This is a genomic window from Rhizobium sp. M10 (genome assembly GCF_002531955.1).
Taxonomy (GTDB): Bacteria; Pseudomonadota; Alphaproteobacteria; order Rhizobiales; family Rhizobiaceae; genus Rhizobium; species Rhizobium etli_C.
The window spans coordinates 57,672-114,454 of record NZ_NWTA01000013.1 but is presented as its reverse complement, the minus strand read 5'-3'; the positions used below and the strand labels follow the sequence as shown (position 1 = coordinate 114,454).

The following is a 56,783-nucleotide window of genomic DNA, read 5'->3' as shown; positions in this document are numbered from 1 at the left end:
GGGGTGGCCGGCATCAATGTTCCCTTCGTTGAAACCGGCATTGCGCTTTCGGTCGTCATCCTCGGCGCCATCGTGGCGCTCAACGTCAAGGCACCGCTGGCCGTAGCGGCTGGTCTCATTGGTCTCTTCGCCATCTTCCACGGTCATGCGCACGGCGCCGAAATGCCGGAAAATGCTGCCGGCGCCGCCTATGCCGCCGGTTTCATGGTCGCGACGGCACTGCTTCACGCCGCCGGCCTCGCCCTCGGCTACGCCGTCGGGCGTGCCGGCGAACGTCAAGGCATCCTGGTGACGCGCACGGCCGGCAGCATTGCCGCCCTTGCCGGCGTCGGCATCCTGTCCGGCCTGATCTGAGCCTGGCACCATTCGAGCCGCCTCCGCAGCGGGGCGGCCGCATCCGATATCGCAGTCACCAAACGCCCGGTAGCGCCTTGCCGGGCGTTTTTGCGTCATCTCCGCAAATTGCTGCGGATTTGACTTAAGTCAAATCCGGCTGTGGCGCCCCAGGCTATATCTGACGCACGATCAACGGACGGACATCCAAATTGACGCAGGGCCGCCTTGCAGATTGTCGGCTGGGTCCGAAAGTCTGTATAGTGATTTCAGAAATTTCTGAAATCACAGACGCAACGGAAACGACGATGAACCTTCCGCCTCTTGTCCAGTCCTTCGTTCTCCATTTCGGCGAAATGGGTTCCCGCTGGGGAATCAACCGCACGGTCGGCCAGATCTATGCCCTGCTCTTCGTCTCCCCTGCGCCGCTCTGTGCGGAAGAGATCGCCGATTCCCTTAGCATCTCGCGTTCCAACGTCTCGATGAGCCTGCGCGAGTTGCAGGCCTGGAACCTTGTTCTTCTCAAGCACAAGCCGGATGATCGCCGCGATTTCTTCATCACGCCGGATGATGTCTGGCAGATATTGCGGACGCTCGCCGAGGAACGAAAGAAGCGCGAGGTCGACCCGACGCTGTCTGTTCTGCGCGAGATCCTGATGCAGCGCCCCGCCAGCGAGGCCGAACGGCACGCGCAACAGCGCATGGGCGAGATGCACACGCTGATCGAACAGCTGACCCATTGGTACGAAGACGTAAAACAACTTGAGACTGAGAGGCTTGCAACGCTACTCTCGCTCGGCGCGAAAGTGACAAAGCTTCTGGAGGCCAAGGACCGGGTCGTCTCGCTCGGCCGCGGTCGCCGGCCGAATCCTGCGAACAAGAGTTAGCGTCATGGGCACGGCTTTCTTCGACGCGAGAGACAGACCAGAGGCTCGGCCACTGCCGGAGGGCGAAGCCGTGCCGGCCGGCCGCGATGCGACCAAGAGCGGATTGCGCCGGGCGGCGATGCTGCAGGCGCTGGCCGCCGCTTTCTGGGTTCCTCAGGCCGGGTTGCTGGCCGTGGCGGTGGGGCGCATCGCCGATGGTGGCGGGTTGCGTGAGGTGTTCTGGCCAGCCCTCGGCACTTTTGTCCTCGGACTTGCAAGAAGCTGTCTCGACGCGGCCGGCGGCCGCCTGGCCTTTCATGTCGCGCGCGCCGAGCTCAGCCGCAGGCGGCGGATTGTGGCCGCGGCCCTCTCCTGCTCATCGCCCATCGATCGCGACCGGCCAGTCTCCGGCAAAGCGGCAAGCGCGCTTGGCGAGCAAGCCGAACTCATCATGCCCTACCTCTCCCGTTTTCAGCCGGCGCGCATCAAGGCGAGCCTCGTGCCGCTTGTCATTCTTGCCTGCGTCCTGCCGGTCTCCTGGATCGCGGCGCTGGTTCTGCTGTTCGCCGCGCCGCTGATCCCGATCTTCATGGCGCTGATCGGCTGGCGCGCCCAGGCGGCCAGCGAAAGACAACTCGTTGCCACCGGCGGTCTCAACGGCTTCCTGCTCGACCGCCTCCGCGGCCTGGCGACGATCCGCGCGCTCGGCGCGGTCGATGCAACCGCATTGCGGCTGCGCCAGGAGGCGGAATCGCTGCGTAAGCGCACCATGGCGGTGCTTAAGATCGCCTTTCTCTCTTCGGCCGTGCTCGAGCTTTTTGCCGCCCTCGGTGTGGCGATGATCGCCGTCTATGTCGGCTTCAGCCTGCTCGGCGAGATCCGTTTCGGCACTTGGGCAGGCCGGCTCGACCTGACGGAGGGATTGTTCATCCTGCTGCTGGCGCCGGCCTTTTTCGAGCCGCTGCGCGAGCTCTCGGCCGTCTGGCACGACCGGGCGGCGGGTGATGCGGCGCTGAAGGCCCTGGACGCTCTTGCTGCTGGCGGCATGCCGATTCAGGGATCGGCCGAAGTTGCGCCGTTGATATCCGCCGGTGCGCCGGCCATCGAGTTTGACAATCTCGTCTTTCGCTACGGTGCCGATGAAGCCGTGATCCTCAGCGACTTCAATCTCAATATCGCCGCCGGCGAACATCTGGCGCTTCTCGGCGCCAGCGGTTCCGGCAAGTCGACGCTTCTTTCGCTGATGGCGGGGCTGGCGCCCTGCACCGGCGGTCGCATCGTCATCGGCGGCGTCGAGCTTATGGACGACACGGCCGGCGGCTTGCGCGGCGGCATGGCCTGGATCGGCCAGAGGCCGCATATCTTTGCCGGCACCATTGCGGGAAATGCCGCGCTCGGCAGAACCGACATTTCGCGCGCCGGCGTGGCGAAGGCGCTGGACGCCGCGAGGCTCGGACAGGCGATCGCCGCTTATGGCAGCCGGCCGCTCGGAGAAGGCGGGACCGGGCTTTCCGGCGGCGAGGCGCTGCGGCTTGCGATCGCGCGGGCGGCCTGCAATCCGCATCTGCGGCTGATCCTGGCCGACGAGCCGACCGCGCATCTCGACGCTGCCACCGCGGCGGAGGTTACCGAGAGCCTGCTTTCGCTCGCCAGGGGACGCACTTTGATCGTTGCGACCCACGATCCGCTGCTTGCCGCACGCATGCATCGCAGCGTGCGCATCGATTCCGACAGCATGATCCGGGAGGCGGCCGAATGAGCGGTGTTGCTGCAGATCTCAAGCCGATCCTGCGCCTGTTTCTCGCCGAGCGCCGGCGAGCACTGCTGCTCGGCGCGGTGCTTTCGGCAGCGACGGTGACTGCGGGCATTGCCCTTCTCGGCCTGTCCGGCTGGTTCATCACCGCCACCTCGCTTGCCGGCCTTTCGGCTGCGGCCGCCGTCACTTTCGACGTCTTTGCGCCCTCGGCCGGCATTCGCCTGCTGGCCATCGTCCGAACCGCGGCGCGTTATGGCGAAAGGCTTGCGACCCATGACGCCACGCTCGGCGTGCTTGCTGCCCTGCGCGAGAGATTGTTTCGCGGTTTTGCCGAACCGGGTGCGGCGCGCGCCCTGCTCTATCGTCCCGCACGGCTGCTGTTCCGGCTGACCGCCGACGTCGATGCGCTCGACTCGCTTTATCTCCGTATTCTCGTGCCGGCCGCGGTGGCCGTCGGCGCAGCCCTGGTCGCGAGCCTCGCGCTGGGGCTGATGCATCCCTTGTTCGGTCTGTGTTTTGGTTTGCTTCTCGCCGGCGTCGGCCTCGGCCTGCCGCTGATTGCCGGCCGCGCTGCCCGCAAACATGCCCGCCGGCGCGCCCATGGCATCGAGGCGCTGCGGTCGCGGACGATCGATCTCGTCGCCGGTCAGACCGACCTGTTGATGGCCGGCCGGCTTTTCGCGCAGAAAGAGGCGATCGCCGCTGCCGATCGGCACGCCGCCAGCGCCGACGACCGCCTGAACCGCGTGGAGACCGGCCTGACCTTCGGTTTCGGCCTTGTCTCGGCGCTGCTGCTGACGGCATCGCTGCTTGCCGTTGCGGCTCTTGCGGAAGCCGGGCTGATCACAGCTCCCGTTGCGGCCCTCGGGGTGCTTGTCGCCTTTGCGGCCGTCGAACCCTTTGCGGCGCTGCGTCGCAGCGCCCTTGACCTCGGCAGGACGCTGCTTGCGGCAAGGCGCATCGCGCCGCGGCTTACCGTCGCCGTCGCATCCGAACCAGTGGCCCCTCCCCTCCCGGGATACGCCGTCTCGCTGGCTGACGTGTCCGCCTTCCATGAAGGCTCCAACGCGGCGGCGCTCGAGGATATCGATCTTGCGCTCCGCCAGGGCGAACGCCTCGCCGTCATCGGCAGCAGCGGCGCCGGCAAGTCGAGCCTGCTTGCTTTGCTTTCCGGCGAGTTGCCGGCAAGGACGGGAAGCATTGCCGCGACGACGGCGACGCTGCTGACACAACGGACGGAACTCTTTCAGGATAGCCTGCGGCGTAACCTTACCCTTGCCGACCCGAACGCGAGCGAGGCCCGTCTCCATGAAGTGCTTGCCGCCGCCGGTCTGCTTGCAGACGCCGAGGCGATGCCGCGGGGGATCGACACACGGCTCGGCGAAGGCGGGCTCGGCCTGTCCGGCGGCCAGTCGCGCCGGCTGGCGCTTGCCCGGCTCTTCCTGCGCGACACGCCGCTCTGGCTGCTCGACGAACCGACCGAGGGCCTCGACGGCGCCACCGCCCGCGACGTGCTTCAGCGCCTGTCGGCGATGGCGGCAGGCCGCTCGCTGGTGATCGCGACCCATATCCGCCGCGAGGCAGTTATCGCCGACCACATCGCCGTCATCGAAGGTGGACGCATCTTAGAAATTTCGCGCCGAGGAGAAGCGGCGTTCGAAAAGGCGCTCGACCGGCTTCGGCCGGATTGAGCGAGATCGCATGCCCTCAAGCGCCGGCCGGCGTTGAGGAACGCTCCGTACCCCGTGGGACCGTGGGAGAAAGACAATGGAACTAGACATCGTCGCGTTATCGCGCTTCCAATTCGCGCTGACGGCGCTTTACCACTTCCTGTTCGTACCGCTGACGCTCGGCCTGTCCGTGCTCTTGGCGATCATGGAAACCGTCTATGTCATGACCGGCCGCCAGATCTGGCGGCAGATGACGAAATTCTGGGGCACGCTGTTCGGCATCAATTTCGTGCTCGGCGTTGCCACCGGCATCGTCATGGAATTCCAGTTCGGCATGAACTGGAGCTATTACAGCTATTATGTCGGCGACATCTTCGGCGCGCCGCTGGCGATCGAAGGCCTGATGGCCTTCTTCCTCGAGGCGACCTTCGTCGGTCTGTTCTTCTTCGGCTGGGACAAGCTCTCGAAGGTCGGCCATCTCGTCGCCACCTGGGCGGTGGCGCTCGGTTCGAACTTCTCCGCACTCTGGATCCTCATCGCCAATGGCTGGATGCAGAACCCCGTGGGATCGGCCCTCAATCCGCAGACGATGCGCATGGAGATCACCAGCTTCTTCGACGTGGTGTTCAACCCGGTCGCCCAGGCGAAATTCGTCCATACGGTGTCGGCCGGTTATGTCTGCGCCTCGATCTTCGTGCTCGGCGTCTCGGCCTGGTATGTGCTGAAGGGCCGGCATATCGAGCTTGCCAAACGTTCGATGACGGTCGCCGCCTCCTTCGGTCTCGCTTCGGCGCTCTCGGTGGTCGTGCTCGGTGACGAGAGCGGTTATCTCGCGACCGAGAACCAGAAGATGAAGCTCGCCGCGATCGAAGGCATGTGGAAGACCGAGCCGGCGCCGGCCGCCTTCACCGCCTTCGGCTTCCCCGATCAGCAGGCGCGCGAGACGCATTTTGCCGTGCATATTCCCTGGGTCATGGGCCTGATCGGCACACGGTCGCTGACGACCGAAATACCCGGCATCGACAAGCTCGAACAGCAGGCCGAGGTCCGCATCCGCGACGGCATCAAGGCCTATGACGCGCTGACGCAGATCCGTGCGGCGCCGGCGCAGGATCAGGTGGCCCAGGAGGTTCGCACGTCCTTCGAGGATCTCGGCCATGATCTCGGCTACGCCCTTCTTCTGAAGCGCTACGTCGACGATCCGCGCCAGGCGACCGACGCGCAGATCGCTCAGGCCGCGCGCGACACCATCCCGCATGTGCCGACGCTGTTCTGGTCCTTCCGCATCATGGTCGGCCTCGGCATCTTCTTCATCCTGCTGACCGCCACCTTCTTCTGGCTGTCGGCGCGCCGCCATCTCGACAAGTACCCGCTGCTTCTCAGGATTGCCGTGCTGGCGATCCCCCTGCCCTGGGTCGCCATCGAGCTCGGCTGGGTCGTCGCCGAATTCGGCCGCCAGCCCTGGGTGATCGAAGGCGTGCTGCCGACGGCGGCGGCCGTCTCCAGCCTCGGCGCCGGCACCGTGCTTTTGACCATCATCGGTTTTGCCGCCCTCTACACAGTGCTGATCGTCATCGAGATGAGCCTGATGATCAAAGCGATCAGGCAGGGGCCGGAACCGGATGACGAGCCGGAAGCGGTGCTGATTTCCGAAACCCTCATCCCGGCTGCGGAGTGACTGCCATGATCCTTCACGAACTCCTCGATTATGAAACCCTGCGCCTCATCTGGTGGCTGTTGCTCGGCGTGGTGCTGATCGCCTTTGCGACGACGGGCGGATTCGATCTCGGCGTCGGCACGCTTCTGCCTTTCGTCGCCAGGACCGATACGGAACGGCGCGTGGTGATCAACACGATCGGCGCCACCTGGGAAGGCAACCAGGTCTGGCTGATCCTCGGCGGCGGCGCCATCTTCGCCGCCTGGCCGCCGCTTTACGCGGTCTCCTTCTCGGGCTTCTATCTCGCGATGTTCGCGATCCTTTTCGCGCTCATCCTGCGCCCGGTCGGCTTCAAATACCGGTCGAAGCGCGACAGCGCCCGTTGGCGCACCGGCTGGGACTGGGCGCTTTTCGTCGGCGGCTTCGTGCCGTCGCTGATCTTCGGTGTTGCCGTCGGCAACGTGCTGCAGGGCGTGCCCTTCCGCTTTGCCGACGACATGCGGATTTTCTACGAAGGCTCGTTCTTCGCCTTGCTCAACCCCTTTGCGCTGCTGTGCGGCCTGCTTTCCCTGGCCATGCTGACGATGCACGGTGCGGCCTGGCTGGTGCTGAAGGCGAGCGGTCCGGTTGCAGAGCGGGCCAGAAGCTACGGCAGCATGGCCGCTCTCGCCGCCATCGTGCTGTTTGCCCTCGGCGGCGTCTTCTTGTGGATCGGCGTCGGCGGCTATCGCATCACCAGCGATATCAGCCCGATCGGGCCTTCCAATCCGCTGCTGAAGACGGTGGCGCTGGAGAAAGGCGCGTGGCTTGCCAATTACACCGCCCATGCGTGGATGATCGCCGCACCCGTCCTCGGCTTTGCCGGTGCTGCACTGGCTTTCATCGCCATGCGGGCAAGGCGCGAGGTGATGACGCTGCTCTTCAGCACGGTCGCGATCCTGGGGATCATCTCGACGGTCGGTCTCTCGATGTTCCCGTTCATCCTGCCCTCCTCGCTCGATCCACGCTCGGGCCTGACGGTCTGGGATGCATCCTCCAGCCATATGACGTTGTTCATCATGCTGGTGGTGTCGGCGATATTCCTGCCGATCATCTGTGCCTACACGGCCTGGGTCTACAAGGTTTTGTGGGGCAAGGTCGAAGAGAAATCCGTCACCGACAAAAACAGCCACGCCTACTGAGGGAGACGAAACGATGTGGTATTTCGCATGGATCCTCGGCCTGCCGCTGGCCGCCGCTTTCGCCGTCCTCAACGCCATGTGGTACGAACTGATGGACGATGCCGCCAGAAAGAAGGCGTCCGAAACGCGCAAGTAGTTATGGAAAGGGCGCGGCTTCGAACCGCGCCCTTTCTTCTATTATCAGCCTTCCAGCCATTTCACCTGTTCGGGTGTCAGCTTGATGTCGAGTGCCGAAAGACTGTCTTCCAGTTCGGCGACGGTGCGCGGCCCGATCAGCGGGATGACCGGGAAGGGCTGGGCGATGACATAGGCGAGCGCGATATGGATCGGGTTGCGGCCGAGCTTGTTGGCGAGCTCGATGGCGCGGTCGCGGCGTCCGAAATTGCGCTCGGAATACCAGACGCGCACGATTTCCTCGTCGTCGCGCTTGTCGCGGCCGGCGCGGTCGGTGAAGAAGCCGCGGCCCTGGCTCGACCAGGCAAAGTTCGGGATCTGCTTCTCGTTCAGCCATTTCTTCCAATCGTCATCAGAAGCGGCGACGCAGCCGGCCCAGATCGGGTCGAGCATCTCGGCAAGCGAGAAGTTGTTGGAGAGGGCCGCAGGCGCCGCCTTGCCGGTCTTTTCGGCATAGGCGATTGCCTCGTCGAAGCGCGCTCGTGTCCAGTTCGAGCCGCCGAAGATGCCGCGGATGCGGCCGCGTTTGACTTCTGCATCCATGGCATCGACGAACTCGCCGACAGGCACGTCGGTATTGTCGCGATGCATGAAATAGATGTCGACATAGTCGGTCTTCAGCCGGGCGAGAGACTGGTCGAGCTGCTTGGCGATCATATCGGGATAGCAGAGCGGCGAATGGGCGCCCTTGCCGATCAGCACGATCTCCTCGCGCGGCACCTGGCGGCTCGTATGCCAGTCGCCGAAGATCGCCTCCGTCTTGCCGGCGCCATAGACATAGGCGGTATCGAAGGCGTTGCCGCCGGCTTCATAGAAGGCGTCGAGCGTCAGCGAGGCGGCGGCGAAGTTCGGGAAGAATTCGAAGCCGAGCGTCACGACCGAGGCCGGCTTGGAGATGCCGGGGATTTCGCGCCGCGGGATGCTGTTGCCGCGCGTGACCACGCCGCCGGCAATGTTTTTCGTGCGCTTTGCCGCTTTCTCGACGCCGTATTCGAGGCCGACCGAGGCGCGCCACTGGTCGAGCACGCGCAGGTTTGCGATCGAATCCGCCCAGCTCATGCCGGGGGCGCTGAATTCGGTTCTGCCGGCACGGATAGCATCGCCCGCCGCGTCCGCCTCGAAGGAATAGAGCCAGCGATCCTCCCTGACCTCGATCGTCTCCTGTTTGCCGCCCTTGAAGATCTCGATCTTGCCGACGCCGCCCTTGTGACCGGAGGCGAACCAGAAGTCGGCGACCTCGATCCGGCCCTCGGAGCCGATGATGCGCAGCACATTGTCCTGTTGCGCCATGATCGAGCAGGAGACTTCGGCGATGATCTCGTTCGGGAATTTGAGCACGGCCGATGCCCACTCATCGACGCCGCTCTCTCCGAGATGGGCGACGCCCGCAACCTTCTCCGGTTCGAGGAAGGCTTTGCCTTCCGCAGCACCTGCAATCAGCCTCGCCATCGAGACCGGATAACCGCCGACATCGAGAATGCCGCCGCCGGCGGTGTCATTGGCGAACAGCCGGTGTTCCGGCCTGTAGCTGCCCATATTGAAGCCGAAGCTCGAGCGGATGATGCGCAGCGTGCCGATGACGCCGCTGTTGATGAGCTCGACGAGCTTCTCCGTCTGCGGATGCACGCGGTACATGAAGGCCTCGCCGGCAAAGACGCCGGCCTTCTTGGCTTCGTAGTAGACGGCTTCGGCATCATAGGCCGAAAGTGCGATCGGCTTTTCCACCAGGATGTGCTTGCCGGCGCGGGCGGCCTTGATCGCCCATTCGGCATGGCCGGTATGGGGCACGGAAATATAGACCGCATCAACCTCGGGGTCGGAAAGCAGCGCCTCGTAACCGTTGACGATGCGGGCGCCGGGGAAGTTTTCGGCAAGTCCAGGCTTGGACGGGTTGCGGGTGGCGATTGCCACCAGTTTGCCGGTACGCGAATGGGCGACGCCATCGGCAAAGGTGCGGGCGATGGTGCCGGGGCCGATAATGCCCCAGCGGATCGGTTGATCGGAAGTCATGGAAACCTCTTTCGTCTTTCTGCCTTGGGATTGCGACAGAGCATGATGCCGAAAAGTGTGAGCGGTTTTCGGACGACATCATGCTCTAACTCTTTAATTTAGAACAGGATTCAGATTTTAGGCCGGCCCGGCCTGAAATCATCCTGTTCTAGCGGAGCCGTTTGCCGGCGCCGTCAAAAAGGAATGTGCGGCTTGCGGGAAGGCCGACGGTCAGCGTCTCGCGATTGCCGGCGACGCGTGATTCCGGCCGCTCGATGATCAGCTGCTCGCTGCCGATGGCGGCATAGATGTAACTGGTGTTGCCGAGATGTTCGGCGACGTCGACCGCGACGGTGAGATCGGCATCGCCCGCGCCGGCATCGACGAAATGTTCGGGCCGGATGCCGAGCGTCACCTTCGTGCCGGCTTCGATGGGTTCGGTGACGGGCAGCGGCAAGCGCATATTATCATCGCTTTCCAGCGCGATGACCGCCCTGCCCGGTTGCGTTTCGACCACCATCGCGTTCAGGAAATTCATCTTCGGCGAGCCGACGAAGCCGGCGACGAACTGGTTGGCGGGATCGTCGTAGAGATCGAGCGGTGCGCCGATCTGCTCGATATTGCCGGCGCGCAGCACGACGATCCGGTCGGCGAGCGTCATCGCTTCCGTCTGGTCGTGGGTGACGTAGATCATCGTCGTGCCGAGCTGTTTGTGCAGCCTCGAGATTTCGACGCGCATCTGCACGCGCAGTTCCGCGTCGAGGTTCGACAGCGGCTCGTCGAACAGGAAGACCTCCGGTTCGCGGACGATGGCGCGGCCGATTGCGACGCGCTGGCGCTGGCCGCCGGAAAGCTGCTTCGGCCGCCGCTTCATCAGCTCGGTGATCTGCAGGATTTCGGCGACATGGCGCACGCGCCGCTCGGTATCGGCCTTCGGATTGCCGTTCATCCGCAGGCCGAAGCTCAGATTTTCCTCGACCGTCAGGTGCGGATAGAGCGCATAGGACTGGAAGACCATGGCGATGCCGCGATCGGCCGGCTCGACGTCGTTGACGACCCTGCCGCCGATCTGAAGTTCGCCCGAGGTGATATCCTCAAGACCGGCGATCATCCTGAGCAGCGTGGACTTGCCGCAGCCGGACGGGCCGACGAAGACGACGAACTCGCCATCCTTCACCTCCAGATTGGCGCCGTGGATGATCTCGAAGCCGCCGAAGCGCTTGACGATATTGCTGAGTGAAAGCTCTGCCATGCAGCCTCCCGATTACTTGATTGCGCCGGCCGCGATGCCGGCGATGAAATGGCGCTGAAGAGCCACGAAGATGACGAGGATCGGCGCCGTCAGCAGCACCGCGCCGGCCATGATGCCGCCCCAGGAGACCTTGGTGAGGCCGATCAGCGTTCCCAATGCCACCGGCGCCGTCATCATGCCTGGCCTGGAATTGATCAGCAGCGGCCAGAGGTAATTGTTCCACGAGTGCAGGAAGAGAATGATCGCCAATGCCGCCATGGTCGGGCGCGCCAGCGGCAAGGCGATGCGCAGGAAGATCTGCCATTCCTTGACACCTTCGACCCGGGCCGCATCGAAAAGCTCGCCCGGCATCATCGAGAAGGATTGCCGCATGAACAAGACGCCGAGGGAATTGAACAGCGGCGGCACGATCAGTGCCACCCAGGTGTTCGCCAGCTTGAACTCGCGCGCCACCATGATGAATTGCGGGATGACGACCACGGAGAAGGGAAGCGTGATCGTGCCGAGGATGATGGCGATGACGACGGTGCGGCCGACGAAACGGTAACGTGCCAGCGCCCAGCCGGCCATCGAAGTCAACAGCACCGAGAGCATCGTATAGATGATCGCGACGCCGACGGAGATCACCATCGCGCCGATGAAATCGGTATCGGCCTGCAGGTTCTGGAAATTTGCGACGAAGTTGGTCGAAGGCCAGAGCACGATCTCGGGGCTGAAGATGCCGTTGTCGGGCATGGTCGAGAAGACGAACATCATCCAGAGCGGAAACAGCCAGATCAGCGCCAGCGGCGCCAGCACCGCGTGCAGCGCAATCTGACGGAGGAGAAGGGATTGCGATTTGGATTTCATTTCGGATCCCTCCCGACCCAGAGATTGAGAAGCGAGATCGCCACCGCAAGGGCAGCCATCGTATAGGCGATCGCCGAGGCATAACCGAAGTTCAGCGCGGTGAAGCCCTGGCGATAAAGGAAGAGGCCGAGTGTTTCCGTGCCGCCGCCGGGGCCGCCGCGATTGGTGATGAGGAAGGGCTCGGTGAAGAGCTGCATGGTGCCGATCACCGAGAGCACCACACAGAAGAGGATGATCGGCTTCAGCAGCGGCAGCGTGATGTGGAAGAATTGCTGTACCTTGCTCACCCGGTCGAGCGTTGCTGCCTCGTAGACATCGTCGGGAATGGCCTGCAAGCCGGCAAGGATGATGATGGCGTTATAACCGGCCCAGCGCCATGTGACGGCGAGGATGATCACCGCCATCGCCGCATTGGCATTGTCGAACCAGGATATCGGGCTGAAACCGATGGCTGAAATCATCTTGTTGATGACGCCGAAATCCAGGCTGAACATCAGCCGGAACACGGCCGCGTAAGCGACCTCACCGACGACGACGGGGGCAAAGAAGGCGAAACGGAAAAGCGGGCGCGCTTTCAGGAGCGGCGAATTGAGCAGCACGGCCATGACGGTCGCAAGCGCGATCATGACGGGCACCTGGATCACCAGGATGATCAGCGTGTTGTAAAGGGCATTATAGAAGGCGGGGTCATAAAAGAGCCGGCCCCAATTGGCCTGGAAACTGTATTTCCACGGGTTGATGCGGGTGTTCTGAAAGGAAATCAGGAACGAGTCGATGATCGGCCAGACCCAGAAGGTGGCGAAAACAAGCAGATAGGGGGCGAGGAACGCATAGGCGCTCCGGGTTCTGAACGGCATCGAGCCTCCTCCTCACGAACGAATGACCGGCCGCGTTGCAGGCCGGGGGAAAGCCGGGCGCTTCAAGCGCCCGGCATCGTCATTCATTGCGCGATCGGAAGTCCGGTTGCGGAAGCGATCTGCTTGGCGGCATCGTCGAGAGCCGCCTTCGCATCCGGGTAGCCGCCGGCGAAGAATTTCGTCTGCGTCGCCCTGAAGATACCTTCGGCATCGCTCTGGAAGGCGGTGCCGCGGCTCGGCACGATCTTCGGCAGCGTCGCCAGGATATCGGCCCAGACCTTCTGCCCGCCCCAATAGGGCTGCGCCTCGTTGACGAAGGGATCCTTCTCGGCCGAAAGCAGCGACGGCACCAGGCCGAATTCCTTCAGCATGGTCACCTGCCCCTCGTTCGTCCCGAGGGCGTAGTTGACGAATTTCCAGGCCGCTTCCTTGTTTGCCGACGTTGCCGAAATGGCAAGCGACGAACCGCCGAGATTGGCCGCGTGCGGGCCATCGGCCGTCAGGCTCGGCATCCTGTAGACACCCCACTTGCCCTTGAGATCGGGAGAGGTCGAGCGCACGGTGCCCTCATACCAGCCGCCATAGAGCTGGCTTGCCGCCTTGCCGGCGGTGTTGGCCTGGATCTTTTCGTCCCAGTTGGCTGATGTCAGCGTGCCGGCATCCTTCATCTCCTTCACCTTTTGCAGCGAAGCGACGCAGGCCGGCTGGTTGATGGTGATGTTCTGGCCGTCGGTCGAGAAATAGCCGCAGCCCTGCTCGTTGGCGATCATGCGGAACCATTCGCTGTCGCCGTTGAAATCGGCCTGCGCCATGACGACACCGGGATTGGCGGCCGAGATCTTCTTGCCGGCGGCGATGAAATCGTCCCAGGTGCTGATGGTGCTCGGATCGACGCCGGCCTTTTCATAGAGATCGCGGCGGTAGAAGACGGCGACGGGACCGGAATCCCAGGGCATAGCATAGGCAACATCGCCGACTTCGAGCTCGGTGCGCTTGAAGTCGGGGAACTTCGCCTGAATATCGGCGGTGTAGCCGAGCTCTTTCAGATTGGCGAAGCAATCCGGGAAGCGGCTCCAGAAGATTTCAGCTTCGAAATTCTCGATGCTGACGATGTCGGGCAGACCTTCGCCGCCGGCAGCGCAGGCTGCGAGCGTCTTGTCGAAGACCTGGCTGTTTCCGAGATCCTCGACGGTGATCTTGATGTCGGGAAACTGCTTGTTGAAGCCGGGCAGCGTGGATTTCAATGCCGACGCGGCGACATTCCAGCTCCAGATGGTGAGATTGGCCGGTTCCGCAAAGGCAGAGCCGGAAGCGAGCAGTGCGACAGCTGCGGTCGCGGCGAGAAGTTTGAAGCGCATTGAAAATCCTCCCTTTTCAATTGCCGATCTTTCACGAACGCGGTTAGACTATCCGCAAGGGAGCGGCTGTCTCCTAAAAAGGGAATATGGATTTGGCGGAAAGTAAGATCGGCACCAGTGCAATCTACCGGCCCGGCGCCAGCAGCATCGAGGGTTCGCCGACGGCGCTGCAGATGTTTCATGCCCATCCGCTCGTCATGGCCATGCCGCACTGGCATGCGCAGGTCGAGGTCAACTATGTCATGCGCGGCACTGTTCACTATCGGATGAGCGATCACGAATTCCGGCTGAACGCCGGTGAAATGTGCCTCTTCTGGGGTGGCCAGCCGCATCAGATGGACGAATCCTCGGATGATTCGCTCTATGCCGGCGCCCATCTGCCGCTCATCTATTTCTTCCGGCTGCGTCTGCCGATCAGCATTTCCAGCCGACTGATGAAGGGCGAGACGCTGCTGACCTCGGCGACCGATGCCGCCGACAACGAAAATTTCGCTCGCTGGTTCCGCTATGCCAAGTCCGGCGATTCCGCCAAGGCCCAGCACGCCGTTGATGAATTGCTGCTGCGTATCGAGCGCATTGCGCTCGAACCCTATTCGATGACGACGTCGAAGACGGCCGTCAGCCTGGAAGGGGATCAGCCGCATCCGAATTCCTCGCGCAGCGTCGCGCGCATGTGCGATTTCATCGCCGCCAATTTCCTGCAGGACATCGATTCGGTCGACATCGCCCGCGCCGCCGATCTGCACCCGAAATATGCGATGAACCTGTTCAAGCGATCGACCGGCATGACGATCAGCAAATATGTGACGCTGCTCAGGCTGTCGCGCGCCCAGGCGATGCTGATGAGCGAAGGCGCCAATGTGTTGCAGGTGGCGATGGACAGCGGCTTCGGCTCGATCAGCGCCTTCAACAAATCCTTCCGCCATATCGCCGGCATGTCGCCATCGGACTTCCGCCGGGATATCCGGCTGGTGACGACGGTGCCCGCCGGCGCCTTCCAGAACTGACGCGTCGCGATCTTTCAGATTCGCTGCGCGCTTTCTACCGAGCAAAAAACCAGCCTATGGTGACGGCAGGCTGCGCACATTTTTTGCGCAAGTGCATGCACTCTGCGATGTCGCCACGCGCGGCGCCATGATGCCTCCAGTGAAATCAACGATTTGGAACCTGGCACGCGGCTTGCTTCGATATTTGCAGAGTTGGTGGCTAGGGTTCCGGCGTCGCAAGGCGTGACTGGTCCGAGAGCTGCCACCGGCAGGGGAGACATCCTGCCGGGTGCACGGCGGGATAAAAACCCGGGAGACCTCGTAAGCCAAGGGATTGGCGGCACGATGGTCATTGCCGATCCCTTTTGACGAAAAGCAAAGGGGAATTTCAATGCAGACTTTTTCGAAGCTTCTTTCCATCACCGCACTGACGGCATCCTTGGCTCTGGGCCTCGGTTCGACCGCGAAAGCCGAACAGAAGACCGATTTCAAGGTTGCCTGGTCGATTTATGTCGGCTGGATGCCCTGGGGCTATGCCGCCGATCACGGCATCGTCAAGAAATGGGCCGACAAATACGGCATCAAGATCGAAGTGACCCAGTTCAACGACTATGTCGAATCGATGAACCAGTATACGGCCGGCGCCTTCGATGCCGTGACGCTCACCAATATGGACGGCCTCTCAATCCCGGCAGCCGGCGGCGTCGATACGACGGCCGTGATCATTGGCGACTTTTCGAACGGCAATGATGCGGTCATCCTGAAAGACAAGACGAGCCTTGCCGATATCAAGGGTCAGAACGTCAATCTCGTCGAATTTTCCGTCTCCCACTATCTGCTCGCCCGGGCACTCGAAAGCATCAAGATGACCGAGCGCGACGTCAAGGTGGTCAATACCTCCGATGCCGACATGGTCGCTGCCTACAAGACGGCTGACGTGACGGCTGTCGTCACCTGGAATCCGCTGGTCTCGACCATTCTGGAGGATCCCACGGCCAAGAAAGTGTTCGACAGTTCGCAGGTGCCGGGCGAAATCATCGACCTGATGGTCGCCAACACAGGCGTGCTGAAGGACAATCCGAATTTCGGCAAGGCGCTCGCCGGCATCTGGTATGAGACGGCAGCGCTGCTGACATCAGACAGCGCCGACGGCAAGGCCGCACGCGAGGCGATGGGCTCGGCGTCGGGCACCGATCTCAAGGGTTTCGAATCCCAGCTTGCCGCCACCAAGCTGTTTGCCAAGCCAGCTGATGCCGTCGCCTTTACCGCGTCGGGCAGCCTGCCGAAGACGATGGATCTCGTCCGCAACTTCCTGTTCGAAAAGGGTCTGCTCGGCAGCGGTGCGCCGTCGGCGGACGTGATCGGCATCGAAATGCCGGATGGCAAGATTCTCGGCGACAGCGGCAACGTCAAGCTGCGCTTTACCGAGACCTACATGAAAGCAGCCGCCGACGGTTCGCTCTGAGAGTGGCTCGAGCGGCGGCGTGCTTGCCCACGCCGCCATCCTTCATCTGCGGAGCTTCTCTCATGCGTTGGATCAACACGAGACCGAGCCGGGGCTCACAGCTTGCGTTGACGCTGCTGCCCTTCGTGCTGCTAATCGTCGCCTATGCTTTCGGCTCAGCGGCGCGACTGGCGGAAAACGCCAATGACAAATTGTTGCCGGGCTTCGCAGATTTCGCCGATGCGATCAATCGCCTGGTCTTCGTCGCCGATCCGCGCACCGGCGAATACCTGCTCTGGTCTGATACGGCGGCGAGCCTAGTGCGGCTGTTTGCCGGTCTCGGCATTTCCACTGTCACCGCACTCGTCATTGGCATGCTGATCGGCATGCTGCCGTACCTGCGGGCGCTGCTCTCCCCCTTCGTCGCCGTTGTCTCGATGGTGCCGCCGCTGGCGCTACTACCGATTCTCTTCATCGCCATGGGGCTTGGGGAAGCCTCTAAGATCGCGCTCATCGCCATCGGCGTTGCCCCGACGATGATCCGCGACCTTGCCCTGAAGGCGCTGGAACTGCCGCGCGAACAGATCGTCAAGGCTGAAACGCTCGGCGGCTCTTCCTGGCAGATCGGCCTTCGCGTCGTGCTGCCGCAGATCCTGCCGCGGCTCATCACCTGCCTCAGGCTTCAGCTCGGCCCTGCCTGGCTGTTCCTGATTGCGGCCGAAGCGATCTCGTCGGATTCCGGCCTTGGTTACCGCATCTTCCTCGTGCGCCGCTACCTCTCCATGGACGTGATCTTTCCCTATGTCGTCTGGATCACGCTGCTCGCCGTGGTCATGAATTACATCCTCGATCGCATTCGCATCGCTCTCTTCCCGTGGTCGGAGCTGGAGAAGCAGGCATGAGCGAGCTGGTGATCGAAAGGGTCTGGAAGGAATATGGCGACCAGATCGTGCTTGAGAATGTGTCGCTCACCGTCGCCTCGCGCGCCTTCGTCGCTCTTGTCGGCCCGTCCGGCTGCGGCAAGACGACATTCCTGCGCATGCTGCTTGGCCAGGAACGACCGACGCGGGGCGCCATCCGGCTCGACGGTGAACCGTTGCCGCTCGAGCCGGGGCCGGATCGCGGCGTGGTTTTCCAACGCTACTCCGTCTTCCCGCATCTGACCGTCCTCGGCAATGTGCTGCTCGGCCGCGAATTTTCTGCGGCGCGCTGCAAGGCAAAGCTTTTCGGCGCTGCCCGCCGCAGCGCGGTCGACGAGGCGCGGCGGCTGATCGGCGAAGTCGGCCTTGCCGGCGCCGAGGACAAATATCCGGCACAGCTTTCCGGTGGCATGCAGCAGCGCCTGGCGCTGGCGCAGGCGCTCATCATGAAGCCGAAAGTGCTGCTGCTCGACGAGCCATTCGGGGCGCTCGACCCCGGCATTCGCGCCGAAATCCATACCTTGATGAAACGGCTCTGGCACGAAACGCAGATGACCGTCGTCATGGTGACGCACGACATGCGCGAGGCCTTCACGCTGGCGACGCGGGTCGTCGCCTTCGAGCGGCGGCGTGACCGCCCGGAGGAGAAGGAGCGCTACGGCGCGACCATCACCAAGGACATTTCCATCTGGCCGCCCAGGCTTGCCGGCGCGCCGTCCATCTTCAGCCCCGACCGGGACGGCCCGGTCATTTCTCTGGGCCATCGCCGGGACGACCCGGCTTCCAGTCCGTCAGGAGAAAAACCATGATGCATGTCAGACGCTCGCCCGAGGAAATCGCCGCCAACCGGCAGCGTTACGAGGAACATCAGAAGAAGGGGCTGGAATTCGCGCCGAAGGCTCTGCCGGCGCCGAGCCCCCTGCCCGCCCCCGCCATCGATGCGGCTGCGATCATCCACCAGGAAACCATCCCCGGCGGCTGGTACTGGTCGACAGCGCTGAAGCGCGGCGAAGCGCTCCGCATCGACCAAGGCGACGGCGGATCGACCGTGGCGCTCGTCGCCTGGAACGCCGCTGATACCAGCGAGCGGCTCAATCTCGTCGATACGGTCAAGGTGCAGTGGACGACTGCCCTTGGCAAGGGCCGCGTCATCTTTTCGGATATGGGCCGGGTGATGTTTTCGCTGACCGAAGACAGTTCCGGTGCCCATGATTGCCTGATGGGCGGCTCGACGGCGGCCTCGAACGCCGCAAAATATCCCGGCGTCAAGACCCGCAACACCCGCGACAATCTCGTGCTCGTCGCCGGCAAGCTCGGTCTCACCAGGCGCGACATCCCTGGGATTCTCAATCTTTTCGCTTCCGTCCGCGTCGACGACGAGGGTGGCTTCCACTGGCGCGGCAAACTTTCCAATAGCGGCGATTATGCCGAACTGCGCGCCGAAATGGACATGATCGTGGGCTTTTCCAATTGCCCGCATCCGCTCGATCCAGATCCGGTCTATGCGCCGAAGCCGGTCATCGTGACGCGCTTTCGTGCAGGTGCGCCCGCCGTCGACGACCTCGCGCGCACGGCGACCGCCGAGGCCGTTCGCGGCTTCGAGAACAACGCCGCGATGCTGGCCTGAGGAGGAATGACGATGACCGATTTCATCAAGACGTCAGCTTCACGCAGCCTCGAAAACGCCGTGCAGGATCATTTCATCCCGGCGGAAGCGCCGTGGTCCGGCATCGTGCGCAAGGGTCAGACGATCCGCATCGAAGACAGCTACGGCCAGCAGGCGATCGACACGCTGTTTTATCGCGCCGATGATTTTGGCGAGCGCTATTCCAACCAGGACACGATGCGGGCGCAGGGTGGCGCCTATATCGGCGCCGGCACGAAGATCGTCTCGAACGAGGGCAATGTCATGCTTGTCATGACGGCCGACAGCTGCGGCCGCCATGATACCTCCGCCGGCGCCTGCTCCTGCGAGAGCAACACCGTGCGCTTCGGCCATGGCACGAAATACCTGCATGCCTGCCGCGACAATTTCGTGCTCGAGGTGACCCGGCACGGCATGAGCAAGCGCGACATCGTGCCGAACATCAATTTTTTCATGAATGTCCCGATCAAGCCGAACGGCGAGATGACCATCGTCGACGGCATTTCCGCGCCCGGCGACTATGTCGAACTGGTGGCTGAAATGGACGTGCTCTGCGTCATCTCCAACTGCCCGCAGATCAACAATCCCTGCAACGGCTTCGATCCGACACCGATCCGGGTGCTGATCTGGGACGGCGAGGACTGATCGATGTTCGCCAAGGTTCTCATCGCCAATCGCGGCGAAATCGCCGTCCGGGTTATCCGGACATTGAAGAGGATGGGCATCGCCTCGGTTGCCGTCTATTCCGATGCCGATCGCTTCTCGAAGCCGGCGCTGCTCACCGACGAAGCCGTGCGCCTCGGCCCGGCGCCTGCTGGAGAAAGCTATCTCAACGTCGATGCCGTCATCGCCGCCTGCAAGGCGACCGGTGCCGAGGCCGTGCATCCGGGCTACGGCTTCCTCTCGGAAAATATCGGCTTTGCCCAGCGGCTCGCCGCGGAAGGCATCGCCTTCATCGGTCCGCGGCCGGAGCATCTGTCGGCTTTCGGCCTGAAGCATACTGCGCGTGAATTGGCAAAAGCGAGCGGCGTGCCGCTGCTGCCCGGCACCGATCTGCTGCGAAGTGTCGAAGAGGCGCTCCTGGCCGCCGAGACCGTCGGTTATCCCGTCATGCTGAAAAGCACGGCGGGCGGCGGCGGTATCGGCATGCAGCTCTGTGCCGATACGGCCGGTCTCAAGGCCTCTTTCGAAAGCGTACAGCGGACGGCGCGCGCCAGCTTCGGCGATGCGCGTGTCTACATCGAGCGTTTCGTTGCCGAAGCCCGCCATGTCGAGGTGCAGATCTTCGGCGACGGCAAGGGCACAGTGATCGCGCTCGGAGAGCGCGACTGCTCGCTGCAAAGGCGAAACCAGAAGGTCGTCGAGGAAACGCCTGCCCCTGGTCTGTCGGCGGAAACACGGGCGCGCCTGCACAAGGCGGCGGTCGATTTGGGAGCTTCGGTCTCCTATGAATCGGCCGGCACCGTCGAATTCATCTATGATCCCCAGCGCGGGGAATTCTATTTCCTCGAGGTCAATACCCGCCTCCAGGTCGAGCATCCCGTCACCGAAGCCGTCTTCGGCATCGATCTCGTCGAGTGGATGATCCGGCAGGCGGCGGGCGAGGACGTGCTGTCGGGCGCGAGCGACCTGACGCCGAAGGGTGCGGCGATCGAAATGCGCATCTATGCCGAGATGCCGCATGCCGATTTCCGCCCGAGCGCCGGCCTGCTGACCGAGGTCGTCTTTCCCAACGATGCCCGTGTCGACGGCTGGATCGAGACGGGAACCGAGGTGACACCCTTCTACGACCCGATGCTTGCCAAGCTGATCGTGGCGGCGGAGGATCGGCCGGCGGCGATCGAGAAGCTGAAGGCAGCGCTTGCCGCGACAGCGATTTCAGGCATCGAAACCAATCTCGATTATCTCCGGGCGATCGCCGCTTCCGAACTGCTTGCCGGCGGTAAGGTGGCGACGACGGCGCTGCGTGACTTCGCCTTCGTTCCGGATATCGTCGAGGTTATCGCACCCGGTGCGCAATCGAGCATTCAGGAGCTGCCGGGCCGGCTCGGCCTGTGGCATGTCGGCGTGCCGCCGAGCGGGCCGATGGACGAGCGCTCCTTCCGCCATGCCAACCGGCTGGTCAGCAATGCCGATGAGACGGCCGCGCTGGAACTGACGGTTTCCGGTCCGACGCTGCGATTTTATGCCGACCAGACGATCGCCCTTGCCGGGGCGCGGATGGCGATGACGTGCGATGGGATCAGGCTTCCCCACGACGAGCCGGTCCTGATCCGGGCCGGTCAGGTGCTGTCGGTCGGTGCGATCGAAGGACCGGGGCAGCGCGCCTATCTTGCCGCTGCCGGCGGTTTTGCCGCGCCCGTCGTGCTCGGCTCGCGGGCGACTTTCGGCCTTGGCCAATTCGGCGGCAACGCCACCGGCACGCTGAAGACGGGGCATGTGCTGCATTTCGCCCGGCAGGCGCCGGTGCAACCGGCCAAACCTGCATCCGAGCCGGCCGCCTTGTCCCGAGAATGGGATGTCGGCGTCGTCTACGGTCCGCATGGCGCACCGGATTTCTTTCAGAATAGCGATATCGAGACGCTGTTCTCCGCAGCTTACGAGGTGCATTTCAACAGCGCCCGCACCGGTGTGCGCCTCATCGGCCCCGCCCTGCTTTGGGCACGCCGCGACGGTGGCGAGGCGGGGCTTCACCCCTCCAACCTGCATGACAATGCCTATGCGATCGGCGCGATCGATTTCACCGGCGATATGCCGATCATTCTCGGGCCCGACGGTCCGAGCCTTGGCGGTTTCGTCTGCCCGGCCGTGATCGCGCGTGACGAGCAATGGAAGATGGGGCAGTTCAAGCCCGGCGACCGTATCCGTTTTCATGCCGTGGCCCGGCCGGAAGACCCGATCGCCGGCCCGGCGGTGCGGCGGGCCGCGGAAGAGACGGGTTCGCCGATCGTCGGCGTCAGCGAGGACGGCCCGGTTTCGGTCGTTTATCGCCGCCAGGGCGACGACAACCTGCTCGTCGAATATGGGCCGATGACGCTCGACATCGCGCTCCGCCTGCGGGTTCATCTGCTGATGCAGGCTGTCGCCGAGGCCCGCTTGCCCGGGATCGTCGACCTCACGCCGGGCATCCGCTCGCTGCAGATCCATTATGACGGCACGCAGCTGACGCGCCGGCGCCTGCTCGGGCTACTCTCTGAGATCGAGACCACGCTGCCGGCGGCACAGGATGTCAAGGTGCCGAGCCGTATCGTGCATCTGCCGCTGTCGTGGAACGATCCGGATGCGGCGCTTGCCATGCGCAAGTATCAGGAACTCGTCCGCCCTAATGCGCCCTGGTGCCCCGATAACATCGAGTTCATTCGCCGCATCAACGGTCTTCCCGACGAACAGGCCGTCCGGAATATTGTCTTCGACGCGAGCTACTTCGTCCTGGGCCTCGGCGATGTCTATCTCGGCGCTCCGGTTGCGACCCCGATTGACCCGCGCCATCGTCTCGTCACGACAAAATACAATCCCGCCCGCACCTGGACGCCGGAAAATGCGGTCGGTATCGGCGGGGCCTATATGTGCATCTACGGCATGGAAGGACCGGGCGGCTATCAGCTCTTCGGTCGCACCATCCAGGTCTGGAACACGTGGCGGGAAACGCCGGCCTTTGCCAGGGGCAAGCCCTGGCTCCTGAACTTCTTCGACCAGATCCGTTTTTTTCCGGTCAGCAACCAGGAGCTGACCGAGGCGCGTGCGGCCTTCCCGCATGGCGGCTATCCTGTCAGGATCGAAGAGACCGAATTCTCCTATGCCGCCTACGACAAGGACATGCAGGCGAACGCAGTATCCGTCGGCCGCTTCAAGGCGACGCAGCAGGCGGCCTTCGATGTAGAGCGTCAGCACTGGAAGGAAGCCGGGCTCGACAGCTTCGTCGCCGATGAAGGCACGGGCGAAAATACGGCCGCGGATGTTCCCGACGGATGCTTCGGCGTTGCCAGCGCTGTGCCCGGCAATATCTGGAAATTGCTGGTCGAACCGGGCGCCCCGGTTGCGGCCGGCGACACGCTTGCCATCATCGAATCGATGAAAATGGAAATCAATGTCACCGCCCATGCGGCAGGCCGTGTCCGCGACCTGCGCGCCGGGCCGGGGAGAAACGTCAAAGCCGGCGATATTATCGTCGTCGTGGAGGAATGCTGACATGCTGCCGACCATTCTCGATCTCTCAAGCCTTCGCGCCGCCTATCAATCCGGCCTGACGCCGCTCGACATCATCGAAGAGGTGATCGCCCGCCGCGCCGCTTCGAAAGATCCGGCAATATTCATCACCCCGGTGCCGGATGAAGAGTTACGCTCTGCCGCCAAAGCGCTGATGGCGCGCGCGCCTGAGGCAAACAGCCTGCCGCTCTGGGGCGTGCCGTTCGCGGTGAAAGACAATATCGATGCCGCCGGCCTGCCGACGACCGCCGCCTGCCCGGCCTATGAATATCGGCCGGACGTCGATTCCACCGTCGTTGCCAGATTGAAGGCAGCCGGCGCCATCGTGATCGGCAAAACCAATCTCGACCAGTTCGCGACCGGCCTCAATGGCACGCGCTCGCCCTATGGGGCGCCACGTTCGGTCTTCGATGCGGCCTATATATCCGGCGGCTCGAGCTCGGGCTCGGCGGTCACGGTCGCCTCCGGCCTCGCCGCCTTCGCGCTCGGCACAGATACGGCGGGCTCCGGCCGCGTGCCGGCCACTTTCAACAATCTGGTCGGCATCAAGCCGACGCCGGGGCTTCTCCCGAATACCGGCACTATTCCGGCCTGCAGGAGCGTCGACTGCATTACAATCTTCGCCCCCACCGTCGGCGACGGCGTCGCGGTCCGAAAGGTCGCCGAGGGATTTGACGCTGCCGATCCTTTCTCGCGTCGGGCCGAGCCGGCGAAGCTGCCGGTGTCGGGGTTGCGGATCGGCGTCCTGACCGCCGGGGAGCGGGAATTCTTCGGCGACAAGGGGGTGGAGGCACTCTACGACCAGGCGATCGAGCGGGCGAGAACACTGGGCGCGACCATTGTCCCCTTCGATTACACGCCCTTCCGCGAGGCCGCCGCCCTCCTTTATGATGGCCCATGGGTCGCCGAACGCCTGGCGGCGGTCGAGGCTTTCCTGGCGACGAACGCAGCCGATTTCGACCCGACAGTACGGGGGATCATCGAAGGCGCCGGGAGCAGCACCGCGGTCGACGCCTTCAATGGCCGATATCGGCTGGAAGAACTGCGCCGGAAGACGGAAATCGAATGGGGAAAGGCCGACGTGCTTCTGCTGCCGACTGCACCGACCACCTACACGGTCGCCGATATGCTCGCCGATCCCGTCGTGCTGAACGGCCGTCTCGGCCGCTATACCAATTTTGTCAACCTGCTTGATTGCGCGGCGATCGCCGTTCCGGCAGGCTTCGCGGAGGGCGGCTTGCCCGGCGGCATTACCGTGATCGCGCCTGCTTTCACGGACGATGCTCTGGCGCCACTTGCCGATGCGCTGCACCGGGCTGCGACATCAGGCATGGGCATCGACCGGCAAGCGGCGATCCCCGAGGCGAGCCGCGTTGCGGCTGCTGATGATGACTTCGTCGAGATTGTCGTGGTTGGTGCGCACCTGACAGGCATGCCGCTCAATCATGAGCTGACCGGCGCCGGCGCGCGGCTGGTCAAGGCCTGCCGCACGACCGGCGAATATCGTCTCTTCGTGCTGCCGGGCACGGTGCCGCCGAAGCCGGGTCTCATCCGCGAACCCGGCTATAGGGGTTCCGGCCTGGAGGTTGAGGTCTGGGCCATGCCTGCCGATGCTTTCGGGTTTTTCGTCCAAAAGATCCCGGCACCGCTCGGTATTGGAAAAGTGGCGCTCGACGACGGCACGAGCGTTTCCGGTTTTCTCTGCGAGGCACACGCGGTGAGCGGCGCCGAGGACATCACGCCGCTCGGCGGCTGGCGAACGTATATTCGCGCCAAATTGGCGAGTTGAGCATGCGGCGAAGAATGACGGCGTTGTTTGCGCGGCGTCTGCATCGTTCCTTAACTCGGAATCGACGCAGCGTTCTTTGGGCGCCTTTTCAGACGCGCAGCGCTGTCGTCGCGCTTCTCCTGAAGGGGCTGGTCGCGCGAACCGAGGCGATCGGCAGGCCGGGCCGCCACTGACGGCTTACCGTTTCTCTGCGAGCTCGATCTGAATGCCGTCGGGATCGCGCAGAAAGGCGACCTTATGCAGAACTTCGGCATTGACCGCCAGCCGCGGCCGCTCCTTGACCTCGACGTCGGCCTGTTCCAGCCGGGCGAATGTCTCATCGACACTTTCGAACAGGAAGGTCAGATGCCGCAGCCCTGCCGTGCCCTCGGGAACGTCAACCGCCCTTGCCGCACCACCGGCCGGCGCGACGATTTCGAGCATGCCGCCGCCGGCATCGAGAAAGGCGATCTGAGAGCCGTCGGCCATCGTCTTGCGCAGGTGCAGGCGCAGGCCGAGCAGGCCGCAGTAAAAATCGATGGCACGATCCATGTCGCTGACCGTCATGCCGATATGTTCGAAGGATTTCAGCATAGGTGCTCCTTTCGTTTGTGGATGAGAACGGATTTCGGCGGCGCCTTGGAATTTTAAGGATGAGCGGGATGGCTGGAGGGCTGCAGACGGGTGGTCGCTTGCGCTCTCTCAATGTCGCCACTAGGTTGTCGTTGAAAGACGGGGCCACCAAAGTCATGCATATTCGAAGGGCGCTACCTGCCGACGCGGAGGAACTGTGCGGTCTCCTGAACGAGATCATCCGGGCCGGCGGAACAACCGCGCTCGAGATGCCGCTGACGGCTGCGGAATTCGCAGACTGGTTCATCGACGGCGAGTTTCCCCTTGTCTGCCATGTCGCCGAGCATGATCGGTCGCTTGTCGGCTTTCAGTCGTTGAGCGTGTACGGCGATCCGCCGAAGGGTTATGCCGATATCGCGACATTTGCCCGTATGAGCCCGAGGATTTCCGGCGTCGGCAGCGCCCTTTTTCCGGCGACGCGGGCAGCAGCCGAAGAGCTCGGGCTCGAATTCATCAATGCGACCATTCGTGCCGACAATGTCGGCGGTCTTGCTTATTACGCAAAGATGGGCTTCGAGCCCTATGACAGGTTGGTCGAGGTCCCGCTGTTGGACGGAACGCCCGTCGATCGGGTCAAGAAGCGTTTCAAGGTGGATGCCAAGCCCAGTCCGGCATCCCCCGTTTGACCGTTCGAAGGCCCCGTCGGAAGGCCTCACGTCCCTAGCCTTTTTTAACGCCCCTCCCCTGCTTTGCTCACAGGCCGGCAGCCGCGCGCTGTTCCTCCGGAAGCCAGGAGCGGTAGAGCGGGTGATCGGCGGCGATCGGCATCGGCGTCGGCTTGCCGGTGCGCTGCGAGAAATAGGCGGCCGTCACCAGTTCCAGCGAATTGCGGGCGTCCTGCAATGTGACCGGCGGGTCCTTGCCCTCGACGATCGCCGTGTGGAAGAGCTCGAACTGGCGGGTATAGCCGTCCTCGCCGGGCACGTAAGCGGCCAGCGCCGCGTCGATCCGCGCCTGATGTTCCTCCGTTCCGGCGGTAAAGACCCAGGGATCGCGGCCCATCGTATAGGGTTCGAGAATGCTTTCGGCGACAAGATCGCTGAAGCAGAAACGCAGCCGCGAGATCTCCTTGCGCGAGCCGAGCGTCATCGACAGCGTCGCCAGAGAACCGTTCTGCATCTTCACCGAAAGCGCTGCCGTATCCTCGACCTCGATCGGGTTGACCAGGGTGGCGCCATAGGAAAACACCTCGGCACAGGGGCCATGCACGTAATTCAGCATGTCATGGGCGTGGATCGCGTGGCCGAGAAGGCCGCCGCCGAGCTCTGTCGCCCATTTGCCGCGCCACGGCACGGCATAATAATCCGGGCCGCGCCACCAATGGGTCTCGATCGTCGTCAGGAACGGCTTGCCGGCCAGGCCGCGTTCGATCAGCAGCTTCAGCTTCTGCAGGCCGGAGCCGTAACGATACTGAAAGATCGGCATCAGCTTCCTGCCGGGGAAGCGGGCGAGGATGCGCTCCATCTCGTCGACCTCGGCGATCGAGCCGAAAAGCGGCTTCTCGCAGATCACGTGCTTGCCGGATTCGATGCCCTTGCGGCAAAGCTCGAAATGCGAGCTCGGCGGCGTCGAAATATCGATGATATCGAGATCGTCGCGGGCAAACAGCGAGTCTGCGTCCTGCGTATATTCGGCGATGGCGAACTCTTCGCAGAGCGCTTTGCCGCGGTCCTCGTCGAGCGAGCAGAGCACGGGAACGTCGAAAAGATCTTTGTTCCAGCCGAAGCCGGTCAGATGCCGCGCGGCAATCCCTGCGCCGATGACGCCGACGCGCAATTTCCTGGTCATGTTTTCCTCCTCAGCGAGCGCCGATACGCGCGGCTTTCGTCTGGGCTTCGAGCGAAAGGCGGCAGACTTCGAACACGTGGTCCTGCGTCATCGCCGTCTGCGTGCGGTTGGCGACATCGGCGGTGAAAGCATCGAAATAATCGAGTTTCTCGCCGCTGCAATCGATATGGGTCATCTCCTTGCCGTTGACGAGGAAGAGATGATCCTTGCCCGGCCGGCCGGCAATATCGATATATTTGCGTAGTTCGATATAACCCTCGGTGCCGAGGATGGTGAGGCGTCCGTCGCCCCAGGTCGGCAGCGCCTCCGGGGTGAACCAGTCGACGCGGACATAACCTGCCGCTCTGTCGGACCGCAGCAGCACTTCGCCGAAATCCTGGAAGGCCGGCTTGTCGGGCATGCCGAAATTGCCGATCGAGCTGGCGATGACCTCGCCCGAGGTCGAGCCGGTATAGAACAGGAACTGGTCGACCTGATGCGAGGCGATGTCGACGATGATACCGCCGAAGGCTTCCGGATCGAAGAACCAATCCGGCCGGGTCGGCAGCTGCAGCCGATGCGGGCCGACGCCGAGCGTCTGGATCACCTTGCCGATCGCGCCGTCGGCGACGAGCTTGCCGGCCTTGACCGCGGAGCGCACGCAGTGGCGCTCGGAAAAGCAGATCGAGAAAATCTTGCCGGTTTCGGCAACGGTGCGCTTAACCTCCTCGAGCTGGGCGAAGGTCGTCACACCAGGCTTATCGGTCATCACGTCCTTGCCCGCTTTCATCGCCCGGATGGCAAGCCCGGCGCGATCGCGCGGGATCGCGGCAATGCAGATGACATCGATCGACGGATCGTCGAACAGCTTCTCCCGATCGATCTGCGGCGCATCGGGATAGGTCTTCTCGAAGGCTTCGCGCAATGCCGGCACCGAGGTCTGCGGGCAATAGCCAACGAACTCGCCGCCAGCGGCAAGCAATCCCTTCACATGATCGAATGTATGCCCATGGTCGATTCCGACGACGGCAAATCTCAACATCGCTGCAATATCCTCCCGGGATTTTCTGAGCGCCGGCTGGCGCCGGCATCCTCCATGTCGGGCAAAACAGATAACGAAACTTGCCTCCTGTCAAGGCGAGATCGAGGCTGAAAGTGCGTATCGATACATGTAAATATCTGAAATTAAATAGATATTTTGTATCTAAATAGTTATTTACTGACTTCCGGCGCCGTTTTGCCGACAAGTCGCTCATTCGATCCGATTGGACGAAAGTCTTTTTCTCCAGCATGTCTTGCCCCGTCTGCGTGAATGTGATCGATTTCCGCCGCCGCCGGGTTGGAGGGCGGCAACGACCTCGAAGATATTCAAAGAGCGCTCCCCGCTTGCCTGTGACGGAGGATCACCATGTCTCATCCCCTTCTCGATGCCGCTGCTTCGGCTGGTCTTTTTGTCGGCCGCATCTGGAGCCCCGAGGCTGCCGGCCCGAGCATCGTAACGCTTCGCGAGGGGATGCTGGTCGACATTACCTCGCGCGACGCGCCGACGCTAAGCGCCCTGCTTGAAAAACAGGATGCTGCCGGCTTCGTCCGCGCCGCAAAGGGCAAGGCGGTCGGTTCCTTGGAGGACGTCGCCGGCAACAGTATGGGAACGCCGGATAAGGCGCGTCCCCATCTGCTGGCGCCCGCCGACCTGCAGGCGGTCAAGGCCTGCGGCGTCACTTTCGCCCAGTCGATGATCGAGCGCGTCATCGAGGAGAAGGCGGCCGGCAATCCGGATCGTGCCGCCGCGATCCGCGAGCGCGTCAGCACGCTGATCGGCGGCAGTCTCACCAATCTCAAGGCCGGTTCGCCGGAGGCCGCCAAGGTCAAGCAGGCCCTGATCGACGAGGGCATGTGGTCGCAATATCTCGAGGTCGGCATCGGTCCCGACGCCGAGGTCTTCACCAAGGCGCCGGTGCTGTCCTCGGTCGGCTGGGGTGCGGATGTCGGCCTGCATCCGATCTCGACCTGGAACAATCCCGAGCCGGAAATCGTGCTGGCGGTTAATAGCCGCGGCGAGATCAAGGGGGCCGCACTCGGCAATGACGTCAATCTGCGTGACGTCGAAGGCCGTTCGGCGCTCTTGCTCGGCAAGGCCAAGGACAACAACGCTTCCTGCGCGATCGGTCCCTTCATCCGCCTGTTCGATGCCGGTTACGGGCTGGATGACGTGCGCAGGGCGGAACTCGACCTCAAGGTCACCGGCCGCGATGGCTTCGTGCTCAACGGCAAAAGTTCAATGTCGCAGATCAGCCGCGATCCGGCCGATCTCGTCAAACAGACGCTTGGCCCCCATCATCAGTATCCCGACGGGTTCATGCTCTTTCTCGGCACGCTGTTTGCCCCGACCCAGGATCGCGACGCGCCGAAGCAGGGGTTCACCCACAAGATCGGCGATGTCGTCGAGATTTCCTCGGCGGGGCTCGGCGCCCTCGTCAACACCGTACGCCTCTCCACCGAATGCCCGCCCTGGACCTTCGGCATTTCGGCGCTGATGAGCAACCTGGCGAAGCGCGGATTGCTGTGACTACTGATTCCGCCGCCTGCCCTGCAGCAGGTCGAGCACGGAGTTTGCCGCCTCGAGGACGTTGGTGCCCGGACCGAACACTGCCGCGACGCCGTGTTCGTGCAGGAACTCATAGTCCTGCCGCGGGATGACGCCGCCGCAGACGACGATGATATCGTCACCGCCCTGTGCTCTCAGCCTGTCGATCAGCTGCGGCAGCAGCGTCCTATGGCCTGCCGCTAAGGACGAGACGCCGACGACATTGACCTTTTCGCCAAGCGCCATTTCGACGGCCTCGTCAGGCGTCTGGAAAAGCGGACCGGCGAGCACATCGAAGCCGATATCGCCGAAAGCTGAGGCGATCACCTTGGCGCCGCGGTCATGCCCATCCTGGCCGAGCTTGGCGACCATGATCTTCGGCCGCTGCCCCATCGTTTCCGTGACCTCCGCCATGCGGGTCTTCAGCACCGCGAGTTCCGGCTCGTTGTCATAGGCCTCGCCATAGACGCCGGTGATGACCTCGGGCGTTGCGGCATGGTCGCCGAAGGCAGCGCGCATGGCATCGGAGATTTCGCCGACGGTGGCACGGGCTCGCGCCGCCTCGATCGCGGCTTCGAGCAGGTTGCCGCGACCGTTGCGTGCGACATCCGCCAGGGCGGCCAGTGTTTCGCGTACGGCGTTGCCATCGCGGCGTCGCTTGGTTTCCTCAAGCCGTTTGATCTGCGCGGTGCGGACCGCGCTGTTGTCGATCTCCAGAATGTCGATCGGCTGTTCGTTGTCGAGCCTGTAGCGGTTAACGCCGACGATGACCTCCTCGCCCTTGTCGACGGCCGCCTGACGGCGCGCCGCCGCCTCCTCGATCAGCCGCTTCGGCAGGCCGTCATTGACGGCTTTCGTCATGCCGCCGAGTGCTTCCACCTCCTCGATCAGCGCCCAGGCCTTGTCGGCAAGCTCCTTCGTCAGGCTCTCGACGTAATAGGAGCCTGCCAGTGGGTCGACGACCTTGGTGACGCCGGTTTCGTGGCTCAGGATGAGCTGGGTGTTGCGGGCGATGCGGGCGGAAAATTCCGTCGGCAGCGCGATCGCCTCGTCGAAGGAATTGGTGTGCAGCGATTGCGTGCCGCCGAGCACGGCCGACATCGCCTCGAAGGCGGTGCGAATGATGTTGTTATAGGGATCCTGCTCCTGCAGTGAGACGCCGGAGGTCTGGCAATGGGTGCGTAGCATCAGCGAGGACGCCTTCTTCGGCTCGAACTCCTCCATGATCCGGCTCCAGAGCAGCCGGGCGGCGCGCAGCTTCGCCGCCTCCATGAAGAAGTTCATGCCGATCGCGAAGAAGAAGGAGAGCCGTCCGGCGAAATCATCGACGTTGAGGCCCTTGGCGATCGCCGCCCTGACATATTCGCGGCCATCGGCCAGTGTGAAGGCGAGCTCCTGCACCAGCGTCGCACCGGCCTCCTGCATGTGATAGCCGGAGATCGAGATCGAGTTGAATTTCGGCATCTCCCTTGCCGTATATTCGATGATGTCGGCAACGATCCGCATCGAAGGTTCCGGCGGATAGATATAGGTGTTGCGGACCATGAACTCCTTGAGGATATCATTCTGGATGGTGCCTGAAAGGTCGGCCCTCGGCACCCCCTGCTCCTCGCCGGCGACGATAAAGGAGGCGAGGATCGGGATGACGGCGCCGTTCATCGTCATCGACACGGACATTTCCCCAAGCGGAATGCCGTCGAACAGGATCTTCATGTCCTCGACGCTGTCGATCGCCACACCCGCCTTGCCGACATCGCCTTCGACGCGGGGATGATCGCTGTCATAACCGCGATGGGTGGCGAGGTCGAAGGCGACCGACAGGCCCTTCTGGCCGGCGGCCAGATTGCGGCGGTAGAAGGCGTTCGATTCTTCTGCCGTCGAGAAGCCGGCATATTGACGGATTGTCCATGGCCGGCCGGCATACATCGTGGCGCGCGGGCCGCGGGTAAACGGCGAAAAACCGGGAAGCGAGCCGAGATGCGCGGCGCCTTCGAGATCCTCGGCCGTATAGAGCGGCTTGACGGCAATGCCTTCCGGCGTCTGCCAGGTCAGCGTTTCCGGCGAAGCACGCAGCTCCTTCTGCGCAAGCTCCGCCCAATCCGACAGCGTCTTCTTCGTCATGCCTTCCTCCGGCTCTTTCATTGCACCTTATCATTTCATAGGCGCGCAATGCGATAAAGCCTTAGGACGTGGAACGCAGCAAAGCATCGATCGCCTGCCACCCATCCGCCACGATTTTGCGGGGCCGACCTATTTGTGGTCAAGCTTGGCGACCAGCCGGTCGCCGAGCCACTGGATGCCGCAGACGAGGACGATGAGGACGGCGACGACCGCGATCATCACATTGGTCTCGAAGCGCTGGTAGCCGTAGCGAATGGCGAGGTCGCCGAGGCCGCCGGCGCCGATCGCGCCCGCCATGGCCGAGGCGCCGATCAGCGTCACCAGCGTGACGGTGAAGCCGGCGACGATGCCGGGCAGCGCTTCGGGCACCAGCACTTCGCGCACGATGGTCCAGCGATTACCGCCCATGGCGCGCACCGCATCGATCAGGCCGCGGTCGACCTCGCGCAGCGACACTTCGGCGATGCGGGCGTAATAGGGCGTGGCGGCGATGGCGAGCGGCACGATGGCCGCCCATGTGCCAAGCGCCGTGCCGACGATCAGTCGCGTCAGCGGGATCAGCGCCACCAGCAGGATGATGAAGGGCACCGAACGGAAGCCGTTGATCACAGCGCCGAGCACACGGTTGATCCAGAGATTTTCAGCAATGCCGCCGCGTGTCGTGACGACGAGGGCAAGGCCGAGCGGCAGACCGGCGACGAGCGAGATCACGCCGGAGGCGACGGTCATCAGGACCGTCTCCCAAAGCGAGCGGATCAGCAGTTCAAACATGATCGGCGTCATAACCAAGCACCTCCACCCGGGCGGACTGGGCCGTCAGAAATTGTTCGACCTTGCCGGCAAGCGCGGGGTCGCGCATGGGAACGGCGATGAAGAACCGCGCCACCGGCTGGTTCTGGATATGGTCGATGCCGCCATGGACGAGGCGGAAGGAATGCGGCAGCGCCGCCGACAGCTCGGCAAACAGCGCGCCTTGCGCTTCAGGCCCGGCCAGATCGACGCTGAGGATCGCCTCGCTGCCAGATGTCGCAGACAGCCGGCCGGCAATATGATCGGGAAGCTGTGGGCGGATGCCGCCGAGCAGGCTCCGGGTGATCGCTTGCTGCGGATCGGCAAAGACCGACCAGACTTGGCCCTCCTCGACGATCCGCCCGGCATCGATGACCGCGACGCGATCGGCAATGCCGCGCACCACTTCCATCTCATGTGTGATCAGCAGAATGGTCAGGCCGAGTTTGCGGTTGATGTCTTTGAGCAAGGACAGGATCGACCGGGTCGTCTCGGGATCCAGCGCCGATGTCGCCTCGTCGGACAGCAGCAGCGCCGGGCGTGCCGCGAGCGCGCGGGCGATGCCGACGCGTTGTTTCTGGCCGCCGGAGAGCGAGGCGGGATAGGCCTTCGCCTTGTCGGCGAGACCGACGAGCTCAAGCAGCTCACGCGCCCGCCGCAGGCGCTCGGCCTTGGCAACGCCTTCGATCTTCAGCGGCAGGGCGACATTGTCTTCGACGGTCTTGGCGGAAAGCAGGTTGAAGTGTTGGAAGATCATGCCGATGCGGCGGCGCAGCGGCTGCAGTTCCTGTTCTTGAAGCCCGGTGATATCGCGGCCTTCAATACGGATCTCGCCGCTGTCGGCGCGCTCCAGGCCGTTCAGGCAGCGGATCAGCGTCGACTTGCCGGCGCCGCTGCGGCCGATGATGCCGAGGATCTCGCCCCTCTTCACGCTCAGCGAAATACCGTCGAGTGCCGCCGTGGCTCCGAACCGCCGCTTCACGTCGACAAGTCTCACCACTTCTTCGGCCGCTGCAGCTTGCGGCTGCGGCTCGATTGTCGTGGCGGAAACAAAGGAATTCATCTGCTTTTTCCTTAAAAACGCCAAAGGCGGTCCCGGCAAGGAACGCCCGGACCGCCTTTCGGCAGGCCTTAACCCCGGCCGAGTTTCGGATCAATAGGCGCTGAGACCGGTGCCCTTATAGACCTTGTCGAATTCGGCCTTGACGGTGTCGTTCTGATAAGACGATACAAGCGTCTTGACCCAGTCCGCATCCTTGTTCTCGTCCTTGACGGCGATGAAATTGCGGTACGGATTATCGGCGACCGGCTCCTGCGCGATACGTTCGGCCGGAGAAAGGCCGCTCTTCAAAGCCCAATCGGTATTGACCACACCGGCATCGAGATCATCGATCGAACGGCCGACGATGCCGGCATCGAGTTCTTTGATCTCGATCTTCTTCGGATTGTCGCTGACGTCGGCGACCGTTGCAAGAATGCCCGTGCCGTCCTTCAGCTTGATCAGGCCTTCGCTCTGAAGAACGCGCAACGCCCGGCCTTCATTCGAGGGATCGTTCGGGACGCCGATGACGGCCCCTTCCGGGATTTCGGCGACGGACTTGTATTTCTTGCTGTAGAGGCCGATCGGCCAGACCCCGGTATAGCCGGCGCGGACGATATGATATCCGTGCTGCTGGATCTGGTTATCGAGATAGGGCTGATGCTGGAAGGCGTTGGCGTCGATCTCGCCCTGCTCCAGAGCTTCGTTCGGCTGCGTGTAGTCGTTGAAGACGACGGTCTCGATCTTGAGGCCTTTCTTGGCCGCCTCACTCGTGACGACACGCCAGATGTCCTCCTCTTCGCCAGCCATGATGCCGACCTTGATCGACTTGTCCTCGGCGAAGGAGGGAGCGGGTGCTGCAAAGGTAAAAAGCGCGGCAGCGGAAACGGCGGCGGCGGTAAGAACCGCCCGGCGCGAAAGCTGTATTCCGTGAAGTTTTTTGTTGTTGGTCATTATTACATCCCGTCTGACTGAATGAGGCCGAACGCCCCGAGCAGGCTGAGCATGGCAAATGCGCGGATCAGGGGCGAAGCACGAAAGTCTGATGTGAAAGAAGAGCCTGAAAAACTCTTGCCCTGCCTTCAATATCGGCAGGATAAATTTCCATCAAATTTATGGATTAATTGCGGCCCTTAAGCATGTCCTAAAGGATGAAGGCGGCGCTTGAGGGGCGCGGTCGCCGAGATCGTGATGGCGTAGCGCCTGTCCAAGTGTGGGGCGACATCAGGGTAAAGCCATGCCAATCCTCCCCGTCCAGATGCGGAGGAAATCTTCGCATTGGTTGCGGACCTAGCCTCAGGCCGGTTTCTGCTTCGGGATACGCGGCAGGAAGATCGTCAGCAGGCCGAGCAGCGGCAGGTAGGAGCAGATGCGGTAGACGAAGTCGATGCCATGCGTATCGGCAAAATCACCGAGCAGCGCCGCACCAAGCCCCCCTGCCCCGAACGCGAAGCCGAAGAAGACGCCGGCAATCAGGCCGACGCGGCCGGGCACCAGCTCCTGAGCAAAGACGACGATCGCCGAAAATGCCGACGCGAAGATCAGGCCGATGACGACGCTGAGCACGCCCGTCCAGAGAAGATTCGCATAGGGCAGCAGCAATGCGAAGGGAATGACGCCGAGGATCGAAAACCAGATGACGAAACGGGCACCGAAGCGATCGCCGATCGGTCCACCGAGGAAAGTGCCGACGGCAACCGAGCCGAGGAACAGGAAGAGCATCAGCTGCGCCTGCTGCACGCTGAGTTCGAATTTGTCGATGACATAGAAGGTGAAGTAGCTGGAAACGCTCGCCATATAGACATTCTTCGTTGCCGTCAGCAGCACGAGGATCAGCAGCGCCCAGACGACCCTGTTCTGCGGCAGCGGCAGCGTTCGACTGACGGCCGGCCTGCTGGCGTTCTGGCGCCTATGGCTCATGTACCAGTTGCCCACCCAACTCAGCACGATCATGCCGACCATGGCGATGGCGGCAAACCAGGAGACGCTGTGCTGGCCGAGGGGCAGCACGATGAAGGCGGCGAGCAGCGGACCGATCGCCTGGCCGGCATTGCCACCGACCTGGAAAAAGGACTGCGCAAAACCGTGACGACCGCCGGAGGCAAGACGGGCAACACGCGAGGATTCCGGGTGGAAGACCGCCGAACCGAAGCCGATCAGGCTTGCTGCCACCAGCAGCAGTGCGAAACTGCCGGCGTTGCCGAGCAGAATAAGGCCGCAAAAGGTGCTCGCCATGCCGACCGGCAGAGAATAGGGCATCGGCCAGCGATCGGTGACGATACCGACCGCCGGCTGCAGCAGAGAGGCGGTAACCTGAAATGTCATGGTAAGAAGGCCGATCTGCACGAAATCCAGATCGTAATTCGCCTTGAACAGCGGATAGAGCGAGGCGAGCAGCGACTGCATGATGTCGTTCAGCATATGGCAGAAGCTGACCGCCATCAGAATAGACATCGTCGTTTTTTCGAAACGGGGCGCGCCTTCGGCAACGGTTGCCATCAATATTCTCCTGAACGGGCACGATGAGTTGCCGTGCTGCGTCGTTTTCGATGGATTTGCGGCGATCGGGGCTGGCAAGACTGTCGAGCGACGGTCGCTGAGAAGCATTTAACCCACGCCTGGCAGCAATCGCCAGCCCGGTTTCTCCGGGATTGGTACGGCTTTTGTTCGATTTGCCTTCCGTCGAGCGAGTTCATGCGCTCGCCCGTCTTTTCGATGGGGGTTTTCATACCACAGTCAGCCGGGATCGTCGCATATGTGGTATGCTATGTGAAAACAACCATGGAAAACCGCTCAGAGGGGCACTACAGCTGCGCCGATTGAAATGCGATCGAGGCTGACAATACGCGATGAATGTCAAGACACCGAATGCCATAGACAGCTATGTCGGAGCGCGCATCAGAACGCGCCGGCAGCTGCTCGGAATGAGCCAGGAGCGGCTTGCCGAGCAGATCGGCGTGACCTTTCAGCAGGTTCAGAAATATGAAAAGGGCATCAACCGCATCGGCGCGAGTCGTTTGCAGCGGATCGCCGAGGTGCTTCACACCTCACCGAGCTTCTTTTTCGAGCAGGGCGACTCCCAGCCGTTGGCGGTGCGGGGGTTGGATGGACCGGACCATGCCGATCCGGTTGCCGAATTCCTGCGAACCAAAGAGGGACTGGTGCTCAATCGCGCCTTTCTGAAGATCGCCGATCCCGAGATTCGTGAATCGATCATCGCACTGGTCACGGCGATGGGGCAGGCAGAAAGCCGTGGTCTGACCGCGGCGGCCTCCGTTGCAGATAGCTCCCGTCCGCTCGGGGAGTAACCGGACTTTTCGTGTGAGTTCAGATCTGCGTCATTTGCCACGCTGCGGCTGACCGACCTCGTCACGTCTTGCTGCCGGCACGCGGCGCTCAATCGTCGCCGACGGCGCCGGGCTTGCGGCCGCGGGCTTGTGTCAAAGGGTTCGTATGCTCGATATGCGATTCCGCTACAATGCCGTTGTTGCAGCTTGGTCTCGTCCGATTCGGCCTGTGAATGCGCGATTGCCGCACCCGCCAGCGACACGCGCGCTTGGGCAAGTGCTTGAAAAAGATTGGACAACCTCTTGATAGGGTCTTGTTAACCCTATTTGCCTTGCCACTCCTCCAGAATCGGCGCTAAATGCGGTTTCAAAGCACGTAGAGCTTTTAAATCGCATTTTCGAGATTTCCATGAATATGGCACCGCAGATAGAAAAAGCAATTTCCGATGTCGACCAACTGATCATCGGTCAGGCGCAGGAACTATCCGACAAGCTGAAGCAGCATCGGCTCGAAATGTTTCCGCCGCGCGCACTGAAGGGGCTCCGGGAATTTCAGCTTGCCGAAGTGGCGCGGTTTCTCGGCGTGACCAGCGGCTATCTTCGCAATCTGTCGCTGGAGGGCAAGGGCGCCCTCCCCCAGGTTACGCCGTCGGGCCGTCGGTCCTACACGGCGGAACAGATGGAAGAGATGCGCGCCTTCCTCGAGCACAATGCGCGCGCCGGAACACATTACGTGCGCCATCGCCGCGGCCACGAACATCTGCAGGTCGTCGCCGTTGTCAACTTCAAGGGCGGCAGCGGCAAGACGACAAGTGCGGCGCATCTTGCCCAGCACCTTGCCCTGACGGGTCACCGCGTCCTTGCCGTCGATCTCGACCCGCAGGCGTCCCTCTCGGCCATTCACGGCTTTCAGCCGGAGTTCGACGTCAACGAGAACGAGACGCTCTACGCCGCCATTCGCTACGATGATCGGCGGAGGCCGTTGCGGGACGTGATCCGCCCGACCAATTTCCCGAACCTTCATTTGGTGCCGGGCAACCTCGAGCTGATGGAATTCGAGCATGACACGCCGCGGGTCCTCGCTCAGGGCAAGGCAGGCGACTATGGACGCGTGTTCTTCGCCCGGCTGGACGAAGCGCTTTCTTCGGTCGCCGACGACTACGACGTCGTCATCATCGACTGCCCTCCCCAGCTCGGCTTTTTGACCATGAGCGCCATTTGCGGCGCGACGGCGGTCCTGATCACCGTTCATCCGCAGATGCTCGATGTCATGTCGATGTGCCAGTTCCTGCAGATGCTTGGCGAAGTGCTGAACACGCTGAAGGGCGCCGGCGGCAACATGAACCTCGACTGGCTGCGTTATCTCGTGACCCGCTACGATCCGCAGGATGGGCCGCAGACACAGATGGTCGCGTTCATGCGGTCGATGTTCAAAAACCACGTGCTCACCAATCCGATGTTGCGCAGCGTGGCGATTTCAGATGCGGCGATGACCAACCAGACACTTTACGAGGTCGAGCGAAGTCAGTTTACCCGGGCGACCTATGACCGCGCCATGGAGGCAATGGATGCGGTCAACACCGAAATTGTCGATCTGATCCACAAGGCGTGGGGGCGGAAATGACCAGGAAGTTTACTGCGGTAAACCGCGGGGAGATGGCTGATGGCGCGTAAAAATCTCCTCTCCGGCCTGATGGACGACTCCAAGAAGTTTACTGCGGTAAACAATGAGGATGAGCCGACCCATCGCGATGAGAGACAGCACATCACCTATAAAGGGATCGGTGCGCTCGGGGCCGTCACGCGCAGCATTGATGCGCTGGCTGCGAAGGCTGATGCAGCCAGGGCGATCGAAGAGCAATTGGCGAGTGGCGAGACGGTGGTCGATCTCGATCCCGCGCTGATCGAAGATTCCTTCGTGACGGATCGGTTGGTCCATACCGACGAGCAGTTCCGCGAACTGGTCGAGGCGATTCGCCTGCGCGGCCAGGATTCGCCAATCCTCGTTCGCCCGCATCCCGAGAAAGACGGCCGATATCAGATCGCCTTCGGGCATCGCCGCGCCCGCGCTGCAAAAGAGCTCGGCCGGCCCGTCCGCGCGGTGGTCAAGAGGCTCGACGATCGCGACCACGTCATTGCTCAGGGACAGGAGAATTCGGCCCGCGCCGATTTGTCCTTCATCGAGAGGACGATGTTCGCCGACCGGCTCGACACGCTGGGCTTCGACAGGGAAACGATCATGTCGGCTCTTAGCGCCGACAAGACCACGGTTTCCAAGATGCTGTCCGTCACCAAACGGATTCCAGCCGAAGTCCTGGCGGCGATCGGCGCGGCCAAGACCACCGGCCGCGACCGCTGGCATGATCTGTCGGTGAAATTCGAGACTGAAAACATCACCGCCCGGGCAATCGAGTTTGCCCGGTCGGCGGAGTTCGAGACGGCGGAGCCGGACGCCCGCTTCGACATGCTCGTTGCCTTCATCAGCAGGAAGCATCAAGTCTCGTCCACTGCCGCGCTTCAGCCGGTGGCTCGCGCTTGGCAGCGCCAGGACGGAGCCGTCAAGGCGAAGATCAAGGATGATGGAAGGCAGTTCACCATCGCGCTGAAGGCGGAAAAGGCATCTGCCTTTGGAGCCTACATCGCCAGCAATCTGGATCGCCTCTACGAGGCGTTCGAGAAGACACAGGATTCGACGAAGAACGGAGATCAATAAGCAAAAGAAAAGGCCCCCGAACGTTGCCGTCGCGGAAGCCCTCTCTGATCTAGACACCCAGAGAATCACATTTCCGCGAATCATAGTCAAGAGTCTTTGGCACCGAATTTGGTGAGCTGCGATCTTTTGCCTTGAAGAAGGCGAAGAAAATGGAAAGCGGAAATGTGACGACGCCCTTCGGGCGGCGGCCGATGACGTTTGGCATGTTGGCAAGCCAGGCGGCGGCTCGGAAAATCGAGCCCGGTCAATCGATCGACAAATGGAAACTCTACCGCGCCCTGTGTGAGGCCAAGCCGCTGCTCGGCATCACCGACCGGGCGCTCGCCATCCTCAACGCCCTGCTGAGCTTTTATCCCAAAGCAGAGCTCTCCGAGGACAATGGGCTTGTCGTATTCCCGTCCAACGCTCAGCTCTCCCTGCGAGCGCATGGAATGGCGGAGCAGACGATCCGCCGTCACCTGGCGAGCCTGATCGAGGCCGGACTGCTGATCCGCAAGGACAGCCCGAACGGCAAGCGTTATGCCCGTAAGGAGCAGAGCGGGGACATCCGCGAGGCATTCGGTTTCTCATTGGCGCCGCTGCTCGCCCGCGCCGATGAGGTCGAGCGGCTGGCGGCGGAGGTGGCGGCCGAACGATTGCATCTGCAGCGGCTCAGAGAGCGCCTGACGCTATGCCGTCGCGACGTCGCCAAGCTCATCGAGATGGCGCTGGAAGAGGGGGTCGCCGGCGACTGGGGCCGCATCCATCTGCATTTCCGCGATATTGTCGAGGGGCTGCCACGCTCGCCATCCGCTGCCCAGATCGCCGCGGCACTCGACGAATTGGAACTGCTGCGCGACGAAATCACCAATCAGTTGGAAATGCAGGAAGAAATACGAAATCAAAGCGGCAATGCCCCACATTATGAGCGGCACATACAGAATTCAAACCCACACTCCATTACTGAACTTGAACCAGGCTTCGAAACGAAGCAGGGCGCAACGGCGGACGATCGATCGGCAGGTCGGGCCGAACCGGCAGCCCGAATGCAGAAAGAGGAAGAGACGAACAGCCATGTCCGGGAGGCCAGATCTGCCTCCGCTGGCAGCGGCGCGCTCAAATCCTTCCCGCTGGGCCTGGTGCTGCAGGCCTGCCCCGAGATCGCGGCCTACGGACCGCAGGGCTCGATTGGCTCCTGGCGCGATCTGATGGCAGCGGCTGTGGTCGTTCGCTCGATGCTCGGTGTCAGTCCGTCGGCCTACGAACAGGCCTGTGAGATCATGGGGCCGGAAAATGCGGCCACCGTCATGGCTTGCGTCCTCGAAAGGGCAGGGCACATCAACTCCGCCGGCGGCTATCTCCGCGACTTGACGCGCCGTGCCGAAAGAGGCGAGTTTGCCATTGGCCCGATGTTGATGGCCCTTGCCCGCACCAATGTGCCGGTGAGAGGCAAGACGGGATGAGCTTCCGAGCGGCCTTTGTAGCGCGAACTTATGGTTAACGAAGTGTGACGGAACTAAAGAGGGAGATAACTTCTCATTGGCGTCTTCTCCCTTTGAGATCATGAGGTTAGATACTTCCAGTTGGTAGGCGAGGGAGGCAACTGGCCGAAATCGTCGATATAGAAGTCTCATGGCTTAGGAGCGTCGCATGTAACCCTTGAAACTGAGGAACACGCCCAGCGCCCCGATTGTCAGTGCGGCGACGACAGCGGAGACTCGACCGCTATAAATAGTCGAACCGACCGCAATTGCTATTTGCGGCAAGACGATCCTGATGGCGCCACCGATTGTCATCAGCCAGCCCAGTACTGTGATGACGACCGGCCAGTCCATCTGCCACCTGTTGTGCAGGTTGACAATTGCCAGGCCGCCGAGCATCGACAGGAACCCGGACAGATAGAATAAGATGCCGACATGCAGACCCTCAGCGATAATGGTCCGGTATAGGTCGAGATTGAGCAGCATTCCCAAAGCGACGGCGGCGAATGTCGGCCCCAGAAGCTTGGCGAGAAATAACGATCGTTCCAAGGGAGGCCTCCGTTCTGCGCAGACCACTGAGATATAAATGTAGCGCCAGCACCTAAATGCGAGGCCCGTCCATCGGTCTAAAGAAGGACTTGCCGGGAGGCGTCAGCGCTTCTCCTGAGCCCAGGCGACATATTGGTCTTTTAGGTTTGAAACGATAAACTAAAAGCCAGAGCTCCCTTGAGGAAACGACGCCGACTGGAGTTGACGTGAAACACCTTTTTGACGATACGGCGCGGTGGGGCGTATGGCGAAATCCCCATGAGGCGATGGAACAAGTGCGGAGCATGGGTTTGAAACGGGCGGTCGATTTTCTTCTGGCTGTGGTCGCGTCGGTCATCCTGCTGGTTCCGATCCTTGTCGTCGCTCTATGTGTCCGGCTGACCTCGACGGGGCCAATCCTCTACTGGTCAAAACGTGTCGGCCGCTTCAATCAGATCTTCCTGATGCCGAAATTTCGCAGCATGCGTGTCGACACGCCGACGGTTGCCACACATCTGCTCGAGAATCCCGATCGGTTTCTGACACCCATCGGTTCGTTTCTGCGCAAATCGAGCCTCGACGAATTGCCGCAGCTCTGGTGCATTCTGGGCGGCAAAATGAGTTTTGTCGGGCCTCGGCCGGCGCTCTACAACCAATATGATCTGATCGAATTGCGGACAGCCCACGGCGTCGATAAACTCCTGCCCGGATTGACCGGTTGGGCGCAGATCAACGGCCGCGACGAGTTGCCGATTCCTGACAAGGTGAAATTCGATGTCGAATATCTCGAGCGGCGCTCGTTCGGTTTCGACATGCGCATTCTGTTTCTGACCGCCGGCAAGGTGATCGGCCGCAAGGGAATAAGGCATTAAGTTACCAACTTCCGATAGATAAGCGGTGCGGAAGACCTTGATTTCCGATTATTTCAGTTGCGCTCGTTGTAGAAAATGACAAGAAGGTGATTGTCTGATGATCTGCGAGACGCTGGGAAGCAATGCCTGAAAATACCCCCACTGAGACGCCACGCTCAGCATGGTTCTTAGTGCCGATGCAGGCGCTCGTCGCCCCTTTGCTGGCGATGCCGCGTGCTGCCAAACGCGCGCTCGCCTTGCTGGTGGATTCCAGTCTTTGTGTCCTGACGATCTGGCTGGCCTATTGCTTCCGCTTGAACGAATGGACGGTGCTGACCGGCGTGCAGTGGCTGCCGGTCTTCGTTTCCTTGTGCATGGCCCTTCCCATCTTCATCGTCATGGGCATGTATCGGGCGATCTTTCGTTATGCCAACATGGCCGCTTTCATCGCGGTTCTAAAGGCGATTGCGATCTACGGCGTCGCCTTCATGACGATATTTACGGCGCTGAGCGTCCCGGGCGTTCCGAGAACCGTCGGTATTCTCCAGCCCTTCCTGCTGCTGATCGCGATCGGTCTGTCGCGGTTGGGCATCCGCTATTGGCTCGGCGATACCTATCAGCGGATCCTTCACCAGAATACGCTCGCCAAGGTGCTGATCTACGGGGCAGGGAATGCCGGCCGACAACTCGCCGGCGCGCTGACAAATAGCGCCGAACTCAATGTCGTCGGCTACCTGGATGATGATCCGCGTCTTAAGGGCGGCATCATGGGCGGCTTGCCGATCTACGACCCGTCCGATCTGCCTGTACTCGCCGAGGCTCTTGGCGTGCACAACGTGCTTCTTGCTCTGCCATCCACATCGCGGCAGCGGCGCAACGAAATCCTCGAGCGCATCCGCAAAGCCAGGGTGAATGTTCGGACATTGCCGGACCTGACGGCGCTCGCTCAGGGCCGTGTCGCCGTTTCCGATATCCGTGAGCTGGAGATCGAAGACCTGCTGGGCCGGGAAGCGGTGGCGCCGCGGCAGGAATTGCTCGACAAGGCGATGCGCAAAAAGGTGGTTATGGTCACCGGCGCCGGCGGTTCCATCGGCGGTGAACTTTGTCGCCAGATTTTGCGCAATGCGCCTTCGACCCTCATCCTCATCGATCAGAACGAGTTTTCGCTTTATAATATTCACGCCGAATTACTAAAGCTGGCCGAACTTTACCAGCAGGACAGCCTGCAGATCGTTCCGATCCTTTGTTCCGTCCGCGACCATGACCGCATGGAACATATTATGCAGAGCTGGCGGCCTCAGACGCTCTATCATGCCGCCGCTTACAAGCATGTGCCTCTCGTCGAACACAATGCCGTGGAGGGCATCAAGAACAACGTCATGGGGACGCTGATCACCGCACGCGCGGCGAACAAATGCGGCGTCTTGAATTTTGTGCTGATCAGCACGGACAAAGCCGTGCGTCCGACGAATGTGATGGGCGCCAGCAAGAGGCTGGCGGAGATGGTTCTGCAGGCGCTTGCCGCAGAACCGGCGGTTGACAGAGTGCGCACGAATTTCTCCATGGTCCGGTTCGGAAACGTGCTCGGTTCCTCCGGATCCGTCGTGCCGCTGTTCCGGCAGCAGATCAAGGACGGCGGGCCGGTTACCCTGACCCACCCGAAAATAACCCGCTACTTCATGACCATCTCGGAGGCCTCGCAACTGGTCATTCAGGCGGGCGCGATGGCCGAGGGCGGAGATGTTTTCCTGCTCGACATGGGCGAGCCCGTCCGCATCGCAGATCTCGCCCGCAAGATGGTCGAGCTTTCGGGATTGACCGTCCGCGACGAGGATAATCCCGAAGGGGACATCGAGCTTTCCGTTACCGGCCTGAGACCCGGCGAGAAGCTTTATGAAGAACTGTTGATCGGGGACAACCCCGAGACAACCGAACATCCCCGGATTATGAAGGCGCGAGAGGATTTCCTGTTCTGGCCGGAGCTTTCGAAGAAGCTCAGCTTGCTCAATGCGGCATTGGATCGAAACGATATGGTCGCGGCACGCGCGACCTTGGCAGAACTCGTCTCCGGCTATTCCTCAACCGGTGAGGTTTCGGATCTTGCCTTCACCGGCGCCGAAACCGTTCCGGCGGCCTGAAGACGACAACGCGCAAGCGTTGAGCGCGGTAATTCAGCTCCGCACGACGGGCGCGAAGACTGTGCTGCCCCGCTCCAAGCAAATCAGGGCGACCATATAGGCGAAGATCGGATCCAGTGCCTTTTGGTTGAACATGATGCCGACGCTGCCGGTAACAATGTAGCTGCTGGTGAGCAGAAGAGCGAGCGCTATGGACAGGTCCCTGCCAGGACCGGGTTCCTTTTTCCACGCGGCTATCAAAGGCGCCAGGAGCAGCAGCGAAAGCGCCGCGATGCCGACAACGCCGGCGTCAATTCCCGCTGTCAGAAAGCCGTTATGGACATGCGAGAAGGTCAAGTATGGCCGCATGCTGTCTGGCAGTTCCGCCAAGACCGAGGCCATCCTGTTTTGCGGGCCATAACCGGTGAATGGGTCCTTGCTGATTGCTGATAGTGCGCCTTTGTACAAAGCGACCCGCGCGCTGAGTGAGGTAATCTCACCTTCACTGCGTTCAAGCGCTGCCATATTTTCCTGCAGCGCGTGGATGCGATGGATGATCTGGCCGCTGCCCAGCGCGATAAGTCCCGCGAACAGCAAAGAGCCGGTGATGGCGAGACTGCGCAAACTCAGATGGAAGCTGTGTTTGCGAAAATACCAGAGAAGGATGACGAGATGGACGGGAATGGCCAGCCACGCCGAACGCGTTCCCGAAAGCAGCACGCAGCCGAGGCCAGCGGCATATCCCAAGATCGCAATTCGTTGCTCGACGCTTTTAGGAGATTGAACGTTGAGAAGCGCAACGCCGCCGAAAAGAAGGCCTATGATTCCGAGGAGTGCGGCATTCGACGTCCCGGCCTCTGCTCTCTCCATCAGAAACATGATCTGCACCAGGCTGATGAGAAAGGTAACGATCATGCCGATCCCGGCACCGAGGATAAACAGCGGCACGAGGCGGCCATCGGGAGATTGGCGCATTCGCGGCAATATCAGCCAGATCGAAAAGAAGGGCAGGAGCCTGAATATCCAGTCTGCCACTTCGGAATAGGGCGGGTTGATGAAGATGCTGGCGATCATCACCAGCGGGTAGATCGTCATGCAGATGGCGACTGCCCAGTCCGATTTCGAAAAGTTCAGAGGAAAGCGGGCCGTCGCCAGCAAGTAGATGCCCGACAGCATCGACCCGAGGAGGATGAACCCGTTGAAATTAGGTGAAAGTCCGGGCAGGATTGCAAAGAGAAAAACCGCAATGCCATTGGTTCGATCAAGCGCGCTTCCAGACCCGCTCCCGGGATGAAGTACCGCAATCACGAGTTGCCTGAAATAATTCACTTTGCTGATCCTGAGGTGTCATTGATCCCGCCTCGCTAAGGACCGATGTCACCGCTGTCAAGCTGTGGGCGCGGGCACAACTCGCGCTTTTCTCACTATTGTATTCCGGCAACAGCAAACCCGGATGCTTCTTGCTCTACAGGCGATGCGTCGCAACGCCCTGCAACGGCAAAGCTGATGCGATGACGAAAGACGTTTGAGGTGCGGCCTTGCCGTGGGGGCCGCGTATGGGACGGCGCTCGACCACGATCCGGCTTTATCGTTATTCCCGCTCGCGCGGCTCATTCGTTGATGTCGACAGCTAACGCCAATATGAGGCCGAGCTTTCCGCCGATGATCGACCAAGGAGATAGCCGAACCCGAACGCCGCAATACCAATGCCAAGCAACAATGCGCTTGCGGTGTGCGGGTGGTCTCTAGCGCCGGCGGTGACTGCATAGGCCTCGCGTTTCACTCGGCTCGCCGCCGATTGGGCGGCCTTGGCCAATCCTTCCGGCTGTTCGACGGGTGTGCCGGTGAAGCCGGCGTTCAAATCCTGTTTGTCAGCCATGTCGGAACCTTTCCTGAATTTGCTCGTCCTAAATTTTGCTCGGGGCTGCAATTTCAATCCTGCTCGCGTGTGCCGGGCGAGGCTTCGCGTTGATCCGCGTCTTCGAGGTCCGTCTTGACGAGGAAGGCGTCGCGATGCTCGCGCGACGCCTCTCGCAGCGCCTCGAGCCTGGGAGGATTGTCCGTCTCACCCCGTGCATCGAGCTCGTGCTCGGCGCGGGTCCAGTGATCCCGATGCTTGCCTTCCGGCCTTCCTTCCTTCTCCCACAGCGAGTATGCCCTTTTCTGGATCTCGTCCTCGCGGGTGATTGCCTGAGAACCGATGCTCTGCTCTGCGGGTTCCCGAATGGCTTGCCGCGCCGTCTTCCCTTTGCCTGCGCCGGCCGGGGGTGAATCCTTCAGCCGCGTGTCGTCGGTCGCGATTTCGTTTCTTTTGCGTCGTAACGGATTTTTCATCGGCGCCTCCTTGATGGGAACTCAACCAATTCCGCTGATCGAAGTTCCCATCGGCTGCATTTTGAACGCCAAAGTATCCAGGTGCCTTGGCAAGGTGCCACAACTGATATACTAGTATGCCAAAAGCCAATGACCCTCGGTACCGTTTATGAGGCAAGCTTCAGAAACCGACGCGCTTGTCGTCCCGAGCTCGCAGGAAGCCGGCCGTAGGCCGCGCCGCGTCACCACGGCCGGCGCCATCTATGAGCGTCTCTATGCCGACATCGTCTCGCTCCGGATGCCGCCCGGTCTGTTTTTGCAGGAAAAGCGAATTGCCGACGAATTCGGCGTCAGCCGCACACCGGTGCGCGAGGCGCTGCTCAGGCTCTCCGAAGGCGGACTGGTCGATATCTTCCCGCAGTCGGGCACCGTCGTGTCGCGGGTGCCGGTTTCGGCGATTCCGGAGGCGGTCGTCGTGCGCAAAGCGCTCGAAGGCACGACCGCCGAGATGGCGGCTCAGACCGCCACCGCCGCCGATGTCGCCCGCCTCGATGCCATTATCGCCCGGCAGCGCGCGCATGCCGCCGTCGGCAACGCCTCAAGCTTCCACGAGGAGGACGAGGCCTTTCATGAGGCGATCACGCAGATATCAGGTTATCCCGGCATCTGGGGGATCCTGAAGACGGTCAAGGTACAGATCGACCGGGCGAGGCGGCTGGCGCTGCCGGCGCTTGGGCGTATGGGCAACGTGGTGTCCGAACATATGATCATCCGCGACGCCCTCGCCGCCCATGATGCGGCGGCTGCGCGTAGCGCCATGATCCACCACTTGAGCGCCGTCATTCCCGATGTCGACGAGCTGCGCTCGCGTTACCCCGATTATTTCTGCTGACGGCAGGATCACCACGAAACGAAAAGCAAGGGAAGGAAGAAGGATGCGGCAGGGTTGGAGATGGTTCGGGCCGGAAGCGCCGGTGACGCTGGATGAGGTCCGTCAGACGGGCGCGACAAATATCGTCTCGTCGCTGCATCAGGTGCCGATCGGCAGGGCTTGGACGGAAAAGGAAGTGCGCGAACGCCAATCGCTGATCGAGACCACGCCTGCCGACCGGTCGCCGCTGGTCTGGTCGGTCGTCGAGAGCATCCCGATTCCCGACGCCGTCAAGCGCAAGGGCGGGGAGGCAAAGGCCGAAATCGAGGCGTGGATTGCCAGCCTCGAAGCGGTCGCCGCCTGCGGCATCCCGATCGTCTGCTATAATTTCATGCCGGTCGTCGACTGGACCCGCACCGAACTCGATTTCGTGACGCCGACCGGCGCCACAGCCATGCGCTTCGATCACGAGCGCTTCGCAGCCTTCGACCTCTTCGTTCTGGAACGGCCGGATGCGGGCCAGCAATATTCGGCGGAAGACCGCGAACGGGCGCGTGTCGTCTTCGAGGCGATGTCGGAGGAGGAGATTGCCGAGATCACCCGCATTATCACTTCGGCTCTGCCGGGCTCGACCACCGAGCCCCTGACCATTCCGGCCTTCCGGGAAAAGCTGGTCGCCTATAGCGGCATCGATGCCGCACGGCTGCGCCGGCATCTGATCGAATTCCTGGAGGCGGTGACGCCGGCTGCCGAAGCCCGCGGCGTCAAGCTGACGCTGCATCCCGATGATCCGCCGCGTTCGCTGTTCGGTCTTCCCCGCATCGCCTCGACGGCCGATGATTATGCCGCGCTCTTCGATGCCGTGCCGTCGGCGGCGAACGGCATGTGTTACTGCACCGGCAGCCTCGGCGTGCGCGCCGACAACGACCTGCCGGCCATCGCCCGGCGCTTCGCCTCACGCATCCACTTCGCCCATCTGCGCGCCACGACGCGCGAGGGCGACGGCCGGACCTTCCATGAAAGCGCGCACCTGGAGGGCGACGTCGACATGGTCGCGGTGCTCCGGGAACTGGTGGCGGAAGACAAGCGCCGGGGTGCCGAAGACTCGATCGTCTTCCGCTCGGACCACGGCCACCGCATGCTCGACGATCTCGACAAGGTCGTCACCCCCGGCTATCCGGCGATCGGCCGTATGCGCGGCCTTGCCGAATTGCGCGGCATCCTGCATGCGCTGGGCGCGCCGCCGAACTGAGGGCGTCCGGGCCGGCGCCTGCGCATGTTGCCCGGAAAGTGACGACGGCACGCACAAAACAAAGGACCGAAGCGCGTCGCATGGATCAAATAGATGCGGCGCGATTTGTCGGCCTCGGCGATCGCTGCGGAAACAACCGTGCCAAGGTTCATTCGCGCGCCCTGTCGGGCGCGCCACTTTCTATTGCAAGATCTCGACCGTAAAGGCGAAACGCGCCGTCGCCCCCGGCGACAGGATGGTGGTGTAGGGTCGTTGCGACAGCTCGGCCGAACCTCCGGCTTCCGCCGCCGTTCCGTGCCACGGTTCGACGCAGAGGAAGGGCGCGCCTGGTTTGGTCCACAGGGCAAGGTTGGGCAGGTTTTCGAATTGGAACCGCAGGCTCGGCCCGCCTTCGGCGCCGTAACGCAGGCCTTCGCCCGCACCCTTCGGGAAAATCATCGCGTCCTTCTCGAACATGGCGTGATCCAACACCAGCCGGCCTTTATCGAATGGGGAGGGCAGTGGGGTCGGATTGATAAGGCCGCCCTCCAGCCGCACGAGCGCCGGCTCACCTTCATTGTCGAGCGTGATAGTGTGCGGGCGCCCGGCAGCGCCAGGCATCGGCCAGACGAAGGCCGGATGGAAGCCGAGACCGAAGGGCAGAGCTCTTGCGTCGCGATTGTTGACTTCTGCCGTCACCGTCAACGCGCGTCCCTCTACCGCATGTTCCACGGCCAGCAGGAAATCGAACGGATAGACCGCCTGCGTGGCTGCCGAGGCAGGAAGTTCGTGCCGGCACATGGTCGGCGTGGACGCGGCGAGGCTAAACTCGCTCCGCCGGGCAAAGCCATGCTGGGCCATCGGGTAGACCGTACCGCCAATCGCCAGCTTGTCATCAGCCGCCTTGCCGACGATCGGAAACAGGATCGGCGACCGTCCGGCCCAGTAGGCCGCGTCGCCCGTCCACAACCAGGAGCGTCCATCGTTGCTGGTGAGCGCCTGCATCTCGGCGCCGAGGGAGGAGACATCGACGGCAAGATGCTGATTGCCGATCCGTATTGAGCTTGGCATCGCAATTTCCTTTCGCCCTGATGGGCACGGCCTTCCAGTCATTTTCGTATGGCGCCCAGTCTGGCGAGCACCTCGTTTGGGATGCCGTAACGCTGGATGGCGTCGCGATTGTTTCGCAACCCGCAGCTCTCGCGTTGGACGAAAAATGCCCAGACGGCATCGGAGGCTTCGTTGAGCAGCCTCTCGCGTTCCTCCGCGCTCTGGCGCTCGACGCTCCAGGCTTTTAACGCGGCGAGCGCCGCCTCCACCTTCAGCCCATGACGCCCGAGCGAATTGGCGCGTTCCGACATCAGCCCATATTCGAGGACGTTGATGCCATTGGCGTCCTGCTGCGACTGCCTGAAAGACTGCGGTAGGCGAACGCTCATTGGCTGGAAATCCTTAAATCAGCGTAGGCGGCAATATTATCCAATCGGAAGCCGGAGATCGAGAGGGTGGAAACGGGCCTATCCTGTCGTTTCCATGCGTGGCATAAGGGCGCCGAAACTTCCCCGGACACACCGCGCACATCATGATTCGTATTGAGAATATCAGCAAACAGCTCAGCCACCGGATCCTTTTCATCGAGGCCTCGGCCGCCCTCAACAGAGGCGAGAAGATCGGTCTGGTCGGCCCGAACGGCGCCGGCAAGACAACGATCTTCCGGATGATCAATGGCGAAGAGCAGCCCGATGAGGGGCAGGTCTCCTGTGAGAAGGGCGTGACGATCGGCTACTTCAACCAGGATGTCGGCGAGATGGCGGGCCACAGCGCCGTCGCCGAGGTGATGAACGGTGCCGGCCCGGTCAGCATCGTTGCCGGCGAACTGCGCGAGCTCGAGGCCGCCATGGCCGACCCGGAAAGGGCCGGCGACATGGAGGAGATCATCGAGCGTTACGGCGAGGTGCAGGCGCGTTACGAGGAATTGGACGGCTATGCGCTCGAGGGCCGCGCCCGCGAGGTGCTTGCCGGTTTGAGCTTCAGCCAGGAGATGATGGACGGCGATGTCGGCGCGCTGTCGGGCGGCTGGAAGATGCGCGTGGCGCTTGCCCGCATCCTGCTCATGCGCCCTGACGTCATGCTGCTCGACGAACCGAGCAACCATCTCGATCTCGAAAGCTTGATCTGGCTCGAAGAGTTCCTGAAGGGCTATGAAGGGGCTCTGTTGATGACCTCGCACGACCGCGAGTTCATGAACCGCATCGTCAACAAGATCATCGAGATCGACGGCGGCGGCTTGACGGCCTATTCCGGCGACTATGAATTCTACGAGCAGCAGCGGGCGCAGAACGAGAAGCAGCAGCAGGCCCAGTTCGAGCGTCAGCAGGCGATGCTTGCCAAGGAGATCAAATTTATCGAGCGGTTCAAGGCGCGGGCCTCGCATGCCTCGCAGGTGCAGAGCCGGGTGAAGAAGCTGGAGAAGATCGACCGGGTGGAGCCACCCAAGCGCCGCCAGTCGGTCGCTTTCGAGTTCCAGGCCGCGCCGCGCTCCGGCGAGGACGTCATCAACCTGAAGAATGTCCATAAGAAATACGGCAGCCGAAGCATCTATGAGGGGCTCGACTTCATGGTGCGGCGGCGGGAGCGCTGGTGCATCATGGGCATCAACGGCGCCGGTAAGTCGACGTTGCTGAAGCTGGTGACCGGCACCACCACACCGGATGAAGGCAGCGTCGCGCTCGGCGCCAGCGTCAAGATGGGTTACTTCGCCCAGCACGCGATGGATATCCTCGATGGCGAGCGGACGGTGTTCCAGTCGCTGGAAGATCGGTTTCCTCAGGCAGGGCAGGGGCCATTGCGGGCGCTTGCCGGATGTTTCGGCTTTTCCGGCGACGATGTCGAGAAACGGTGCCGGGTGCTCTCCGGCGGCGAGAAGGCGCGGCTGGTCATGGCGATGATGCTGTTCGACCCGCCGAACCTGCTCGTGCTCGACGAGCCGACCAACCATCTCGACCTCGACACCAAGGAGATGCTGATCAAGGCGCTCTCGCAATATGAGGGCACCATGCTGTTCGTCTCGCACGACCGACACTTCTTGGCTGCGCTCTCCAACCGCGTGCTGGAACTGACTCCGGATGGTGTCCACCAGTATGGCGGCGGTTATACGGAATATGTGGCGCGCACCGGTCACGAGGCGCCTGGCCTGCGGGGCTGACGGCTATTCTTCGGGGTGCGCCGCACGGCGGCCTTCACCGATCCGTCGGGCCAATGTCTGGGACGTTGCGCAGGAACTGCAATAGGCGGTTTTCTGTGAGCGTCGCATAGCTTCGGCTGATATTGCCGAAGCTCTGCCACGATGATGACCTATTTCCGTGGTGTTCGGAGCCCTCTTCATTCAATCGGGGACGGGCGGGTCTGCATGGACTGGATCAATCGCTATATCGATCAGCCGCTACTGCACGGTGCGGCGGGCTTGCTGCGGAGTTGGCACATCCGCACGCGGCAGCCGCCGGAACTGTTGGAGCCGACGTGGAATCTCGTCGTGCTCTCTTTTCTCCTTGTCGCGAGCGGGCAGGTGATGGCCGGGAGGCCTTTCGCGCTCAGCGTCGCCGCGCTGGTCATGCTGGCCCTGCCGTCGGCCAGAAAGCTGGTTTCGGCGGTAAAGGCGCGAGGAAGCGCCTATGGCGCCCGGGAGTACAAGTCGCTGAGGGCGCGCGCCGTGGCCAAACGTGAGGCGGAGTGGTCGGTGCGGATCATTGTGCTGTTCTCATCGGCCTGCCTTCCGTTCATCGCTCGCATCGACGATCCGGTGGGCGCCTGTTTCATGCTGGGGGCAAGCGTCTGGTTCGTGCTGACCGGGCCGCTCAAGACCTATCTGGACGCGGCCGAACCTCCCGAGCCGACCGAAGGCGACCGGATGTACAGCGGCGTCTTTCATTTCGGCTGAACGAAAGCCGATGCGATGCTCCCCCTGCCGGCCATGATAGGCAGGGAACTAAACCGGGCGGTCTCCGTTATGTTCAGCAGCAACGTAAAAGGAGATTGCGATGCTTTACTACGCTCTGGTGTTTCTCGTTGTGGCCTTGATTGCCGGCGTCCTCGGATTTGGCGGCATCGCAGGGGCTTCAGCTTCCATTGCCCAGGTTCTGTTCTTCATTTTCCTGGTGTTGTTCGTCGTCTCGCTCGTCATGCGCTTCATGCGCAGAGTATAGCGAGGAGAAATGAAGTATAAAACCCGGTGACATCAATCGCCGGGTTTTCCTTTTCTTGGTGGTCGCCCCGCGCCGGCGAGAACCCGCGTTGGGCGAATGTGTTTTTCGTGCAACCATTCCTGACAAGATCGTGAAATGGCGCATGCGGCCCGCATGGTGCCTTCGAAATGTCCCAATGGGGCTAAACCGTAAGCGTGTCGCTTGCGCCTCCCACGCGCTTTGACTGCGACGCGAAAACGGCACCGTTCTGGGATTGCTTTGCGATCCCCTCCGATATCCGGTGCCGGCCAGCCGGGTGTTCCCGTCACGATTTGAGAAGGAGAGACTTATGAATAAAACTCTTGCGACGGCGTTTGCCGCGGTATCGTTGACGTTTGTCGGCGCGGGGGCGGTCAATGCCGCCGACCCCGTCACCAGAACATATGAAGAGCCGGACCTGCGCAATGGCGTGAAGATCGGTTATCTCACTTGCGATATCGGCGGCGGCACGGGTTATGTGCTCGGCTCCTCCAAGGAAGCGGACTGTGTCTTCCAGTCGATCGTCGGCAATGAGCTTCTGGATCACTATACCGGCGAAATGCGAAAGCTTGGCATCGACCTCGGCTTCACCACGCGCAGCCGGCTGATCTGGGCGGTGTTTGCGCCGACAGCCGGATATCACCGCGGCTCGCTCGCCGGCCTTTATGTCGGCGCGAGCGCGGAGGCGACGGTTGGTGCCGGTGTCGGCGCCAACCTCCTGGTCGGCGGCACCTCCGGTTCAATCCATCTGCAGACGGTAAGCCTGACCGGCCAACTCGGCCTGAACGTTGCGGCCGGCAGCGCATCGATGACACTCACTCCGGCGGATTGACCGGTTGTTGACGCGCCCCTGCCGCGACGCGGCCGGGGCGTCAAGCCGCTTGCGCCTGTTTGCGGGCGCTGTAAGGGACGATTATCTGAAAATCTGGGACAGCCGTGACATGCCGCCCGATGCGCAGGCTGGAGGCGGCGGCGAGTCTTACGCTTTCGCCCTGCCGGGTGCGATAAAGGCGCTGATTGTCGCCTCGTCATGACCGGCTTCGCGCAGGAAGCGGCTGGCAAATTCGATGGCGGGGCTTCGCAGTGCATCGTCCGGCCGGATCAGGTGAAAGGCGACGTGATAGTCGAGCGTGCGGTCCGACACCGCCACGACCCGCCCGGCGGCGAGCGCCGCATCCGATAGGGGAGGGCGGGCGAGCGCGATGCCGAGTCCTTGCGCACAGGCATCGATCACCAGATTGTAATCCTCGAAGCGCCGATCCTGACCGCGCGGCGTATAATCGATACCTTCGCGAGAGAGCCAGCGCCGCCAGCCTTCGATATTGGAGTCGTGAAGGACCGGCAGCTCGAGCAGGGAGGGCGCATCGGAGCGCCGCTCGAGCCGGTTTGCCAGCGCCGGGGCGGCGATCGGAAAGGATTTCTCCTGCCAGAGCGGCAGGGCGCGCACGCCGGCCCAGGGACCTTTGCCGCAGCGGATGGCGAGATCCGTGCCTTCGCCGAAATCCGCCAGCCGGTGCTCGAGCGTCAGCTCGACATGCAGCTCGTTTCCTTCGAGCTTCGCCAGGCGCTGGAACAGCCACAATGATGCCACCGACGGCGTCACCGACAGGCGCACCACCGCCTTGTTCGGCCGGGGCAGCCAGCGCTCGCCGCTATTGCCGAGCAAAGAAAGCGCTTCCTCGGCGCGCGCGAAAAACCGCATGCCCTCCGGCGTCAGCCGCACGCCGCGCGCTTCGCGCGCGAACAGTCGCACGCCCATCCAGCGCTCGAGCCGCGAGACTTGCCGCGACACTGCACCATGGGTGAGGCCGCTCTCCTCGGCCGCGGCCGAAAAAGATCCGAGCCGGGCGGCACGGGCGAAGGTCTCGAGCGTATCGAGTGGCGGAAGGACTGGCGAGCTGTGAACCATGTGCACATTTGATCATCGATTGCGGTGCTTTTCAAGCATGCATCGAAGGCCTAATTCATTCTCACGCGCACAGATGGAGGCGAAAATGAGCATGGCGGCCAGCACACCGGTCCTGACGAAACAGCAAGGCGCATTCGATCTGGTGGCCTTTGCGGCGATCGTCGTCACCATTCTCTTCTGGGCTTCCTCCTTCGTGGTGATCCGCATCTGCCTCGGGCCGCTGACGCCGATCGAACTGGCGACGGCACGTTACGTGGCGGCCGGCGCCCTCGCCCTCATCTACCTCGCCATCTACCGGCCGATGCCGGAAAAGCGGGATTTCTTCCGCCTCTCCGTCGCTGCTGTGCTCTTCATCGCCGCCTATGCGGTTCTGCTGAACACCGGCGAGCAGACCGTGGCGGCGGGACCGGCAAGCTTCATCATCAATACCATGCCGGTCTTTACCGCCCTTATTGCGACCTTCGCCCTCGGCGAGCGCTTCGGCCGCTGGGGTTGGGCGGGTACCGCGGTTTCCTTCGGCGGCGTGGCGTTGATCGCGGTCGCCTCGGACGATGGCTTCAAGCTCGATCCGAACGCTGTGCTGATCCTTGGCGCAGCGCTCTGCTCGGCGATCGCAAGCGTGCTGCAGAAACCGCTGCTCGGGCGGCTGCCGGCGCTTGCCGTCACCGCCTGGATCCTGCTGATTGGCTCTGTGCCGCTGTTTCCGGCCGTCCCGGCGACGATCCGCGCGCTGGCCGCCGCACCGGCGGAGGTCAACTGGGGCGTGGCCTATCTCGTTATCTTCCCGACGGCGATCGGCTATCTCACCTGGGCCATCGCATTGAAGCGGCTGACGGCGGCGCGCGCCTCGAATTTCCTCTACGGCGTCCCGCCGGTCGCAACGCTGATCGGATTCGTCTGGCTGGGCGAGACGCCGACGGCACTCGGGGCGATTGGCGGCATCATGGCGATCCTCGGCGTTCTGGTGGTCAACCTCATGCGGAAACGGTAACGGCCGCGCCGCTACCACCAAATTCGGCGGCGAAAGCTCGCCTCCGACAAATAGGCGTTGCGCCGCCGTTCGCTTTCTTTAAAAACGAAAGCAGATCGAAAGGGGGCGCAGATGTTCTTGTCCGACCGACAGACTGAGATCGTGGCGATCGCGAAATCGAGCGGCAGGGTTCTGGTCGAGGAGCTTGCCTCCCGCTTCTCGGTGACGCCGCAGACCATCCGCAAGGATCTGAACGATCTCTGCGATGCGCAGGTGCTGACCCGCATCCATGGCGGCGCGACATTTCCGAGCGGAACCGAGAACGTCAAATACGAGGCCCGCCGCCAGATCGCCGCTTCGGAAAAACAGGCGATCGGCGTTGCGGCCGTCGAGCTGATCCCGAGCGGAGCCTCGCTCTTCATCAATATCGGCACGACGACCGAGGCAGTGGGTGAGGCGCTCGCCA

Annotated in this window: 51 protein-coding genes and 1 riboswitch (2 of these 52 cut by a window edge); of the genes, 31 read left to right on the top strand and 20 right to left on the bottom strand. The window is 62.4% G+C overall.

Annotation, left to right across the window (positions count from 1 at the left end):
* The 7 genes from CO671_RS21130 to cydX all read left to right on the top strand — a co-directional run.
* Positions 1–354: the 3' portion of a HupE/UreJ family protein gene (locus tag CO671_RS21130; protein ID WP_097607570.1), read on the top strand. 246 nt of this gene lie to the left of the window's left edge; the window shows 354 of its 600 coding nt (coding positions 247–600); the start codon falls outside the window, past its left edge; it ends in the stop codon at positions 352–354.
* Between the two features lie 287 nt (positions 355–641).
* Entirely contained in the window at positions 642–1,220 is a 579-nt protein-coding gene (locus tag CO671_RS21125) for a GbsR/MarR family transcriptional regulator (RefSeq protein WP_097607569.1), read from the top strand.
* A gap of 4 nt (positions 1,221–1,224) precedes the next feature.
* Complete coding sequence (gene cydD, locus CO671_RS21120) at positions 1,225–2,958, top strand: thiol reductant ABC exporter subunit CydD (RefSeq protein WP_097607568.1); 1,734 nt, start codon at positions 1,225–1,227, stop codon at positions 2,956–2,958.
* Entirely contained in the window at positions 2,955–4,646 is a 1,692-nt protein-coding gene (locus CO671_RS21115; RefSeq protein WP_097607567.1) for an ATP-binding cassette domain-containing protein, read from the top strand. The genes cydD and CO671_RS21115 overlap by 4 nt, the downstream gene beginning before the upstream one ends.
* Positions 4,647–4,722: 76 nt before the next feature.
* Positions 4,723–6,303 (top strand): cytochrome ubiquinol oxidase subunit I, encoded by a 1,581-nt coding sequence (locus tag CO671_RS21110; RefSeq protein WP_097607566.1) that lies wholly within the window; start codon positions 4,723–4,725, stop codon positions 6,301–6,303.
* Between the two features lie 5 nt (positions 6,304–6,308).
* A complete protein-coding gene (cydB, locus tag CO671_RS21105) occupies positions 6,309–7,463 on the top strand; it encodes a cytochrome d ubiquinol oxidase subunit II (protein ID WP_097607565.1) in 1,155 nt (384 codons plus the stop codon).
* A gap of 13 nt (positions 7,464–7,476) precedes the next feature.
* Positions 7,477–7,599, top strand: coding sequence for a cytochrome bd-I oxidase subunit CydX (cydX, locus tag CO671_RS21100; RefSeq protein WP_003595707.1), 123 nt, complete (start codon positions 7,477–7,479; stop codon positions 7,597–7,599).
* 44 nt (positions 7,600–7,643) lie between these two features.
* On the opposite strand, the gene CO671_RS21095 is transcribed toward cydX, so the two are convergent.
* The 5 genes from CO671_RS21095 to CO671_RS21075 all read right to left on the bottom strand — a co-directional run bounded on the left by CO671_RS21095 (position 7,644) and on the right by CO671_RS21075 (position 13,942).
* Complete coding sequence (locus CO671_RS21095) at positions 7,644–9,647, bottom strand: aldo/keto reductase (RefSeq protein ID WP_097607564.1); 2,004 nt, start codon at positions 9,645–9,647, stop codon at positions 7,644–7,646.
* A gap of 148 nt (positions 9,648–9,795) precedes the next feature.
* Complete coding sequence (gene ugpC, locus CO671_RS21090) at positions 9,796–10,878, bottom strand: sn-glycerol-3-phosphate ABC transporter ATP-binding protein UgpC (protein ID WP_097607563.1); 1,083 nt, start codon at positions 10,876–10,878, stop codon at positions 9,796–9,798.
* 12 nt (positions 10,879–10,890) lie between these two features.
* A complete protein-coding gene (locus tag CO671_RS21085) occupies positions 10,891–11,727 on the bottom strand; it encodes a carbohydrate ABC transporter permease (RefSeq protein WP_097607562.1) in 837 nt (278 codons plus the stop codon).
* Entirely contained in the window at positions 11,724–12,584 is an 861-nt protein-coding gene (locus CO671_RS21080) for a sugar ABC transporter permease (protein WP_097607561.1), read from the bottom strand. The genes CO671_RS21085 and CO671_RS21080 overlap by 4 nt, the downstream gene beginning before the upstream one ends.
* Before the next feature lie 83 nt (positions 12,585–12,667).
* The gene (locus CO671_RS21075) at positions 12,668–13,942 is read right to left on the bottom strand and encodes an extracellular solute-binding protein (protein WP_097607560.1); all 1,275 of its coding nucleotides are present in this window, start codon (positions 13,940–13,942) and stop codon (positions 12,668–12,670) included.
* Positions 13,943–14,028: 86 nt separating this feature from the next.
* Between CO671_RS21075 and CO671_RS21070 the strand changes: the two genes are divergently transcribed.
* From CO671_RS21070 to atzF, 8 genes are all read left to right on the top strand, one after another.
* Positions 14,029–14,949, top strand: a complete 921-nt coding sequence (locus tag CO671_RS21070) for a helix-turn-helix domain-containing protein (RefSeq protein WP_097607559.1) — start codon at positions 14,029–14,031, stop codon at positions 14,947–14,949.
* Between the two features lie 188 nt (positions 14,950–15,137).
* Positions 15,138–15,246, top strand: a riboswitch (guanidine-I (ykkC/yxkD leader).
* Positions 15,247–15,319: 73 nt separating this feature from the next.
* Positions 15,320–16,393 carry a putative urea ABC transporter substrate-binding protein gene (locus tag CO671_RS21065; RefSeq protein ID WP_097607558.1) on the top strand — a complete coding sequence of 358 codons (1,074 nt, stop codon included), beginning with the start codon at positions 15,320–15,322 and terminating at the stop codon, positions 16,391–16,393.
* A 62-nt stretch (positions 16,394–16,455) separates the two neighbouring features.
* Positions 16,456–17,274, top strand: a complete 819-nt coding sequence (locus tag CO671_RS21060; protein WP_097607557.1) for an ABC transporter permease — start codon at positions 16,456–16,458, stop codon at positions 17,272–17,274.
* Positions 17,271–18,101, top strand: a complete 831-nt coding sequence (locus CO671_RS21055; protein WP_097607556.1) for an ABC transporter ATP-binding protein — start codon at positions 17,271–17,273, stop codon at positions 18,099–18,101. The genes CO671_RS21060 and CO671_RS21055 overlap by 4 nt, the downstream gene beginning before the upstream one ends.
* Complete coding sequence (locus tag CO671_RS21050) at positions 18,098–18,919, top strand: urea amidolyase associated protein UAAP1 (protein WP_097607555.1); 822 nt, start codon at positions 18,098–18,100, stop codon at positions 18,917–18,919. The genes CO671_RS21055 and CO671_RS21050 overlap by 4 nt, the downstream gene beginning before the upstream one ends.
* A gap of 12 nt (positions 18,920–18,931) precedes the next feature.
* Positions 18,932–19,582, top strand: coding sequence for an urea amidolyase associated protein UAAP2 (locus tag CO671_RS21045; protein ID WP_097607648.1), 651 nt, complete (start codon positions 18,932–18,934; stop codon positions 19,580–19,582).
* A 3-nt stretch (positions 19,583–19,585) separates the two neighbouring features.
* A complete protein-coding gene (gene uca, locus CO671_RS21040) occupies positions 19,586–23,125 on the top strand; it encodes an urea carboxylase (protein WP_097607554.1) in 3,540 nt (1,179 codons plus the stop codon).
* Between the two features lies 1 nt (position 23,126).
* A complete protein-coding gene (gene atzF / locus CO671_RS21035; protein WP_097607553.1) occupies positions 23,127–24,932 on the top strand; it encodes an allophanate hydrolase in 1,806 nt (601 codons plus the stop codon).
* Between the two features lie 177 nt (positions 24,933–25,109).
* Here the strand turns inward: atzF and CO671_RS21030 are convergent, their stop codons facing one another.
* Entirely contained in the window at positions 25,110–25,505 is a 396-nt protein-coding gene (locus tag CO671_RS21030) for a VOC family protein (protein ID WP_097607552.1), read from the bottom strand.
* Between the two features lie 155 nt (positions 25,506–25,660).
* Between CO671_RS21030 and CO671_RS21025 the strand changes: the two genes are divergently transcribed.
* Positions 25,661–26,170: a GNAT family N-acetyltransferase gene (locus CO671_RS21025; protein ID WP_097607551.1), complete on the top strand. Its 510-nt coding sequence runs from the start codon at positions 25,661–25,663 to the stop codon at positions 26,168–26,170.
* Between the two features lie 67 nt (positions 26,171–26,237).
* On the opposite strand, the gene CO671_RS21020 is transcribed toward CO671_RS21025, so the two are convergent.
* The gene (locus CO671_RS21020) at positions 26,238–27,332 is read right to left on the bottom strand and encodes a Gfo/Idh/MocA family oxidoreductase (RefSeq protein ID WP_097607550.1); all 1,095 of its coding nucleotides are present in this window, start codon (positions 27,330–27,332) and stop codon (positions 26,238–26,240) included.
* A 10-nt stretch (positions 27,333–27,342) separates the two neighbouring features.
* Positions 27,343–28,353, bottom strand: a complete 1,011-nt coding sequence (locus CO671_RS21015; RefSeq protein ID WP_097607549.1) for a Gfo/Idh/MocA family oxidoreductase — start codon at positions 28,351–28,353, stop codon at positions 27,343–27,345.
* A 366-nt stretch (positions 28,354–28,719) separates the two neighbouring features.
* Here CO671_RS21015 and CO671_RS21010 point away from each other — a divergent pair, with 366 nt between their 5' ends.
* Entirely contained in the window at positions 28,720–29,880 is a 1,161-nt protein-coding gene (locus CO671_RS21010; protein ID WP_097607548.1) for a fumarylacetoacetate hydrolase family protein, read from the top strand.
* Here the strand turns inward: CO671_RS21010 and scpA are convergent, their stop codons facing one another.
* From scpA to CO671_RS20985, 5 genes are all read right to left on the bottom strand, one after another.
* Positions 29,881–32,019, bottom strand: coding sequence for a methylmalonyl-CoA mutase (gene scpA, locus CO671_RS21005; protein WP_097607647.1), 2,139 nt, complete (start codon positions 32,017–32,019; stop codon positions 29,881–29,883).
* Between the two features lie 129 nt (positions 32,020–32,148).
* Complete coding sequence (locus CO671_RS21000; protein ID WP_097607547.1) at positions 32,149–32,802, bottom strand: methionine ABC transporter permease; 654 nt, start codon at positions 32,800–32,802, stop codon at positions 32,149–32,151.
* On the bottom strand, positions 32,783–33,871 hold the full coding sequence (locus CO671_RS20995) for a methionine ABC transporter ATP-binding protein (RefSeq protein ID WP_097607546.1): 1,089 nt from the start codon (positions 33,869–33,871) through the stop codon (positions 32,783–32,785). The genes CO671_RS21000 and CO671_RS20995 overlap by 20 nt, the downstream gene beginning before the upstream one ends.
* 90 nt (positions 33,872–33,961) lie before the next feature.
* The gene (locus CO671_RS20990) at positions 33,962–34,801 is read right to left on the bottom strand and encodes a MetQ/NlpA family lipoprotein (protein WP_097607545.1); all 840 of its coding nucleotides are present in this window, start codon (positions 34,799–34,801) and stop codon (positions 33,962–33,964) included.
* Positions 34,802–35,143: 342 nt separating this feature from the next.
* On the bottom strand, positions 35,144–36,346 hold the full coding sequence (locus tag CO671_RS20985) for an MFS transporter (RefSeq protein ID WP_097607544.1): 1,203 nt from the start codon (positions 36,344–36,346) through the stop codon (positions 35,144–35,146).
* A gap of 350 nt (positions 36,347–36,696) precedes the next feature.
* Between CO671_RS20985 and CO671_RS20980 the strand changes: the two genes are divergently transcribed.
* The 4 genes from CO671_RS20980 (at position 36,697) to repC (ending at position 41,289) form a co-directional block, all read left to right on the top strand.
* Positions 36,697–37,155 (top strand): helix-turn-helix transcriptional regulator, encoded by a 459-nt coding sequence (locus tag CO671_RS20980; protein WP_010026179.1) that lies wholly within the window; start codon positions 36,697–36,699, stop codon positions 37,153–37,155.
* A gap of 388 nt (positions 37,156–37,543) precedes the next feature.
* Positions 37,544–38,758, top strand: coding sequence for a plasmid partitioning protein RepA (gene repA, locus CO671_RS20975; RefSeq protein ID WP_064685227.1), 1,215 nt, complete (start codon positions 37,544–37,546; stop codon positions 38,756–38,758).
* A 39-nt stretch (positions 38,759–38,797) separates the two neighbouring features.
* Entirely contained in the window at positions 38,798–39,847 is a 1,050-nt protein-coding gene (gene repB, locus CO671_RS20970) for a plasmid partitioning protein RepB (protein ID WP_097607543.1), read from the top strand.
* 149 nt (positions 39,848–39,996) lie between these two features.
* Entirely contained in the window at positions 39,997–41,289 is a 1,293-nt protein-coding gene (gene repC / locus CO671_RS20965) for a plasmid replication protein RepC (RefSeq protein WP_097607542.1), read from the top strand.
* 174 nt (positions 41,290–41,463) lie between these two features.
* Here the strand turns inward: repC and CO671_RS20960 are convergent, their stop codons facing one another.
* Positions 41,464–41,856, bottom strand: coding sequence for a hypothetical protein (locus CO671_RS20960; protein ID WP_010029780.1), 393 nt, complete (start codon positions 41,854–41,856; stop codon positions 41,464–41,466).
* 284 nt (positions 41,857–42,140) lie between these two features.
* On the opposite strand from CO671_RS20960, the gene CO671_RS20955 reads away from it, so the two are divergent.
* Together CO671_RS20955 and CO671_RS20950 are read left to right on the top strand one after the other, a co-directional pair.
* Positions 42,141–42,707 (top strand): sugar transferase, encoded by a 567-nt coding sequence (locus CO671_RS20955; protein ID WP_010029781.1) that lies wholly within the window; start codon positions 42,141–42,143, stop codon positions 42,705–42,707.
* A gap of 122 nt (positions 42,708–42,829) precedes the next feature.
* A complete protein-coding gene (locus tag CO671_RS20950; protein ID WP_097607541.1) occupies positions 42,830–44,824 on the top strand; it encodes a nucleoside-diphosphate sugar epimerase/dehydratase in 1,995 nt (664 codons plus the stop codon).
* A 33-nt stretch (positions 44,825–44,857) separates the two neighbouring features.
* Here the strand turns inward: CO671_RS20950 and CO671_RS20945 are convergent, their stop codons facing one another.
* From CO671_RS20945 to CO671_RS20935, 3 genes are all read right to left on the bottom strand, one after another.
* Positions 44,858–46,132, bottom strand: coding sequence for an O-antigen ligase family protein (locus CO671_RS20945; RefSeq protein ID WP_097607540.1), 1,275 nt, complete (start codon positions 46,130–46,132; stop codon positions 44,858–44,860).
* Between the two features lie 301 nt (positions 46,133–46,433).
* On the bottom strand, positions 46,434–46,682 hold the full coding sequence (locus CO671_RS20940; RefSeq protein WP_097583632.1) for a hypothetical protein: 249 nt from the start codon (positions 46,680–46,682) through the stop codon (positions 46,434–46,436).
* 53 nt (positions 46,683–46,735) lie between these two features.
* Positions 46,736–47,137 carry a DUF2934 domain-containing protein gene (locus CO671_RS20935; RefSeq protein WP_097607539.1) on the bottom strand — a complete coding sequence of 134 codons (402 nt, stop codon included), beginning with the start codon at positions 47,135–47,137 and terminating at the stop codon, positions 46,736–46,738.
* A 148-nt stretch (positions 47,138–47,285) separates the two neighbouring features.
* Between CO671_RS20935 and CO671_RS20930 the strand changes: the two genes are divergently transcribed.
* Both CO671_RS20930 and uxuA read left to right on the top strand, forming a co-directional pair.
* Positions 47,286–48,008, top strand: coding sequence for a GntR family transcriptional regulator (locus CO671_RS20930; RefSeq protein ID WP_097607538.1), 723 nt, complete (start codon positions 47,286–47,288; stop codon positions 48,006–48,008).
* Between the two features lie 43 nt (positions 48,009–48,051).
* A complete protein-coding gene (gene uxuA, locus CO671_RS20925) occupies positions 48,052–49,239 on the top strand; it encodes a mannonate dehydratase (RefSeq protein ID WP_097607537.1) in 1,188 nt (395 codons plus the stop codon).
* Between the two features lie 180 nt (positions 49,240–49,419).
* Here uxuA and CO671_RS20920 read toward each other — a convergent pair whose 3' ends face one another.
* Both CO671_RS20920 and CO671_RS20915 read right to left on the bottom strand, forming a co-directional pair.
* Positions 49,420–50,289 (bottom strand): aldose 1-epimerase family protein, encoded by an 870-nt coding sequence (locus CO671_RS20920; protein ID WP_097607536.1) that lies wholly within the window; start codon positions 50,287–50,289, stop codon positions 49,420–49,422.
* A 38-nt stretch (positions 50,290–50,327) separates the two neighbouring features.
* On the bottom strand, positions 50,328–50,657 hold the full coding sequence (locus tag CO671_RS20915) for a DUF6665 family protein (RefSeq protein WP_097607535.1): 330 nt from the start codon (positions 50,655–50,657) through the stop codon (positions 50,328–50,330).
* Positions 50,658–50,800: 143 nt separating this feature from the next.
* Here CO671_RS20915 and CO671_RS20910 point away from each other — a divergent pair, with 143 nt between their 5' ends.
* The 4 genes from CO671_RS20910 (at position 50,801) to CO671_RS20895 (ending at position 54,270) form a co-directional block, all read left to right on the top strand.
* Positions 50,801–52,423 (top strand): ABC-F family ATP-binding cassette domain-containing protein, encoded by a 1,623-nt coding sequence (locus CO671_RS20910; RefSeq protein ID WP_097607534.1) that lies wholly within the window; start codon positions 50,801–50,803, stop codon positions 52,421–52,423.
* Between the two features lie 141 nt (positions 52,424–52,564).
* A complete protein-coding gene (locus CO671_RS20905; RefSeq protein ID WP_097607533.1) occupies positions 52,565–53,155 on the top strand; it encodes a hypothetical protein in 591 nt (196 codons plus the stop codon).
* A 100-nt stretch (positions 53,156–53,255) separates the two neighbouring features.
* Positions 53,256–53,420, top strand: coding sequence for a DUF1328 domain-containing protein (locus tag CO671_RS20900; RefSeq protein ID WP_003571841.1), 165 nt, complete (start codon positions 53,256–53,258; stop codon positions 53,418–53,420).
* 328 nt (positions 53,421–53,748) lie between these two features.
* Positions 53,749–54,270, top strand: a complete 522-nt coding sequence (locus CO671_RS20895; RefSeq protein ID WP_040112834.1) for a DUF992 domain-containing protein — start codon at positions 53,749–53,751, stop codon at positions 54,268–54,270.
* Between the two features lie 147 nt (positions 54,271–54,417).
* On the opposite strand, the gene CO671_RS20890 is transcribed toward CO671_RS20895, so the two are convergent.
* Positions 54,418–55,347: a LysR substrate-binding domain-containing protein gene (locus tag CO671_RS20890; protein WP_097607532.1), complete on the bottom strand. Its 930-nt coding sequence runs from the start codon at positions 55,345–55,347 to the stop codon at positions 54,418–54,420.
* A gap of 73 nt (positions 55,348–55,420) precedes the next feature.
* Between CO671_RS20890 and CO671_RS20885 the strand changes: the two genes are divergently transcribed.
* Positions 55,421–56,338, top strand: coding sequence for a DMT family transporter (locus tag CO671_RS20885; RefSeq protein WP_097607531.1), 918 nt, complete (start codon positions 55,421–55,423; stop codon positions 56,336–56,338).
* Positions 56,339–56,449: 111 nt separating this feature from the next.
* Positions 56,450–56,783: the 5' portion of a DeoR/GlpR family DNA-binding transcription regulator gene (locus CO671_RS20880; RefSeq protein ID WP_097607530.1), read on the top strand. Its footprint extends 440 nt past the window's final position; only the first 334 of its 774 coding nucleotides appear in the window; it begins with the start codon at positions 56,450–56,452; its stop codon lies beyond the right edge, outside the window.

Bases quoted from the DNA above. Each gene is read 5' to 3' on its own strand.
- CO671_RS21095 (WP_097607564.1), bottom strand. From the start codon at position 9,647: ATGACTTCCGATCAACCGATCCGCTGGGGCATTATCGGCCCCGGCACC.
- CO671_RS21000 (WP_097607547.1), bottom strand. From the start codon at position 32,802: ATGACGCCGATCATGTTTGAACTGCTGATCCGCTCGCTTTGGGAGACG.
- CO671_RS21045 (WP_097607648.1), top strand. From the start codon at position 18,932: ATGACCGATTTCATCAAGACGTCAGCTTCACGCAGCCTCGAAAACGCC.
- cydB (WP_097607565.1), top strand. From the start codon at position 6,309: ATGATCCTTCACGAACTCCTCGATTATGAAACCCTGCGCCTCATCTGG.
- CO671_RS21125 (WP_097607569.1), top strand. From the start codon at position 642: ATGAACCTTCCGCCTCTTGTCCAGTCCTTCGTTCTCCATTTCGGCGAA.
- CO671_RS21075 (WP_097607560.1), bottom strand. From the start codon at position 13,942: ATGCGCTTCAAACTTCTCGCCGCGACCGCAGCTGTCGCACTGCTCGCT.
- uxuA (WP_097607537.1), top strand. From the start codon at position 48,052: ATGCGGCAGGGTTGGAGATGGTTCGGGCCGGAAGCGCCGGTGACGCTG.
- CO671_RS21115 (WP_097607567.1), top strand. From the start codon at position 2,955: ATGAGCGGTGTTGCTGCAGATCTCAAGCCGATCCTGCGCCTGTTTCTC.
- CO671_RS21010 (WP_097607548.1), top strand. From the start codon at position 28,720: ATGTCTCATCCCCTTCTCGATGCCGCTGCTTCGGCTGGTCTTTTTGTC.
- CO671_RS20885 (WP_097607531.1), top strand. From the start codon at position 55,421: ATGGAGGCGAAAATGAGCATGGCGGCCAGCACACCGGTCCTGACGAAA.
- CO671_RS21060 (WP_097607557.1), top strand. From the start codon at position 16,456: ATGCGTTGGATCAACACGAGACCGAGCCGGGGCTCACAGCTTGCGTTG.
- CO671_RS20980 (WP_010026179.1), top strand. From the start codon at position 36,697: ATGAATGTCAAGACACCGAATGCCATAGACAGCTATGTCGGAGCGCGC.
- CO671_RS21070 (WP_097607559.1), top strand. From the start codon at position 14,029: ATGGATTTGGCGGAAAGTAAGATCGGCACCAGTGCAATCTACCGGCCC.
- CO671_RS20995 (WP_097607546.1), bottom strand. From the start codon at position 33,871: ATGAATTCCTTTGTTTCCGCCACGACAATCGAGCCGCAGCCGCAAGCT.
- CO671_RS21055 (WP_097607556.1), top strand. From the start codon at position 17,271: ATGAGCGAGCTGGTGATCGAAAGGGTCTGGAAGGAATATGGCGACCAG.
- CO671_RS21065 (WP_097607558.1), top strand. From the start codon at position 15,320: ATGCAGACTTTTTCGAAGCTTCTTTCCATCACCGCACTGACGGCATCC.
- uca (WP_097607554.1), top strand. From the start codon at position 19,586: ATGTTCGCCAAGGTTCTCATCGCCAATCGCGGCGAAATCGCCGTCCGG.
- atzF (WP_097607553.1), top strand. From the start codon at position 23,127: ATGCTGCCGACCATTCTCGATCTCTCAAGCCTTCGCGCCGCCTATCAA.
- CO671_RS20905 (WP_097607533.1), top strand. From the start codon at position 52,565: ATGATGACCTATTTCCGTGGTGTTCGGAGCCCTCTTCATTCAATCGGG.
- CO671_RS21110 (WP_097607566.1), top strand. From the start codon at position 4,723: ATGGAACTAGACATCGTCGCGTTATCGCGCTTCCAATTCGCGCTGACG.
- CO671_RS21020 (WP_097607550.1), bottom strand. From the start codon at position 27,332: ATGACCAGGAAATTGCGCGTCGGCGTCATCGGCGCAGGGATTGCCGCG.
- cydD (WP_097607568.1), top strand. From the start codon at position 1,225: ATGGGCACGGCTTTCTTCGACGCGAGAGACAGACCAGAGGCTCGGCCA.
- CO671_RS21025 (WP_097607551.1), top strand. From the start codon at position 25,661: ATGCATATTCGAAGGGCGCTACCTGCCGACGCGGAGGAACTGTGCGGT.
- scpA (WP_097607647.1), bottom strand. From the start codon at position 32,019: ATGACGAAGAAGACGCTGTCGGATTGGGCGGAGCTTGCGCAGAAGGAG.
- CO671_RS20985 (WP_097607544.1), bottom strand. From the start codon at position 36,346: ATGGCAACCGTTGCCGAAGGCGCGCCCCGTTTCGAAAAAACGACGATG.
- CO671_RS21085 (WP_097607562.1), bottom strand. From the start codon at position 11,727: ATGAAATCCAAATCGCAATCCCTTCTCCTCCGTCAGATTGCGCTGCAC.
- CO671_RS20940 (WP_097583632.1), bottom strand. From the start codon at position 46,682: ATGGCTGACAAACAGGATTTGAACGCCGGCTTCACCGGCACACCCGTC.
- CO671_RS20935 (WP_097607539.1), bottom strand. From the start codon at position 47,137: ATGAAAAATCCGTTACGACGCAAAAGAAACGAAATCGCGACCGACGAC.
- repC (WP_097607542.1), top strand. From the start codon at position 39,997: ATGGAAAGCGGAAATGTGACGACGCCCTTCGGGCGGCGGCCGATGACG.
- ugpC (WP_097607563.1), bottom strand. From the start codon at position 10,878: ATGGCAGAGCTTTCACTCAGCAATATCGTCAAGCGCTTCGGCGGCTTC.
- repA (WP_064685227.1), top strand. From the start codon at position 37,544: ATGAATATGGCACCGCAGATAGAAAAAGCAATTTCCGATGTCGACCAA.
- CO671_RS20910 (WP_097607534.1), top strand. From the start codon at position 50,801: ATGATTCGTATTGAGAATATCAGCAAACAGCTCAGCCACCGGATCCTT.
- CO671_RS20930 (WP_097607538.1), top strand. From the start codon at position 47,286: ATGAGGCAAGCTTCAGAAACCGACGCGCTTGTCGTCCCGAGCTCGCAG.
- cydX (WP_003595707.1), top strand. From the start codon at position 7,477: ATGTGGTATTTCGCATGGATCCTCGGCCTGCCGCTGGCCGCCGCTTTC.
- repB (WP_097607543.1), top strand. From the start codon at position 38,798: ATGGCGCGTAAAAATCTCCTCTCCGGCCTGATGGACGACTCCAAGAAG.
- CO671_RS20890 (WP_097607532.1), bottom strand. From the start codon at position 55,347: ATGGTTCACAGCTCGCCAGTCCTTCCGCCACTCGATACGCTCGAGACC.
- CO671_RS20915 (WP_097607535.1), bottom strand. From the start codon at position 50,657: ATGAGCGTTCGCCTACCGCAGTCTTTCAGGCAGTCGCAGCAGGACGCC.
- CO671_RS21015 (WP_097607549.1), bottom strand. From the start codon at position 28,353: ATGTTGAGATTTGCCGTCGTCGGAATCGACCATGGGCATACATTCGAT.
- CO671_RS21080 (WP_097607561.1), bottom strand. From the start codon at position 12,584: ATGCCGTTCAGAACCCGGAGCGCCTATGCGTTCCTCGCCCCCTATCTG.
- CO671_RS20920 (WP_097607536.1), bottom strand. From the start codon at position 50,289: ATGCCAAGCTCAATACGGATCGGCAATCAGCATCTTGCCGTCGATGTC.
- CO671_RS20895 (WP_040112834.1), top strand. From the start codon at position 53,749: ATGAATAAAACTCTTGCGACGGCGTTTGCCGCGGTATCGTTGACGTTT.
- CO671_RS20950 (WP_097607541.1), top strand. From the start codon at position 42,830: ATGCCTGAAAATACCCCCACTGAGACGCCACGCTCAGCATGGTTCTTA.
- CO671_RS21050 (WP_097607555.1), top strand. From the start codon at position 18,098: ATGATGCATGTCAGACGCTCGCCCGAGGAAATCGCCGCCAACCGGCAG.
- CO671_RS20990 (WP_097607545.1), bottom strand. From the start codon at position 34,801: ATGACCAACAACAAAAAACTTCACGGAATACAGCTTTCGCGCCGGGCG.
- CO671_RS21030 (WP_097607552.1), bottom strand. From the start codon at position 25,505: ATGCTGAAATCCTTCGAACATATCGGCATGACGGTCAGCGACATGGAT.
- CO671_RS20955 (WP_010029781.1), top strand. From the start codon at position 42,141: ATGGGTTTGAAACGGGCGGTCGATTTTCTTCTGGCTGTGGTCGCGTCG.
- CO671_RS20900 (WP_003571841.1), top strand. From the start codon at position 53,256: ATGCTTTACTACGCTCTGGTGTTTCTCGTTGTGGCCTTGATTGCCGGC.